Here is a 56983-nt window from a genome sequence, read left to right as displayed (position 1 = left end):
GGAGTCCCCGGCTGTGCGCACCCGCTGGTCGCCCCGGTCGAGTGGGCCGAGCTGACCCGCCCGGGCACCCCGCTGCACTGGGCGGTGCTGAACGTCGCCGACGGCCCGGGCACGAGGCCCGACCCGCACTGCCTGGAGGCCGCCGGAAAGCTGCGCAACGCGGGCATCCGCGTCCTGGGCCACCTCGACACCGCGTACGGGACCCGCTCCTTCGGCGAGCAGATCTCCGACGCACACCGGTTCCTCGACTGGTACCGCGTCGACGGCTTCCTCCTGGACCGATGTCCCACGGACCGGGACGCGCTGCCGGAGGTGCGACGCACGGTGTCGACCCTGCGAGCCCTGCGTGAGGGGGCCCACCTGGTCCTCGGTCAGGGCGCCTACCCGTACCCCGGCTACGCGGAGACCGCCGACCAGCTCGTCACCTTCACCGGCCCATGGAGCCGGTACCGGTGGTCGCAGGTGGCCGAGTGGACCGCCGACTACCCGGAGGAGCGCTTCTGCCACTTCGTCCACGGGGTGCCCCGCACCCACCTCGACGAGGCCCTGCGGATCGCCCGCTGGCAGGGCGCGGGGACGATCTACTTCACCGACCGCGGCGACGACGGGGGACAAATGAACCCATTCGAGACACTGCCCGGCTACTGGGACGAAATCGTCTCGCGTATCGGACCGGGTATCTCGGAATGAGAAGCGGCGTGGCAGTGTTGCGGGAAGAACAACCGTACTGACATACCGACCGACGGAGTTTCCGTGTCGCTGCCACCCTTGGTAGAGCCGGCTGCCGAGCTCACCGTAGACGAGGTCCGCAGGTACTCGCGCCACCTGATCATTCCCGATGTCGGGATGGACGGGCAGAAGCGGCTGAAGAACGCCAAGGTGCTCTGTGTGGGCGCCGGCGGCCTCGGTTCGCCGGCCCTGATGTACCTGGCCGCCGCCGGTGTCGGCACGCTCGGCATCGTCGAGTTCGACGAGGTCGACGAGTCGAACCTGCAGCGCCAGATCATCCACAGCCAGGCCGACATCGGCCGCTCCAAGGCCGAGTCCGCCAAGGACTCGGTCCTGGGGATCAACCCGTACGTGAACGTGGTCCTGCACGAAGAGCGGCTCGAAGCCGAGAACGTGATGGACATCTTCAGCCAGTACGACCTGATCGTCGACGGCACGGACAACTTCGCCACCCGGTACCTCGTCAACGACGCGTGCGTGCTGCTCGACAAGCCGTACGTGTGGGGCTCGATCTACCGGTTCGACGGCCAGGCCTCGGTCTTCTGGTCCGAGTACGGGCCCTGCTACCGCTGCCTCTACCCGGAGCCCCCGCCGCCGGGCATGGTCCCGTCCTGCGCCGAGGGCGGCGTCCTGGGTGTGCTCTGCGCGTCTATCGGCTCCATCCAGGTCACCGAGGCGATCAAGGTCCTCGCGGGCGTCGGCGAACCGCTGGTCGGCCGTCTGATGATCTACGACGCCCTGGAGATGCAGTACCGCCAGGTGAAGGTCCGCAAGGACCCGGACTGCGCGATCTGCGGCGAGAACCCGACCGTCACCGAGCTCATCGACTACGAGGCCTTCTGCGGCGTCGTGTCCGAGGAGGCCCAGGAGGCGGCACTCGGCTCGACGATCACTCCCCGGCAGCTCAAGGAGTGGATCGACGCCGACGAGAAGATCGAGATCATCGACGTCCGCGAGCCGAACGAGTACGAGATCGTCTCCATCCCGGGCGCCAAGCTGATCCCGAAGAACGAGTTCCTGATGGGCAACGCACTCCAGGACCTGCCGCAGGACAAGCGCATCGTGCTGCACTGCAAGACGGGCGTCCGCTCGGCCGAGGTGCTCGCGGTCCTGAAGTCCGCGGGCTTCGCGGACGCGGTCCACGTCGGCGGCGGCGTGATCGGCTGGGTCCACCAGATCGAGCCGGAGAAGCCTGTCTACTGATACTGATCCCGGGCCGCAGGACATTTGTCCTGCGGGACCCGGGACGGTCATCTCTGCCGTGGCCGGTGCCCCCTGAGCGAAGCTCTTTCCTGTCAGCGGGAGAGCGCACGCGAAGGGGGCACTGTGATGAGCACGGTGGCAATCGAGAACCAGGTCCGCACGGCTGGAACCGAGGCCCGGACGGGGACCGAGGAGCGGACCGGGACCTCGGTGCAGACCGGGGCCACGGCGCAGCCGGAGATCAAGGGTCTGCCCAACTGGTACTTCCCGCTGGTCGGTTGCTTCGCCGGGGTCTTCGACATCGCCCGCGCGTACCCGGTGGTCTACTGGCTGATCCCGGTCGTGGCCGTCCTGAACATCGCCCTCACGCTCACCGTGCTCCGCGCCCGGATGCGCTACATGAGGGCGCTCTGGAAGAACAAGCGCACCCGTCTGCTCGCCCTCGGCCTGCTCGGCGTCCGCTTCGCGGTCCGTTTCGGCCTGAGCCTCGCCGGCCTCGCGATGGGCGCGGCGAGCGGCAGCCTCGTCGTCGGAATCGTGATGGCGGTGCTGGGCACGGCGATGGCCTGGGGTGACCAGTGGCTGATCCTGCGCACCCTCAAGCGCGCCCGCGCCTGACGGCCGCCCGGCAGGACCGGAGCCCGGCCGCCCCCGGTCCGCTAGGACGAGCAGACGGTCCCGTTCGCCGGGGCCTTGCCCTCCAGCAGATACGCGTCGACGGTCCGCACCACACAGGTGTTGCCCTTGGTGTACGCGCCGTGGCCCTCGCCCTTGTTGGTCAGCAGCACCCCCACTCCCGCGCCCAGCTTGTCCGCCATCTTCTTCGCGCCCTCGTACGGGGTCGCCGGGTCGCCGGTGGTGCCCACCACCAGCACCGGACCCGCCCCCGGGGCGCTCGCCTCCGGCACGTCCCGCTCGCCCGGCACCGGCCAGTTCGCACACCAGCCGGCCGTGTCCCAGGCCAGGAACTCCCCGAAGACCGGCGATATCCTGCGGAACTCGGGCAGCAGCGCCCTCGCCTGCGCGGCGGTCGGCCGGGCCTTGCTGTCGTCGCAGGAGATCGCCCGCTGCGAGTGGCTCTGCGTCCCGTAACGGCCGTTCTTGGAACGGTCGTTGTACGAGTCGGCCATTGCGAGCAGCAGATTGCCGGTGCCGCGCTCCTGGGCCTCCGTGAGCGCCTGGGTGAGGTAGGGCCAGCTCTCCTTCGAGTACAGCGGCATGACGATGCCGGTCAGTGCGAGGCTCTGGTTGAGCTCGCGCCCGCCCGCCGTGGGCAGCGGCCGCTCGTCGAGCCGCGACAGGAGTTTCGCGATCCGCTCGGTGCCCGCCTTCGGGTCCTGGCCGGTCGATTTCACGTAGTCGTCGAGCGCCCGCTGGAAGCCGGTGGCCTGGTTCCGGGCGTGGCCCACCGTGTCGGCGGTCGGGTCGACCACCGCGTCCAGGACGGTCCGCCCCACGTTGTGCGGGAACAAGTGGGCGTAGGTGCCGCCCAGTTCGGTTCCGTACGATATTCCGAAGTAGTTGAGCTTCGCGTCGCCGAGGACCTGGCGGAGCAGGTCCATGTCCCGGGCCGCGTTGCTCGTCCCCACATACGGCAGGACCTTCCCGGAGCGGCGTGCGCAGCCCGCGCCGAAGTCGGCGCCGTCCTTGAGGAAGGCCGCCTCCTCGGCCGGGGTGTCCGGGGTGGCGTCGATCCGCCGCTCGGCGTCCGCCTGTTCCTTGTCGTCGCGGCACACCACGCCGGAGCTCTTGGCGACGCCGCGCGGGTCGAAACCGACGAGGTCGTAGCGGGAGTTGAGGGAGCGGAAGGTGTCCGCGGCCTGCGGCAGGATCTCCACGCCTGAGCCGCCGGGGCCGCCGAAGTTGAAGAGCAGCGAGCCGATCCGCTTGTCCTTGTCGCGCGCCTGCTTGCGCACGAGCGCGACGGAGATGGTGTCACCGGCCGGCTTCGCGTAGTCCAGCGGCACCTTGACCTCGGCGCACTGCCATCCCGAGCTCTTGCACGAACTCCAGCGCGGCCGCTGCCCGGTGAGCGCGTCCGGAAGCACCCGCGCCTTGTCGTCCGTGCTCCGTGTCGGCGCGGCCGAGGCCGTGCTCTTCGGCGGGGGAGTGGCGCTGGAGGCCTTCCCGCCGGAGTCGCAGCCCGCGAGCAGCCCGGCCGCCAGCACGGCGACGGCGGCCAGCGCTCCTGCCCGTACACGTACAAGACCGTTCATGGACGCCCCCCGCAGGCCGAGTCAATCAAGTCCAGTCATCGTAGGCGGACCCACTGACAACGCCCCGTGAGCCCGCCCGGCACGGGCCCCGAACCCCACGCGGAACCGGCCCCGAGCCCCGTCCGGCGCGGGTCGGGAGCTCGCCCGGGCTACTGGCAGACCGCCCCGGCCGCCGGGGCCTTGCCGTCCAGCAGATACGTGTTCACCGCGTCCTGCACGCACTTGCTGCCGCTGTTGTACGCCCCGTGCCCCTGCCCCTTGTACGTCAGCTCCACCCCGACGCCCGGCCCGAGCTTCTCCGCCATGTGCTTGGCACCCTCGTACGGCGTGGCCGGGTCGCCGGTGTTGCCGACGATCACGATCGGCGCCGCGCCCGGCGCGCTCACGTCGGGGGTGCTCCACTGGCCGGGCACGGACCAGGCGGTGCAGCCCAGCAGGCCCCAGCCGAGGAAGTCGCCGAAAACGGGGGACGCCTTGCGGAACTCGGGCAGCTTGGCCTTCGTTTGGTCCAGTGAGTAACGATCCTTGAAATCAGCACAGTTGATGGCGGTGTTGGCCGCCTGGATGTTGCTGTAGGTGCCATCCTTGGCCCGGCCGTTCATCGCGTCGGACAGGGCGAGGAGGAGGGCGCCGTTCCCGCCCTCCGCCTCGTCCACGCCCTGCTCCAGGAGCTGCCAGTACTCCTTGGAGTAGAGGGCCTGGGCGATGCCGTTGGTCGCCTCGGTCTGCGTCAGCATGCGGGTGCCGCTGCCCGGGATGGGCTGCTTGTCGAGGCCGTCGAGGAGCTTGACGATGCCGGCCTCGACCTCCTTCACGTCGGATCCGGCCAGCTGGCACCTGTCGCCCCGGTCCACGCAGTCCTGGGCGAAGTTGTCGAGGGCGAGCTGGAAGCCCTTGGCCTGACCGAGCGCGCCCTGCTCGGCGGTGCTGGTGGGGTCGACGACGGCGTCGAAGACGGCCCGGCCGACGTTCTTGGGGAACAAGTGGGCGTACACCCCGCCCAGTTCGGTCCCGTAGGAGATGCCGAAGTAGTACAACTTGTCGTCGCCCAGGACCTGGCGCATCAGATCCATGTCGCGCGCGGCGCTGGTGGTGCCGACATGGGGAAGGACCCGCCCCGAGTTGGACTGGCAGGTCGCGGCGAACGACTTCATGTTGTCGGTGAGGGACTTCTCCTCGGCCGCGCCGTCCGGCATGAAGTCCTGCGCGAAGTAGCGGTCGAGCTGGCTGTCGCTCTCGCACTCCACTGGTGCGCTGGAGCCGACCCCGCGCGGGTCGAAGCTCACCAGGTCGTAGCGGGCCCTGAGTTTGTCGTAGTCGCCCGCCGCGGCGGGCAGGGTGGTCACCCCGGAGCCGCCCGGGCCGCCGAAGTTGAAGATCAGCGACCCGATGCGCTTGTCCTTCTCGCGGGCCTCGGCCCGGATGAGCGCGAGCTCGACCGACCCGGCGTCGGGCTTGTCGTAGTCGAGGGGCACGCGCATGGTGGCGCACTTCCACTCGCCCCCGCCGGGCGGCGGCGAGGGCGCGTCCCCGCTCCCCTCCGCCTGGGAGGGCGCGCCGCACTTCTTCCAGTTCAGCTTCTGGGAGGCGAGCGCCGACGCCTTGGCCGGGGACGACTCCTTGGTCCCGCTGTCGGAGCACCCGGTGGCGGCGAGCAGCAGGGCGGCGGTGGCGAGAGAGGCGGCACGCAGCGCGGCGGAGTTCTCCATGCTCCCCATCGTGGGCCCGTCAGCCGGGACCCGCGCGAAACCGCAGGCCATGCGGGTGGCCGGGGCCCCTGCGCGGGTCCGTCAGAGCTCGCCCCTACGGGTCAGATAGTTGAAGCACAGCCAGCCCGGCAGCACCGGCAGCCAGAAGGTGAGCAGCCGGTAGAGCAGCACGGCCGAGGCCGCCGTCTCGGCCGGCAGGCCCGCGATGGTCAGGGCCGTGGAGAGTGCCAGCTCGACCGCGCCGACACCGCCCGGCGTCGGGGCGGCCGAACCCAGTGCGTTGGCGGTGAGGAAGACCACCGCGACGCTCGCGTAGCTGAGGGTGTTGTCGCCGGAGCCGAACGCCCGGATGGACGCGTCCAGACACATCACGAAGGTGCCCGTGATCAGCAGTATTCCGCCGAGGCCGGTGAGCAGCTTCTGGGGCCGCTGGAGCACGTCCAGCATGCGCGGCACCACTCCGGCGAACAGCGACCGGACCCGGGTGACCACGAACTTCCGCAGGAAGGGGATGGTGGTGACCACCAGGATCAGCACCGCCGCCGTGAGCAGACCCGCGATCACGGTCCGGGACGGCGACAGGTCCGGCGTCTTTTCGGTGCCCGTCACATAGCCGAAGACCAGCAGCAGCGAGATGTGCGAGGCGAGTCCGAAGAGCTGCGAGGCGCCCACACTCGCCACCGCGAGGCCGGGGCGGACCCCCGCGCGCTGGAGGAACCGGGTGTTCAGGGCGACACCACCGACCGCCGCCGGGGCGACCAGCTTCACGAACGAGCCCGCGACCTGCGCGATCACGGCCCGTCTGAACGGCACCTTCTCGGGGACGAAGCCCAGCAGGCTCGCCGCCGCCGCCGGGTAGGAGAGCGCCGAGAAGAGCACGGCCGCCGCCACCCAGCCCCACTGCGCGTTCGCGACGAGATCGCCGAACTTGATGTGGGTGATCTGCACCAGCAGGTAGTACGCGGCGATGGCACCGGCGACGAACGTCAGCAGGGTCTTCACCTTGATGCGCTCCAGGCGCACCGGCTCCACCGGCGCCTGCGGGCGGATCAGCAGCACCTGAGCGCGGATCTGGGTGAGCAGATCGTCCTCGCGCGCGTTCTCCAGGGCCTCGTCGATGGCTTCTTTATCGGCCTTCTTCTCGGCGCGCACGGCCTTGCTCTCGGCCCGTACGGCCTTGCGCTCGCCCCCGGCGGCAGACGGCTGCTCGGGTGCGCTCGGCACCTCGGTCTCGCGCTGTCTGGCCTCCGCCGCCTCGGCTGCCCGTACCTCCTTGGCCGCGAGCGAGGCCTCGATGACGGCCTCGCGCTCGCGCTGCGCCTGCTCGCGCGCCAGACGGCGCAGCGTCGCGCGCGTGGAGCGGGTCAGCGCGATCGGCTGGAGCAGCGGCAGGCTGTCGGCGACGGTGTCCGGGCCGAGCACGTCCACGGCGGCGGCCACCGCGCGCTCGGCGCCGACCCGCAGCCCCAGGGTGACCAGGAGCTGCGCGATGTCCATGCGCAGGACCACATCGCCGGCCGCGATCTCGCCGCCGCGCAGATCCGTGAGGATGACCGTGCCGGAACGATCCACCAGGATCGCGTCCCCCGCGAGCCTGCGGTGGGCGATGCGCCGCGACTGCAGCGCGCGCGCCTGCCGCCAGGCGCTGCGCATCAGATCGTCGGTGATCTCCTCGTCGGCCAGCGAGTCCAGGGAGCGCCCGCCGGTGTGCTCGTACACCAGCATCACGGCGTCCGGGCCGAGCTCGGAGGTGGCGATGAGCTTCGGCGCGTGCGCCCCGGCCGCGATCGCCGCGTACGCGAGCAGCGCCTCCTGCTCCAGGGCCTGGCGCAGTGACTGGATGGAGCGGCGGGTGGTGATGGAGCGCAGGGTCAGCCGCCGCCACACCCGGTAGAAGAAGCCCTGGGCCTGCTGTTCGCGGTCGACGACGGTGACGTCGAGCGGCGGCGCGTCCTCCAGGGTCACGAAGTAGCGGCGGCCCCGGTCGCCCTGTTCCATGGAGTCCGGGACGTCCTCGGCGCGCATCGCGGTGAGCGGCCGGAAGCCCACGTTGCGCAGCCCGGCGAGGAGGGTCTGACCGGTGGGCCGGACGTTGGGCGACCCCACCGCGTACAGCGTTCCGTAGGCGACCGTCCAGCCGAGCAGGACCGTGACGAGGATCGAGAACGCGGTCGTCTGGCCGCCGACGAGCACGGCGAACGAGTTGAGCAGCAGGACCGCCCACAGGGCGACCCGCCAGCGCGGTCTGCGGGCCATGCCGACGGCCGTCATATAGGCGATGACCGGGGCGAGATAGCCATGCACGGGGTCGGTGAGACCGCCCGTGCCGGACTGCTGGGTGAGCGCGCTGGTGATCGACGCCGGCGCCGACTTGGCCACCCACAGATCGGTGGCGAGGGCGGCTCCGTGGGCGAGCACGGCCGCGAGCACACCGTCCGCGATGCGCAGCCCGTCGCGTTTGATCAGCCGCTCGATGGCGAAGGCGACCGGCAGGATCAGTACGGCGATGGAGGAGACCAGACCGGCCAGCCGGATCAGTACGTCCGGCGCCTGGTCCGAGCCCTTGCTGATGTCCTGTTCGAGACCGGACGTGGTGTGGTGGGCGATGGCGGCGATGGTGAGGACGATCGCGATGGCCAGTACGCCGCTGATCAGCCGTACGAGGTCGGAGGGGCGGTGCACGCGCGCGGGGAGCAGGGGTTCGTCCACGGAGACGCGCTCGATGGCCCCCGAACCCTCACAGGCATCGAAGCCGGACCCGGATCCTTCCTCCGCCGCCCCGCGCAGCGCGGAGGTGGCCGTGGCGCCGGAGGGGGGCACGGACGAGGCCCTGGCGCCGGGCGCGGGGGAGCCGGCCGGGGCCTCGGGCGCGGCCGGCTGGCTGGGCGCGGCCTTCGCGCCGGAAGCGGGTACGTCGGACCGCGCCCCCGTCTCCGGGGTGCTGCCGGCCGCCGCTTCGGGTGGCTGCACGCCCCGCTCCTTCGCCGTCTGGTCCGCTGTCTCGCCGGTCTGGTCTTCGTGCTCTCGTATCAACGGTCACCGCCCGCATGATGGTGGCATGACCGGGCTCCGCAAGGGGGCATCAGGGTGCGTCGAGAGGGCGTACGCCGTGCGATGCGCGCCCTGTGGCCATGGTGCGCGCGGCCAACGGGAGCCTGCTCCCCGCTCCACTGTCGGTGGCGTACGGCAGGATGGACAGGGTGAGCGATGAGCTTCCGGAACTCCCGGAGTATGCCGAACGGGTGCTGGACGTCGCCGAGCAGATCCCGCCCGGCCGGGTGATGACGTACGGGGACGTCGCCGAATGGCTGGGCGAGGGCGGTCCCCGCCAGGTCGGACGCGTCATGGCGTTGTACGGCGCCGCCGCGCCGTGGTGGCGCGTGGTGCGCTCGGACGGGGCGCTGCTGCCGGGTCACGAGCTGCGCGCCCTCGGCCACTACCGGGAGGAGTCCACGCCGCTGCGTGAGGCGAGCCGCGCCGCCGAGGGGCATCTGCCGCGCCTCGACATGCGCCGTGCGCGCTGGGACGGCGGCGCGGAAGGTGGCGATGGCGATGGCGCGGGGAGCCGTTCTGTGCGCGCCGGAGAGATAGCGGTCGCCGCGCGGGCGGCGGGCGCGGAGCGCGAGGTCGGCGGCGGGGCGGCTCATATCTGACAGCTTCGGCCATCGGGCGTCGCCGGGGGCGGCCGCAGGCCCGTACGGATGACTCGCTGCGTGCCGGCCGCGCTTCGGCGTACCGTCGACAGTCGGCACGGCCCCCGTCCGCACCCTCATCACCAGCACACCCACCAGGACCGGCGATCCACGTGAGCTCCTCCTCCTTCACCGGGCGTACGACGTACCCCCAGGTACGACGGCGGTCCGCCGGCGCGTACCGACTGGTACGTACCCCGCTGAAGCCGGTGGACCCCCCTTTGCTGGACGCACGGCAGCGGGCGGTGGTTGACCATGGCCGGGGGCCGCTGCTCGTCCTCGCCGGACCGGGCACCGGCAAGACCACGACGCTCGTCGAGGCGGTCGCGGCCAGGGTGGCCGCCGGGACGGACCCCGAGCGGATCCTCGTCCTCACCTTCAGCCGCAAGGCGGCGGTGGAGCTCCGCGACCGGATGGCGCTGCGCCTGGGGGGCACCCGGGGTCCGCAGGCCACCACCTTCCACTCCTACTGCTACGCCCTGGTCCGCGCCCATCAGGACGCCGATCTGTTCGCCGAGCCGCTGCGACTGCTGTCCGGCCCCGAGCAGGACGTGGCCGTGCGCGATCTGCTGGCCGGTCAGCTCGGCCTGGAGCGCGAGGGGCTCGGCCCCGTCCGCTGGCCCGACGAACTGCGCGCCTGTCTGACCACGCGCGGCTTCGCCGACGAGGTGCGCGCGGTGCTCGCCCGCAGCCGGGAGCTGGGCCTGGGACCGGACGCGCTGGCCGACTTCGCCCGGCGCACCGGCCGCCCCGACTGGCGTGCGGCGGCCGCGTTCTTGGCCGAATATCTCGACGTCCTCGACCTCCAGGGCGTACTGGACTACGCGGAGCTGGTCCACCGGGCGGTGCTGCTCGCCGAGCGCGCCCCGCACTCCGGCACGTCGTCCCACATCTCCTCCTGCGCCCCCTCGTACGGGCCCGCTCTGGCCGGTGCGTACGACGCGGTGTTCGTGGACGAGTACCAGGACACCGACCCGGCTCAGGTCCGCCTGCTGCGGGCCCTCGCGGGCGGGGGGCGCACGCTGGTCGCCTTCGGCGACCCGGACCAGTCGATCTACGCGTTCCGGGGCGCCGACGTCAACGGGATCCTCGACTTTCCGGACACGTTTCCGCGCGCCGACGGCACTCCGGCGCCGGTCGAGGTGCTGACGACGTCGCGCCGCTCGGGCGAGGCGCTCCTCAAGGCGACCCGGCTGCTGACCCGGCGGATGCCGATGCCGCGCCTGCCGTCCGAGAAGGTACGGGCGCACCGCGAGCTGGCGGCGGTACGCGCGGGCGGGCGCGTCGAGTCGTACACCTACCCGACGGCCTCCACGGAGTTGGAGAACATCGCGGACATCGTCCGGCGCGCCCATCTGGAAGAGGGCGTTCCGTGGCACGACATGGCGGTCCTGACCCGCGCGGGCACCCGCGCCCTGTCGGCCCTGCGCCGCGCCCTGACCTCGGCGGGCGTCCCGGTGGAGGTGGACGGCACGGACGTCCCCCTGCGCCACGAGCCCGCGGTGACGCCCCTGCTGACGGCCCTGCGGGCGGTGGCGACGGCGGCGCTGCTGGGTCCGGCGGAGGGGGCCGAGGAGAGCGGTGGCGCAACCGCCGACAGTGAGGCGGCCGATGACGCCCCGCCCACCTGGCTCGACCCCGAAACCGCCCTCGACCTGCTCACCTCGCCCCTCGGCGGCATGGACAGCGCCGACATCCGCCGCCTCGGCCGCGCCCTGCGCGACGAGGAGCGGGCGGCGGGCAACCGGGTGCCGCCGCCCTCCGACGTCCTCCTCGCGCGCGTGCTCGCCGAGCCGGAGCGGCTCGTCGCGCACGACCCCGCGTACGCCCGGGGCGCCCAGCGTCTGAGCGCGCTGCTGCGCAAGGCCCGCGAGCTCCTGCAGGGCGGCGGCACCGCGGCCGAGGCCCTGTGGGAGCTGTGGAGCGGCACCCCGTGGCCCCAGCGCCTCGAACGCGCCGCGCTGCGCGGCGGCACGGCCGGACGCAACGCCGACCGCGACCTGGACGCGGTATGCGCGCTGTTCGACACCGCGGCGCGCGCCGAGGAGCGCACCGGCGGCCGGGGCGCGCTCAACTTCCTGGAGGAGGTCGACGCCCAGGACATCGCCGCCGACACCCTCACCCGCCGCGCCGTGCGCCCCGACGCCGTACGCCTCATGACCGCCCACCGCTCCAAGGGCCTGGAGTGGAGCCTGGTCGTCGTCGCGGGCGTCCAGGAAGGGCTCTGGCCCGACCTGCGCCGCCGCGGCTCGCTCCTGGAGGCCGACCGTATCGGCCGCGACGGCCTCGCCGAACCGCTCACCCCCGGCGCCCTCCTGGCCGAGGAGCGCCGCCTCTTCTACGTCGCCGCCACCCGCGCGCGCGACCGTCTCGTCGTGACGGCGGTCAAGGCCCCGGCCGACGACGGCGACCAGCCCTCCCGCTTCCTCGCCGAGCTCGGCGAGGAGCCGAAGGACGTCACCGGTCGGCCCCGCCGCCCGCTGGCCGTCGCCGCGCTGGTGGCGGAGCTGCGCGCCACCACCGTCGACCCGGAGGCGTCCGAGGCACTGCGGGACGCCGCCGCCCGCCGCCTCGCCCGCCTCGCGGCCCTCACCGACGACGAGGGCCAGCCGCTCGTCCCCGCCGCCCACCCGGACCGCTGGTGGGGGTTGAACGAGCCGACGCGCTCCGCGGTTCCCCTGCGCGACCGCGATCACCCGGTCGTGCTCTCCGGCAGCGCGCTCGACCAGCTCGCCAACACCTGCGCGCTGCAGTGGTTCCTGGGCCGCGAGGTGAAGGCCGACGCGCCCGCGACCGCCGCGCAGGGCTTCGGCAACGTCGTGCACGTACTGGCGGACGAGGTCGCCTCCGGACGTACGCCCGCAGACTTGGCCGTGCTGATGGAACGGCTGGACTCGGTGTGGGACGCGCTGGCCTTCGACGCGCCCTGGAAGTCGGCCCAGGAGAAGAACAACGCGCGCGTGGCGCTGGAGCGCTTCCTGCGCTGGCACACGCTCGACCGGACGGGCCGCACCCCCGTCGCCACCGAGCACGACTTCGACGTGACGCTGGAGGCGGGCGAGTACGAGGTCCGCATCCGCGGCTCCATGGACCGGGTGGAGCGGGACGAGGCGGGCCGCGCCTATGTCGTCGACTTCAAGACCGGCAAGCAGGCACCCACCGCGAACGAGGTGGCCGCGCATCCGCAGCTGGCGGTCTATCAGCTGGCGGTCGAGCGGGGCGCGGTCGACGAGGCGTTCGCGGGCGAGCGCCCCGCGTCCGGCGGCGCCGAGCTGGTCCATCTGCGTCAGCCCGCCCCCAAGAAGGAGGGCGGCGAGGCTTACCCGAAGGTCCAGGCGCAGGAGCCGCTGGCGGGGGAGTGGGTCGGCGACCTCCTGGCCACGGCCGCGGGCCGCGTCCTGGACGAGCACTTCACCCCGAACCCGGGCCAGCACTGCACGAACTGCACCTTCCGTACGTCGTGCTCGGCCCAGCCGGAGGGGCGGCAGGTGCTGGAGTGACGTTTTGGGGTGGAGGGCCGCTGTAGTGACGGGGGCACGACAGTCGCACGATGTCTCCGGTTCACCAGTCGTGAGGAGAGACGCATGCGGGTCAGTCGGAACGTCCTGGTCGTCGCGGTGGTCGGTACGACCGCTGTCGCCGGTCTTGCTGGGTGCGGCAAGGAAGGTGACAACAGGGCCAAGGGCGTTTCCGAGGCCAGGAAGCCGTCCGCGACGGCCTCCGCGACCCCCGTGGACCCGTTCGCGGGGATGACCCCCGACGCGATCGCCGAGAAGGCGGTCGGCGTGACGAAGGCGGCGAACACCGTGAAGGTGGCGGGGTCGGGCATCTCCGACGGTGAGCACATGAGCCTGGAGGTCACGGTCACCCGGGTGGGCAACTGCTCCGGCAGCGTGCGTGTCAAGAGCGGCACGGCCCGCATACTCAAGGCCGACGCCAAGGCCTACTACATGAAGGGCGACGAGAAGTTCTACCGGGCCATGGCCAAGGAGGACGGCACCTCGAAGCAGGAGACCGACGCCATGGTCGAGGTCCTCAAGGGCCGTTGGATGAAGATGCCGACGGAGGCCCCTTCGAAGTCCAAGAAGCGCCACGGCAAGAGCTCCGACGACGACATGGGCCAGTTCTGCGTGCTCTCCGAGCTCGTCGCGGGCATGGATGACGACAAGGACGACCGCACGGGGATGACCAAGGGCGCAGACACCGTCGTCGCCGGTGTGCGCGCCGTCACGCTGACCAAGAAGAAGAGCGACGGCTCCGCCGTGACGATGTACGTCGCCAAGCAGGGGCCGGCCCGTCTGCTGAAGGTCGCCGAGACGGGTGGCGACGAGCCGGGCACCGTCACCTTCAGTGACTACGACAAGCCGGTGACGATCACTCCTCCGCCCGCCGATCAGGTCATGGACCTGGAGAAGCTCGGCGTGAAGCCGGACGGAGACTCCGGCTCCGGAGGGACCGGCGGGCTGAAGGCCTGAGGCCGGACGCCGGCTGAAGGACCGACGCCCGGGCGCGAGCCGGGCCTGACGGCCGGCCGCGTCCCGGGCGGGGGTGCGGGGAGCGTCACACCAGCGCGATCGGGGACCACGGTTGTCAGTGGTCCCCGTTAGCCTCTCTGGGGTGCCCATCCTCACCGACCCCGAAGAGCTCAAGGAGCTCCTCGGCATCCCGTTCACCCCGGAGCAGACGGCGTGCATCACCGCCCCGCCCGCCCCGCAGGTCGTCGTGGCCGGCGCCGGGTCCGGGAAGACCACCGTCATGGCGGCCCGGGTGGTCTGGCTGGTCGGCACCGGGCAGGTCGCCCCCGAGCAGGTCCTCGGCCTGACCTTCACCAACAAGGCCGCGGGCGAGCTCGCCGAGCGGGTCCGGACGGCGCTGGTCCGCGCGGGCGTCACCGACCCGGACGCGATCGATCCCGACAACCCCCCGGGCGAGCCCCGGATCTCGACGTACCACGCGTTCGCCGGACAGCTCCTGACCGATCACGGTCTGCGGATAGGGCTGGAGCCCACCTCCCGGCTGCTCGCGGACGCCACCCGCTACCAGCTTGCGGCCCGTGTGCTGCGCGAGGCGCCCGGCCCCTACCCCGCGCTGACCAAGTCCTTCGCCTCCCTCGTCAGCGACCTGCTGGCGCTGGACGCGGAGCTCGCCGAGCACCTCGTACGACCCGAGGAACTGCGCGCGTACGACCGGGAGCTGCTCCGGGCGCTGGAGGGCGCCGGGCTCAGCAACGCGGATCTGCGCAAGGTGCCCGAAGCGGCCGAGGGGCGGCTGGAACTCCTCGACCTCACCGTCCGTTACCGGGATGCCAAGAAGTCCCGTGACCTGCTCGACTTCGGTGACCAGATCGCGCTCTCCGCCGAGCTCGCCCTCACCCGCCCCGAGGTCGGCCGGATCCTCCGCGACGAGTTCCGCGTCGTGCTGCTCGACGAGTACCAGGACACGTCGGTCGCCCAGCGCCGGCTGCTCGCCGCCCTGTTCGGAGAGGGGACCGGACACGCCGTGACCGCTGTGGGCGACCCCTGCCAGGCCATCTACGGCTGGCGTGGCGCCTCGGTGGCCAACCTTGACGACTTCCCGCGCCACTTCCCGTACGCGGACGGCAGCCCGGCCACCCGCCACTCGCTCAGCGAGAACCGCCGCAGCGGCGGCCGACTGCTCGACCTCGCCAACTCGCTGGCCGCGCCGCTGCGCACGATGCACGCGGGCGTGGAGGCGCTGCGCCCCGCCCCCGGTGCCGAGCGCGACGGCACGGTCCGCATCGCCCTGCTCGACACCCACCAGGAAGAGATCGACTGGCTCGCGGACTCCCTCGCGCACCTCGTCCGCACCGGCAAGGAGCCCGGCGAGATCGCCGTCCTGTGCCGGACCGCAGGGGACTTCCCGCAGATCCAGGGCGCGCTCGTCGCGCGCGACATCCCCGTAGAGGTCGTCGGTCTCTCCGGGCTGCTCCACCTTCCCGAGGTCGCCGACCTCGTGGCGGTCTGCGAAGTCCTCCAGGACCCGGGCGCCAACGCCTCGCTCGTGCGCGTCCTGACCGGCCCGCGCTGGCGCATCGGCCCCCGCGATCTCGCCCTGCTCGGCCGTCGCGCCCGCCATCTCGTACGGCGTGAGAGGGCCGGGTCCGACGACCCGGCCCAGCGGCTCGCGGACGCCGTGGAGGGCGTCGACCCGGCCGAGGTGATCTCCCTCGCGGACGCGCTCGACACCTTCCTGGAGTCGGGCGACGGCCAGGACGACGGGCTGCCGTTCTCGGCCGAGGCACGGGTCCGCTTCGCCCGGCTCGCCGCCGAGCTGCGCGATCTGCGCCGCTCGCTCGCCGACCCGCTCATGGACGTGCTCCACCGCGTGCTCACCACCACCGGCCTGGAGGTCGAGCTCTCGGCCTCGCCGCACGCCCTGGCCGCCCGCCGCCGCGAGACCCTCGCCAACTTCCTGGACACAGCGGCGGGGTTCGCGGCTCTCGACGGCGAGGCCTCGCTCCTGGCCTTCCTCGGCTTCCTGCGCACCGCCGCCCAGTACGAGAAGGGCCTGGACAACGCCCTGCCCGGCGGCGAGAACACGGTGAAGGTGCTCACCGCCCACAAGTCCAAAGGGCTTGAGTGGGACGTGGTCGCCGTCCCCGGCCTGGTCAACGGAACCTTCCCCTCCACCCAGTCGCGGGAGGCCTGGACGGCCCAGGCCAAGGTCCTTCCGCACGCGCTGCGCGGCGACGCCCCGACCCTCCCGGCCACTCCGGAGTGGGACGCCAAGGGCCTCAAGGCCTTCAAGGAGGAGCTGAAGGAGCACCAGCACACCGAGGAACTGCGCCTGGGCTACGTCACGTTCACGCGCCCCCGCTCGTTGCTCCTCGGCTCGGGCCACTGGTGGGGCCCGAGCCAGAAGAAGCCGCGCGGGCCGTCCGAGTTCCTGGAGGCGCTGTACGCCCACTGCGAGGCGGGCCACGGCGAGATCGAGGTCTGGGCCGACGCTCCGGCCGCGGACGCCGAGAACCCGGCCCTGAGCGAGTCGGCCGCCACGCACGCGTGGCCGCTCCCGCTCGACCCCACGTCGCTGGCACGCCGACGGACGGCGGCCGGGACGGTCCTGGCGTACCTGGACGAGGAGGGGGCGGCCGGTGCCGAGCCGCACTACACGCGGCACGACTCGGTCCACGCGCGCGTGGAGGCTGACCTCCCTTCCGGAGACGGGTTCCACGAGGACGGCTTCTACGAAGACGACCCGTTCCCGCCCGACGACTTCGACGCCTTCGGGGACGCGGACGACCTGGGCGCCCTCTCCGCGCTGGAGGACGGCTGGGAGAGCCTGCCGACTCAGCGCCCGGCACCGATTGAGCGCCCAGCACCGGCGGAGCCCCCGGCACCGATTGAGCGCCCAGCACCGGCGGAGCGCCCAGCACCGGCGGAGCCCCCAGCACCGGCGGAGCCCCCGGCACCGGCCGACGGCCACGCGCGCGCCGACGTGCCCGCCCAGGCCTCCCGCCCCCATACCGACTCCGCCCCGCAGCGCGTCCTCACCCCCGAGGAGCGCCGCGCCATCGCCTCCTGGGACCGCGACCTGGAGGCCCTCACCGCCGAGCTCCGCCGCGCCCGCGCCACCAGCCGCGAGGTCCAGGTGCCGCCCTCGCTCACGGCCTCCGACCTGCTGCGGCTCGCCGCGGACCCGGATGGCTTCGCCCAGGATCTGGCCCGCCCGATGCCGAAGCCGCCGCAGCAGGCAGCCCGCCGCGGCACCCGGTTCCACGCCTGGGTGGAGTCCCGCTTCGAGGAGCTGCCGCTGCCCATGCTCGGCCCCGACGAGCTCCCCGGCGGCGACGAGAGCGACGCCGACATCGCGGACGAGCGCGACCTGGCGGCCCTCAAGGAGGCGTTCGAGCGCTCCCCGTACGCCCGGCGCACCCCGCTCCGCATCGAAGCGCCGGTCCAGGTCACGCTGGCGGGCCGGGTGGTCCGCGGCCGTATCGACGCGGTGTACCCGGGCGAGAGGGCGGGCACGTACGAGATCGTCGACTGGAAGACCGGCCGCGGTGCCACCGGTGACCCGCTCCAGCTCGCCGTCTACCGCCTCGCCTGGGCCGAGCAGCACGGCGTCCCGCTGGAATCCGTCACGGCCGCCTTCCTGTACGTACGTACAGGGGACACGGTCCGCCCCGCCCGTCTGCCGGGCCGCGCCGAGCTGGAGCGGATCCTGCTGGGCGGGACGAGCGGCACCGGCGCACGGGGCGGTGAGCACGGCCACGCGCGCGAGGAGGCCGCGCCAGTGCCCCCACCAGGCCCGGCCGGGACACCGGCGGACATGCCACCACCACCGGCCGGATAGGCTCAATGGCATGAGCGAGACCCCGGACAGCGCCGTCCAGACCGCAGTCGACGACACCGTGCGCGCGTACATCGAGCAGCACCGCGCCGCCTTCCTCGACGACCTCGCGCAGTGGCTGCGGATCCCGTCCGTGTCGGCCCAGCCCGAGCATGACGGCGACGTGCAACGCAGCGCCGGCTGGCTGGCCGCCAAGCTCAAGGAGACCGGCTTCCCGGTCACCGAGGTCCTTCAGACCCCGGGCGCCCCGGCTGTCTACGCGGAGTGGCCCTCCGGCGACCCCGAGGCCCCCACCGTGCTCGTCTACGGCCACCACGACGTGCAGCCCGCCGCGCGCGAGGACGGCTGGCACACCGAGCCCTTCGAGCCGGAGCTGCGCGACGGCCGGCTGTACGGGCGGGGCGCGGCCGACGACAAGGGCCAGGTGTTCTTCCACACCCTGGGCGTGCGGGCGCACCTCGCCGCCACCGGCCGCACCGCGCCCGCCGTCAACCTCAAGCTCCTGGTCGAGGGCGAGGAGGAGTCCGGCTCGCCCAACTTCCGCGCTCTCGTCGAGGCGCACGCGGACCGCTTCGCCGCCGACGCCGTGATCGTCTCCGACACCGGCATGTGGTCGGAGAACACACCTACGGTGTGCACGGGCATGCGCGGCCTCGCCGAGTGCGAGATCCGGCTGTACGGACCGGACCAGGACATCCACTCCGGCTCCTTCGGCGGCGCCGTGCCCAACCCGGCCACCGCCGTCGCCCGCCTGGTCGCGGCGCTGCACGACGCCGACGAGCGGGTCGCGGTGCCCGGCTTCTACGACGGCATCGCCGAGCTGACGGACGCCGAGCGCGAGCTCGTCGCCGAGCTGCCCTTCGCCGAGGCCGAGTGGCTGCGTACCGCCAAGTCCCGCGCCCCACACGGCGAAGCCGGGTACTCGACCCTTGAGCGTGTCTGGGCCCGGCCGACCGCCGAGGTCAACGGCATCGGCGGCGGCTATCAGGGCCCCGGCGGCAAGACGATCATCCCCTCGTCGGCGATGGTGAAGCTGTCGTTCCGGCTGGTTGCCGGGCAGGACCCGGAACGGGTCGAGAAGCTGGTCACCGAGTGGGTCGCCACCCAGGTCCCGGCCGGCATCCGGCACGAGATCGCCTTCAGCGCGGGCACCCGCCCCTGTCTGACGCCGCTGGACCACCCGGCCCTGCAGTCCGTCGTACGGGCCATGGGCCGCGCCTTCGGCCAGAAGATCCGCTTCACGCGCGAGGGCGGCTCCGGCCCGGCCGCCGACCTCCAGGACGTGCTCGGCGCGCCAGTGCTCTTCCTGGGGATCTCCGTCCCGTCCGACGGCTGGCACGCGCCCAACGAGAAGGTCGAGGTCGACCTCCTCCTCAAGGGCGTCGAGACCACCGCCCACCTGTGGGGCGACCTCGCCGCCGCACGGCGGTGAAGGGCCGCGGGCCGCGCGCGGCCCTCAAGCACCGCCGCTGAACGAACACCGCTGAACCCATCCACCCGGGGGAGTTGGAAGCACCTGTGAGCACCACCAGCAGTGACGCCGCCGCGGACCGGCCGATCGGCCTCGCCACACCCATCAGCCTCACCGAGGCGAGCGGCCTCGACCGCGCGGCCCACCACCGCCTGGACGAGGCCTGGCTGGCGGCCGCCTGGAGCCACCCGACGACCAGGGTCTTCGTGGTCTCCGGCGGACAGGTCCTGATCGACGACACCGCCGACGGCCGTACGGAACTGGTGATGACCCCGGCCTTCGAGGCCCCCGTCACCGAGACCCACCGCTACTTCCTGGGCACCGACGACGACGGCGTCAGCTACTTCGCGCTCCAGAAGGACTCCCTGCCGGGCCGTATGGACCAGTCCGCGCGCGCGGCGGGCCTGCGTGAGGCAGGGCTGCTCCTGTCGCCCCGGGAAACGGGCCTGATGGTCCACGCGGTCGCCCTGGAGAACTGGCAGCGGCTGCACCGCTTCTGCTCCCGCTGCGGCGAGCGCACGGTCATCGCGGCCGCCGGCCACATCCGTCGCTGCCAGGCGTGTGGCGCCGAGCACTACCCGCGCACCGACCCGGCCGTGATCATGCTGGTCACGGACGAGGAGGACCGCGCGCTGCTGGGCCGCCAGGTGCACTGGCCGGAGGGCCGCTTCTCGACCCTGGCCGGCTTCGTCGAGCCCGGCGAGTCCATCGAGCAGTCGGTGCGCCGCGAGGTCTTCGAGGAGGCGGGCGTCACGGTCGGCGAGGTCGAGTACGTCGCCAGTCAGCCCTGGCCGTTCCCGTCCAGCCTGATGCTCGGCTTCATGGCGCAGGCCACGTCATCCGAGATCAACGTGGACGGCGAGGAGATCCACGAGGCCCGCTGGTTCTCCCGCGAGGACCTGCGCGCCGCCTTCGAGTCGGGCGAGGTCCTGCCGCCGTACGGCATCTCGATCGCGGCCCGCCTCATCGAGCTCTGGTACGGCAAGCCGCTGCCCAGGCCCACGCACTGAGCCCGGCGGCCACGCGCCCGGGCACACGGAGGGCCCCCACCGATGTGGTGGGGGCCCTCTACGCGCGCGTGGAGCGGAGGCTCAGACGCCTATCTTCTGCTTGACCTGCGCGAGCGACGGGTTCGTCAGCGTCGAGCCGTCGGCGAAGAGCACGGTCGGCACCGTCTGGTTGCCCCCGTTGGCCTTCTCGACGAAGGCCGCCGACTCCGGGTCCTGCTCGATGTTGATCTCGTTGTACGTGATGCCCTCGCGGTCCATCTGGCTCTTCAGCCGACGGCAGTAGCCGCACCACGTGGTGCTGTACATCGTCACAGTGCCCGGCATGCTCTCGCACTCCTCATGTTCGGCTCGGTGGGTGGATCTTGGTGATGGAACTCAGCGGGTGAGCGCCAAGGGGAGAACGTACGCGACCGGGCCGCCATTCCCGCATTAGTACGACCAATCCCGCCCCCTGTGGACAACGCGTCCCGTCCGCCTCCGCCGACCTGGCAGCATGGCGGGGTGACATCAGCAACGCACTCCTCGCTCTTCCCACAGGTCCCCGAGTCGGCGGACGCGGTGCTCGACGGCCTCGACCCCGAGCAGCGCGAGGTCGCGACGGCCCTGCACGGACCGGTGTGCGTGCTGGCCGGCGCCGGGACGGGCAAGACCCGCGCGATCACCCACCGGATCGCGTATGGGGTACGGGCCGGGATCCTGCAGCCGAGCAGTGTGCTGGCCGTCACGTTCACCAACCGCGCGGCGGGCGAGATGCGCGGCCGGCTGCGCCAGCTCGGCGCGGGCGGCGTCCAGGCTCGCACCTTCCACTCGGCCGCCCTGCGCCAGCTCCAGTACTTCTGGCCCAAGGCGGTCGGCGGTGAGCTGCCCCGGCTGGTCGAGCGCAAGGTCCAGCTGGTCGCGGAGGCGGGCGCCCGCTGCCGCGTCCGGCTCGACCGGGGCGAGCTGCGGGATGTCACGGGCGAGATCGAGTGGGCGAAGGTCACCCAGACCGTCCCCGCCGACTACCCGGCGGCGGTCGCCAAGTCCCTGCGCGACGCCCCGCGCGACCCCGCCGAGATCTCCCAGATCTACGGGGCGTACGAAGAGCTCAAGCGCGACCGGGGGATGATCGACTTCGAGGACGTGCTGCTGCTCACCGTCGGCGTGCTCCAGGACCGGCACGACATCGCCGAGCAGATCCGCGGCCAGTACCAGCACTTCGTGGTCGACGAGTACCAGGACGTCAGCCCCCTCCAGCAGCGCCTCCTGGAGCTGTGGCTCGGCGAGCGGGACAGCCTCTGCGTCGTCGGCGACGCCAGCCAGACGATCTACTCGTTCACCGGCGCCACCCCCGACCACCTGCTGAACTTCCGCACCCGCCATCCGAACGCGACGGTGGTGAAGCTGGTGCGGGACTACCGCTCGACCCCCCAGGTGGTGCACCTCGCCAACGGCCTGCTCGGCCAGGCGCGCGGCCGCGCCGCCGAGCACCGCCTCGAACTCGTCTCCCAGCGCGAGGCGGGCCCCGAGCCGGTCTATACGGAGTACGGGGACGAGCCCGCCGAGGCCGAGGGCGTCGCCCGGCGCATCCGCGACCTCATCGCCTCCGGGATCTCGGCCGGCGAGATCGCCGTGCTCTACCGGATCAACGCGCAGTCGGAGATCTACGAGCAGGCCCTCGCCGACGCGGGCGTGGCCTACCAGCTGCGCGGCGCCGAGCGGTTCTTCGAGCGGCCCGAGGTCAGGGAGGCGGGCGTCGCCCTGCGCGGCGCGGCCCGGGCGGGGGGCAACGACTCGCTGCTCGACGACGCCGTGGACCTGCCGTCCCAGGTCCGGGCAGTCCTCGGCACCAAGGGCTGGACCTCCGCGCCCCCGGCGGGCTCCGGCGCGGTCCGCGACCGCTGGGAGTCACTGGCGGCGCTGGTCCGGCTGGCGGAGGACTTCGCGCGTGCCAAGGCGGGCGCGACGCTCTCCGATCTGGTGGCCGAGCTCGACGAGCGCGCGGCCGCGCAGCACGCGCCGACGGTCGAGGGCGTCACCCTGGCCTCGCTGCACGCCGCGAAGGGTCTGGAGTGGGACGCGGTCTTCCTGGTCGGTCTCACCGAAGGCATGATGCCGATCACATATGCGAAGACCGACGAGCAGGTCGAGGAGGAGCGCCGGCTGCTGTACGTGGGCGTCACCCGGGCCCGGGTGCACCTCGCCTTGTCCTGGTCGCTCTCGCGGTCTCCCGGCGGACGGCCGTCGCGGCGCCCCAGCCGCTTCCTGAACGGTTTGCGGCCGGGCTCCGCGGCTCTCGGCGCCCGCTCCTCGTCGGCGGGCTCCACGGGCGGGATCGAGCGGGGCGCCGCCCGCAGACGGACCCGGCGCGGCCCGGTGCTGTGCCGGGTGTGCGGCAAGACGCTCACCGAAGCCGGTGAGATGAAGCTGATGCGCTGCGAGGACTGCCCCTCCGACATGGACGAGGGTCTGTACGAGCGGCTGCGCGACTGGCGGGCGGGCCAGGCGAGCCTGCTGGGGCAGCCGCCGTACTGCGTGTTCACCGACAAGACCCTGATGGCGATCGCGGAGGCCGTGCCGTCCAGCGGCGGAGAGCTCGCGGTGATCTCAGGTGTCGGCGCCCGCAAGCTGGACCGCTTCGGCACCGATGTCCTGGCCATCTGCGCAGGTGAGGAGGTTGGCGGAGGCGACGAGGCGACCTCTTGAAAACTCGTCGCAAAAATAGTTTGCGCCCGCCCCAGGAATCCCCATAGGTTCTTAACCACGGAAACAGCGGCTTCTCAAGGCCCTGCGTCCGTGCTCTACTTGCTGTACTTATCCGAATACGCATGGGACAAGGCCCCCGGGCCCCAGCTCCCCGAGACGCCGAGAGGAGGCGAGACCAGTGACCAGCTTCATGAACTTCACCAGCATCCGCACCACCAAAGTGACCGATCGCTCGGTCGTCGCCACCTGCCCGCTCGGCTCCTCTCTCCAGGGCACCGGTCTGTCCACCGGTGTCTCCGGTCTGCTCGGCCTCTCGGTCGTCATTCCGTCCTCCCTGGCGAGCCTCCCCGTGCGGAACGGCAATGAGCGACCGACCCAGGCACCGGAAGCAGCAGTAGTGAAGGGACAGGCCCAGGCCTACGCCTTTGCGGCCGCCGGTGCCGGAGCCGAGAAGCAGACGACGCAGCACCACACGATGTGGGCCTTCCGTGGGCTCGAACCCTGGAGCGATCCAGCCTGATCCAGGATCAGGCAGGCGCCTTCAGGGCCGCGGAACCCCACCAGGGATCCGCGGCCCTTCTGTTTGTCCCCGAACGGGGATGACAGCGCGAAGGGGTCTCGGTACCAGCCGAAACCCGGCCGACCGGCCGGAACGACAACAAAGACGAGGAAGAAAACACCGTGCAACTCGAAGCGCACGCCCCGTCCGTACCGCCCGCCCAGACGATCCCCCCGCCCGGTCTCACGGAGGACCCCGCCTTGACTCCCCTCACCGCGCTCACCGCGCTCGACGACGCCATCGAGAACCTCGGCGTACCCGTCCCCTGCCGTTCGTTCGACCCGGAGGTCTTCTTCGCCGAGTCCCCGGCAGACGTCGAGTACGCCAAGTCGCTCTGCCGCACCTGCCCGCTGGTCGAGGCCTGCCTCGCCGGGGCCAAGGAGCGGCGCGAGCCCTGGGGTGTCTGGGGCGGCGAGCTCTTCGTCCAGGGCGTGGTCGTAGCCCGCAAGCGGCCGCGTGGCCGCCCGCGCAAGAACCCGGTTGCTGCATGAACCGCCCGGGAACCATCGACCGCCCCCTCACGAACGACCCCCAGAAGCAGGCCCCGATGACGACGTCCGCCAGCGAGCTCATGGGCTCCGCGACCCCAGACTTCACCACCACCGGCGCGAACGCCTCGCGTCAGAACAGGACCCTCGAAATGCAACTCATGCCAGAAGCCCTCGCCCGTGCCCATATGCACGAGCGCATGCGGGAAGCCGAGGCCGAGCGGCAGGCCATGCGCCTGATCGCCGCCCGGCGGATGCAGCGCCGCGCCGAGCGCGTGTCGATGCGTGCCCGCCGCGCCCTGGCCATGGCCGTCATGCAGTAACGACGGCACCGCCAAACAGAGCGCGAAGTGACGAATGAGCCCGCGGGGGCCGGTCCGAACGGACCGGCCCCCCCGGTGCGTTGTGCCCGCAACCACCGGCCGCGGCGGTATCGTCACGAAATGGACGACCCGACTCAGCCGGTTGCCGAGACCGTTGTGTGCTCGCGCTGCGGCACCCCCGCCGAGAGCACTCCGCCGACCTGGACCTATTCCGTCGAGAACGGTGAGCGTCTCTACTTCTGCGACGCCTGCGCGCGCGCCAACCTCCGGGCGATCGAGAGCAGACTCGACTCCGTGTGGTGGTGACCCGCGCGCGGCCCCGCCCCGCCGGCCCCGACGGAGCTCATGCCCCGGCGGGCTGCTCGTCCTCCTCGTCGTCCGGCTCCCCGGCCTCCAGGACCATCAGGTTCTCCAGCCCGGCCAGCTCCTCCACATCTGCGGGCAGGAACCCGGGCACCCACTGCTCCAGCTCGTCCCGCAGCCGGACCGTCGCGTCCAGCTGGCACAGCACCCCGATGGTGGAGAGCGTCACCCGGTGTATCAGCAGATACGCGGGCGGCAGATTGAGCTGCTTGCCCAACTGGTGCGCGGGGGAGCGCGGGTCGGCGATCCGGGCCGCCTGCCCGCGCATCCAGGCACGGGTGAAGGTGAACTCGTCCGCCTGCGCGGGCTCGATGATGGGCAGCAGATAGTCCAGGACCGCGTCCGGGTCGAGGTCTATGGACTCCTTCACGAAGCCTCCCTCGCACAGCAGCGCGTAGACGGCCTCGGCGTCGCCTTCGAGCGTCATCCGCAGCGAGTCGCCGATCGTCCGGGGCAGCCCGCCCGGCAGCCGGTCCACCGTCCCGAAGTCCAGCACGCCCAGCCGCCATGCGCCGTCCTCCTTCTCCGGCGGCAGCAGCCGGAAGTTGCCCGGATGCGGGTCCGCGTGCAGCAGCCCGGTCCGCGCCGGACCCGAGAAGAGGAACCTCGCCAGCAGCTGACCCGCCCGGTCGCGCTGCTCCTCCGTACCGCCCGCGATCACTTCGGACAGCGGGGTTCCGTCGATCCACTCGGTCACCAGGACCTGGTCGCGCTGGTGGACCACATCGGGCACCACCACGTCCGGGTCGTCCGCGAACTCCGCCGCGTGCTCCCGCTGGGCCTGTGCCTCCAGCTCGTAGTCCAGCTCCTCCGAGACCCGGTCGCGCAGCTCCGAGATGAGCGGCTTGATGTCCATGCCCGGGATCAGCGGCCCGAGCAGCCGGGCGAACCGGCTCAACTGCGTCAGGTCCGAGAGCAGTGCCTCCCCGGCGCCCGGGTACTGCACCTTGACCGCGACCTCGCGCCCGTCGTGCCAGACCGCCCGGTGCACCTGCCCGATCGAGGCCGCAGCGGCGGGCTTCTCCTCGAACTCCAGGAACAGCTCGCGCCACTCCTCCCCGAGCCGCTCCGCGAGCACCGCGTGCACGGTCCGGGTCGGCATGGGCGGCGCCGCCTCCTGCAACTTGGTCAGCGCGGCCCGGTAGGGACCGGCGATCTCCTCGGGCAGCGCCGACTCGAAGACGGACATGGCCTGCCCGAACTTCATCGCCCCGCCCTTGAGTTCGCCCAGGACCTTGAAGAGCTGCTCGGCGGTGCGCTGCTGGATCTCGCGGCCGACTATCTCCGCGGACTTGCCCCCGATCCGTTTGCCCAGGCCCCAGGTGGCACGCCCGGCGAAACCAAGTGGCAGCGCGGCCAACTTGGCGGTCCGGGTGACCGCCTTCCGGGGAAGATCAGACATGCGCCCCTCCAAATCCCAGCCGGCCGTGCCGCGCGCCTCGCGGCAGTGCGTCGTTGACAGCGGTTACCGGGCCATTGTGTCCTGCGGCCGTGCGCCCCCCGAGGTGTCCTCCCCCTCACTGTTCCCACCAGCGCCGCAGAGACAGTCGAGCCGGGCCGCGAGGCGCCGCGGCCGCCAGCCGAGCATGGGCAGCGACGCCTCCCACCGCGTGCCCGTACTCGCCGGGAGGTCGCCGTCCAGAAAGGCCAGTGCGTGCGCCGCGGCCAGCCCCGCCACGGCGGTCGCGAGCGCCAGGTCGCAGGCCGGTACGGCACCCTGACGGCGGCCGGAGCGCCACTGCGCCAGCATCCGGGGCCAGCCGGGATCGCGCTCGGCCCGCTCCAGCGCCAGACAGCCCGCGCACCCGGTGCCACCGGGCAGGACCAGTGGCCCCACGAGCCCGGTCGTCTCCACAACTCCCGCGTACAGATGGGGGATGCCGGCCGCCACCCACTCCGCGCCGGTCACCGGATCCGGTGCGTACACATCAAGCCCGTCCCTGGGGGCCACCACGATCAGTGACAGCCCGGTCGGCTCGTCGCCCTCGCCGGACCGGGGCGGACGGCCCGGCGCCGCGCCGCGCACGAGCTGCTGGGCCGCCGGGACCCTGCGCTCGCCCACCGCCTGCTCGGGCATGCCGCCGGGCGCCACGTCCCACGGCTGCACCCTCCCGCCGTCGAGCACCTCCACCCGCCCCACCCCCGACGCGGCGAGGACCGAGGCGATCGTCGCCCCCACCCGCCCCGCGCCCCGCACCTGCACCTTCAGGGACCGGCGGGCAGCCAACCGCTGCGCCCCGCCGCCCGGTTCGGGATGGACCAGGCAGAGCGAGGCCAGATCGGATCTGGTCCGGTCGAACGCCTCGGCCCGCCCGCGCAGCGCCTCCGCCGCCGGGCCGCCGGCCGTCGGGTCGTCCACCACCCCGGCCTCGGTCAACCGCTCCACCAGCGCGTCCACTTGGCCGGGCGACAGGTCCAGGGCCCTGGCCTCCTCGTACAGCAGCGGAAGGCCGCGGGTGCCGTCCAGGAGTTCCAGGAAGCTCCCCGTCGCCGTGTCCACGGGCGAGACCACCACCGCCCGCGCGGGTGTCACCCCGAATTGCACGGTCTGCCGGTCGCGCCACGCCCGGCGCAGTGCCGGCTTCAGCATCGGATGCATGTCAACCCCCGTTGTTCCGCGCGTCCGCTTCCGGGCGCGAGCCGCCGTCCGATCACGAGCCGGTCATGAGCCATCCGTCATGAGCCGCCCGTCATGCGTCGTCCGGTCACGATCCGTCCTGCGATCCGTTGCCAGAATGCCGGGTGCGGCGAACTCGTGCGGAAAGTTGTCCACAGGCGGGGGTATTAGTCATTCAAATGGTGCACGCCCGGAATGGATCATGGGTGAACCCTCCCGGAGGCGGGACTTCCCCCACTGACAGCGGGTAACGTCGGGGCGTGCCCGCCGACCCACTGCAGAGTGCCGGAAGCCCGCCCCGCAGTCCGACAAGTCCGCCGCCCCGCGGTCATGCGACGAGCGCGGTCGAGGTGCGCAGGAGCGCCCGGCGCAGCAGGACGGTCTCCGCGTACCGCGAGGGCGACCGCACCATCGTGCTGATTCCGGCCCGGATGTCCGAGGCCGAGGAGCAGCGCTGGGTGAACGTGATGCTCGACAAGCTCGCCGCCCAGGAGAGCAAGCGGATGCTGGGCGACGCGGAACTGACGGAGCGCGCCGAGCGGTTGTCCGACCTGTACTTCGACGGTCGCGCGCGTCCCGCCTCGGTGCGCTGGGTCACCAACCAGAACACCCGCTGGGGCTCGTGCACCCCGGCGGAGGGCAGCATCCGGCTCTCGCACCGGCTCCAGGGTATGCCCGAGTACGTCGTCGACTATGTCCTCGTCCACGAGCTGGCCCACCTCCTGGTGCCGGGCCACGGGCCCCGCTTCTGGCGGCTGCTCGAGGCCTACCCCCGTACGGAACGCGCGCGTGGATACCTCGAAGGGGTGGTGGCGGCCGACCGGCTGCCCCATCTGCCCGCCGCTCGCGGAGAGTGATCTCGCCGATCGTGTACCGAATACGTACCGGCGTGCCACCGGCTTGGCCGATTGTCGTAGGCAGCCGTTAGCCTGGCGCGACCAATCACACTCGGGATGGGGGACGGTCGTTACGCATGGCCAGGGAATTCCAGCGCGGCCACAAGGCCAAGATCAGTGACCTGACAGCGGGAACGGATCTGTATGTAGGCGTGCAGATCGGCGCCCCCGGGCTGTCCTTCGACATCAGCTGCTTCGGCCTCGACGCGAACGAGCAGCTGTCCGACGACCGGTATTTCATCTTCTTCAACCAGCCCAAATCGCCCGAGGAGTCCATTCAGCTCCTGGGCGCCCAGGCCGGTGACACCGAGTCGTTCCGCATCACCCTGGACCGCATCCCGGCCCACGTCCACAAGCTCTCGTTCACCGCGACGCTCGACGGCGCGGGTCAGATGTCGCAGGTCGGCCCCGGGTACATCAGAGTCGTCGCCGGTGGCGAAGAGGTCGTCAGGTACGCGTTCACGGGTGCCGAGTTCAGCACCGAGCGCGCGGTGATGCTGGGCGACTTCTACCTCAAGGACGTCTGGCGCTTCGCGGCCGTCGGCCAGGGCTTCGACGGCGGCCTGGAGGCGCTGCTGAAGAACTTCGGCGGCGAGGTCGCCGAGGAGGAGCCCGCGGCGCCGCAGCAGCCGCAGGGCGCCGCTCCGGGTTTCTCCCCGCCCGCCCGGACCGCACCCGCGCCCCAGTTCGGCGCCCCGGCCGCACCGCAGCAGCCCCAGCCCCCGCAGCCGGCCCCGCAGTTCGGCAGCCCCGCCCCGGCTCCGGCGCAGCACTACGCACCGCCGCCGCCGGGATCCACGCCGCCCCCGGCGCCCGCGCCCAGCCCGCAGATCCACGCGGCGCCGACCATCGCCGCGCCCATGACCCTGCCGCCCGGCACCGTCCCGCCCCCGGCCGCCCCGGCCCCGTACGGACAGCCGCCCCAGCAGCCCCCGTACGGCCAGGTCCCGGGCCAGTACCCCGGCCAGGCCCCGCCGCCCGGCGCACCCGCCCCGTACGGTCGGCCCGCGCCCTACGGTCAGCCGGCCCCTTACGGCCAGCCCGCCCCGTACGGTCAGCAGCCCGGTCGCCCGCAAGGGATGCCGCAGCCCGGCGGCGGCCTCGCGGGCGCCATCCAGCAGTACAAGGAGCTGCCCACCGGACAGCGCTGGACCCCGCAGAACAAGCAGCTCGTCCGGGTCGACCTCGGCGCCGGCGGCTCCCCGGTGCTGGCCCGCCAGGGCAGCATGGTGATGTACCAGGGCAAGGTCGACTTCGGCTACAAGGGCGCCGGGTTCGCCGGCCGGATCGTCGGCAACGCGACCGGCCAGGAGATGCAGCTGATGCGCTGCAGCGGCCGAGGCCAGGTCTTCCTCGCCGAGAACAGCGCCCATCTGCACCCCATCGAGCTCCAGGGCGACGGCATCTGTGTCTCCGCCGAGCACGTCCTGGCCTTCGACGAGTCGCTCCAGTACGAGGTCCGCCGCATCGAGGGCCACGGCATCCCCGGCGGCGCGCTGTTCACCATGCAGTTCCAGGGCGCCGGCACGCTCGTGGTGATGACCCACGGCACCCCGGTGGTGCTCCCGGTCACCCCGACCACGTTCGCGGACAGCGACGCGATCGTGGCCTGGTCGTCCGCCTCGCAGGTGATCGTCTCCAGCCAGGTGCGGCTGCGCCGCAACGCCTACCCCGGCCACAGCGGCGAGTCCGTCAACCTGCAGTTCCGCGGCGCGCCCGGGAACTTCATCGTCGTCCAGCCGTACGAGGTCTGAGGGAGCCCGGACAATGAACCAGCAGCTCGCGGGCTATGCCCCCACCCCCGTCGCCGCCCGGATGGAGAACCACGGCAGCGCCATGGTCAAGGTGGCCATGGCCACCGGACAGGACCTCTTCGCGCGCGTGGGCTCGATGGTCGCCTACGAAGGCTTCATCCAGTACGAGCCGAACCCGCCGGCCGTGCGCCAGATCGCCCGTGACTGGATCACCGGTGAGGGCGCGCCGCTGATGAAGTGCACCGGCGACGGACTGCTCTACCTCGCCGACTATGGCGCCAATGTGGTCGTCGTCCAGCTCAACAACGACGCGCTGTCCGTCAACGGCACCAATGTGCTGGCCTTCGACGCGAGCCTCCAGTGGGGCGTCGAGCGGGTCAAGGGCCTCGCCAAGTTCGCGGGTCAGGGCCTGTTCAACGTGAAGATCTCCGGCACCGGCTGGGTCGCCCTGACCTCACGCGGCACGCCGGTCGTCGTCGACTGCGGAAGCGGTGAGGACGAGACGTACGTCGACCCGGACGCCCTCGTGGCCTGGTCCCCGAACCTCAAGGTGAAGGGCAAGCGCAGCTTCAAGGCGTCCTCGCTGATCGGCCGGGGCAGCGGAGAGGCGTACCAGATGGCCTTCTCGGGCCAGGGGATCGTCGTCGTACAGCCGAGTGAGGACAGCACCGACCGCCTGCGGGCCCGGGGCTGAGGGGGAGCGAGAACACCATGCAGAGCCCGCTTTTCAGCTACACCGAGCAGCAGTCCCAGGAGCGCTACAGCGCGCACCACTCGCAGATGCTGCGGGTGGTGCTCACCGGCCACGACGACATCCTCGCCCGCAAGGGCTCGATGGTCGCCTACCAGGGGCTGATGGAGTTCGACGGCGAGTACCAGTCGAACGGTCACCAGCGCGCCCGCGCCCACACCGGCGAGGGCCTGGACCTGATGCGCGTCTCCGGTCAGGGCACCGTCTACCTCGCCAACCTCGCGCAGTACGTCCACGTAGTGGACGTGGACCGGGACGGGCTGACCGTGGACAGCGGCTACGTCCTGGCCATGGACTCCTCGCTGCACTACGACGTCATCGCTGTGGACAGCCAGTACGGAATCTCCGGCACCGGCAAGTTCCAGCTCAACATCACCGGCACCGGCAAGGTCGTCCTGATGACCTCGGGCCAGCCGCTGATGCTCCAGGTCACCCCGGACAAGTACGTCAACGCCGACGCCGACGCGATCGTGGCCTGGTCCACCTCGCTGCGGGTGCAGATGCAGGCGCAGACGCACTCCACGGGCGTGTGGCGGCGCCGCGGCAACACGGGCGAGGGCTGGGAGCTCAGCTTCCTCGGACAGGGCTTCGCGCTCGTCCAGCCCAGCGAGGTGCTGCCGCCGCAGAACGCGGTGATCGGCCAGGGCATGCGGGCCCAGTACGGCATGGGCCAGCAGGGCGCCCACGCCCAGAACCAGGGCAACGCCTGGAGCTGACCGGGCATCGGCAGTCGGTAAGGGGCGGTCGCCATTGGCGACCGCCCCTTACCCGTTCACCCGCTACTGCCGGTCGATCCGTCAGCCCGTCAGCCCGTCAGAGACGGGCCCGCGCGGCCTCCATCAGCCGCACCACCGAGTCGTCGGCGACCTCGGCCACCTCGTCGTAGGCGAACCAGCGCAGGTCCAGCGACTCGTCGCTGATCGCCTCGACCGCGCCGGCCAGGGCCAGCGCCGCGTACTGGACGTCCAGGTGCCAGTTGCAGGGGGAGGGGATCGGGTGCCGGTCGAGCCGGACGGGCCCGCCCGGCAGCAGTGTGAGACCGGACACACCGGACTCCTCGGTCGCCTCGCGCAGGGCGGCGGCCGTCAGCGAGACGTCCTCCGGCTCGCAGTGGCCGCCCGTCTGCAGCCACATGTTCAGCTTGCGGTGCAGCGTCAGCAGCACCTGCCCGCGCTCCGGGGCGATCACCAGCGCGCTCGCCGTGAGGTGGCCGGCCTCGCAGGCCTTCCACATCCCGTCCGGGTGCGCCGACAGATGGTCGAGATACGTCCGGCGCAGCTCGGGCTGGTCCTCGTACGCCTTCAGGACGAGGACCGCGTCTTCGTGCAGGCTCACTTGCCGTTGTCACCCTTGCCGTCTTCGCCCTTGGCCCCGGGGCCGTCCTTGGGCTCGTCCTTGCGGGAAGCCGCCTCGCCGAGCATCTTGTCGAGCTCCGAGAAGTCCAGCTGCTCGCGGTGGACGAAGCCGTCCGGGTCGTCCAGGTCGGAGGCGGTCGGCAGCATGTCCGGGTGCTCCCACAGCCCGTCGCGGCCGTCGACCCCGCGCGCGTCCGTGAGCGAGGCCCACAGGCGCGAGGCGTCCCGCAGACGGCGCGGGCGCAGCTGGAGACCGATCAGGGTGGCGAAGGTCTGCTCGGCGGGACCGCCGGTCGCCCGGCGCCGGCGCAGCGTCTCGCGCAGGGCGTCGGCCGAGGTGAGGCGCGGCTTGGCGGCCTCGTGGACCACCGCGTCCACCCAGCCCTCGACCAGTGCCAGAGCCGTCTCCAGACGGGCCAGGGCGGCCTTCTGCTCCGGGGTGTCCTCCGGCTGGAACATGCCCTGCTGAAGGGCTTCCTGAAGCTGCTCGGGGTTGGACACGTCGAGCTGGCCGACCGCGTCCTCCAGCTTCGCCGTGTCGACCTTGATCCCGCGCGCGTAACCCTCGACCGCGCCGAACAGGTGCGAGCGCAGCCACGGCACATGGGCGAAGAGGCGCTGGTGGGCCGCCTCGCGCAGGGCGAGGTAGAGCCGGATCTCGTCCTTCGGGACGCCCAGGTCCTTGCCGAACGTCTCGATGTTCAGCGGCAGCAGCGCGGCCTTGCCGGCCGGGCCGAGCGGCAGTCCGATGTCGGTCGAGCCGACGACCTCGCCCGCCAGGACGCCCACGGCCTGACCGATCTGCTGGCCGAACATGGCGCCGCCCATGGAGCGCATCATGCCGATCAGCGGGCCCGCCATGGCCTGCATCTCCTCGGGCAGCACGCCGCCCATGGCCGCGCCGACGCGCTCGGCGACCGGGTCGACGAGCTCCTTCCAGGCCGGCTGGGTCGCCTCGACCCACTCCGCGCGGCTCCACGCCACGGCCGTCGACGCGCCCGAGGGCAGCGACGTCACCCCGTCCAGCCACAGGTCGGCCAGGCGGACGGCCTCCTCGACGGCGGCGCGCTCGGCCGGGCCGACGCTCTCGTCCTTGGTGCCGTCGGCGGTGCCCTGGGCCACGGTCTGGCGCGCGATCTGCTTGGCCATGTCCCAGTTCACGGGACCGCCCTCGTAGCTGAGCATCTGGCCGAGCTGCTGGAAGGCCGCTCCCAGGTCGTTCGGGTTCAGCGAACCGAACATCGCCGCGAACGGATTGTCCGCGCCGCCGGCCCCGGCACCGAACCCGAACGGATTCGCCGGGCCGCCCTGGTTGCCCTTGCCCTTCTCGTTGCCCTCGTCGCCGTTCTCCGGCTCCTCCGGCGGAAGGCCGAATCCGAATGGGTTGTCACTCACGGGTTTCCTCGGCTCCTAGGGCCGCCGGCTCCTGCCGACGGCGACTGCCCACCAACACCACCAGCGTAGACATCCGGGCCGGATAAGGGCTCGGTGCTCCGCCGACTCTTGGCCTGCGGCAGGATGGACGTCACCTGGTCCGTACGCGTCATTCGTGTACGTACTGAAGACAACCGCTGGAGACGCCCGGTGAGTTCCCCAGATCCGCAGGTTCGCGCAGCGCGAAACCCTTCCCCCTCAGCAGCGCGGGGTCCCGTCGTCGCGGTCACCGGTGCCGCGTCCGGAATCGGCGCGTTGCTCACCGCGCGGCTCGCCGCATCCGAGGAGATCAAGCAGGTCATCGCCATCGACGAGCGCCGGGGCGAGGTGACCGAGGCCACCTGGCACATCCTGGACGTGCGCGACCCGGCGATCGCCGAGAAGCTGCGCGGCGCCGATGTCGTCGTCCATCTGGCGCTCGACCTCGACCTGGAGACCGACGCGGCCGCCCGTACGGCGTACAACGTACGCGGTACGCAGACCGTGCTGACCGCGGCCGCCGCGGCCGGGGTCCACCGGGTCGTGCTGTGCACCTCGGCCATGGTCTACGGGGCGCTGCCCGACAACGACATCCCGCTCTCCGAGGACGCCGAGCTACGGGCCACCGCCGAGGCGACCGGCGTCGGCGACCTGCTGGAGATCGAGCGCCTGGGCCGCCGCGCCCCGCGCGCCCACCCCGGCCTCAACGTCACGGTGGTCCGGCCCGCCGTCCTGGTCGGCGGCACCGACACCGCGCTCACCCGCTACTTCGAGTCGCCGCGCCTCCTGGTGGTCGCCGGATCCCGTCCGACCTGGCAGTTCTGCCACGTCGAGGACCTGTGCAGCGCTCTGGAGTACGCGGCCCTGGAGAAGGTCGACGGGGAGTTCGCGGTCGGCTGCGACGGGTGGCTCGAACAGGAAGAGGTCGAGGAGCTCAGCGGCATCCGGCGGATGGAACTGCCCTCGGCGGTCGCGCTCGGCGCCGCGGCCCGGCTGCACCGGATCGGGCTCACCCCGTCCCCGGCGGGCGACCTGGCGTACACGATGCACCCCTGGGTGGTCAGCGTCGGGCGGCTGCACGACGCGGGCTGGCGGCCGCAGTGGACCAACGAGGAGGTCCTCGCGGAGCTCCTGGAGGAGGCCGCGGGACGACACACCGTGGCGGGGCGCCGGCTGGGCCGGAAGGACGCCACCGCCGCCGGAGCCGCCGGAGCGACGGTCGCCCTGCTGGGAGCGGCCGCGGTGGTCCGCAGGGCCCGCAAGCGCCGGGGGCTGTAGGACCCTCCTACGGAGGGTGTGGGTGACGGGGTGAAAGAGCCATACCGCGATGTCAGTGCGGTACGGCACGATGGGTCCATGGCACAGACGCACTCCGATCACCCCGGCGAGCAGGCGGCGGACGATCCGATCCGGCTGCTTGAGATCCGTGACACCCCGCTCTCCCTGGACGAGGTGTTCCGCGCCGTGGGGGACCCCTCGGCGGGCGGTACCGCGCTCTTCGTCGGCACCGTGCGCGACCACGACGCCGGCGCGGACGTGGCCGCGCTGGGGTACTCGTGCCATCCGACGGCCGAGGCGGAGATGCGCCGAGTGGCCGACAAGGTCGTCGCCGAGTTCCCGGTCCGCGCGCTGGCGGCCGTCCACCGGGTGGGCGAACTGGCCGTGGGCGATCTGGCGGTCGTCGTGGCGGTCTCCTGCCCGCACCGCGGGGAGGCGTTCGCGGCGTGCCGCAAGCTGATCGACGACCTGAAACACGAGGTCCCGATCTGGAAGAACCAGAAGTTCACGGACGGAACCGAGGAGTGGGTCGGCGCGTAGCGCCGTCGTTGAGGGGTGGCGGTCGGGCGACGGGAGGGCGGGTCGGCGCGTAGCGCCGTCGTTGAGGGGTGGCGGTCGGGCGACGGGAGGGCGGGTCGGCGCGTGCTGACCCCCGGAGGGTGCCCCCAACGGGTGAACGGGCCGCCCGTCAGGGTGTCTGAAACCCTGTCGGGGGGATCCGCCCCGATTTGCGTAACCGCACCCCTGCCCCGAGCGTTGATCTCGCAGAGGGTTAATCTGCTGATCTGTCAGTTGCGGACGCTCATTTGGGGACGGGAGGACGGAATGGCTGCACTCATCTGGCTGCTGATTCCGCTTTTCGCTGCTGTCGGCGCGGCGATATGGGCGAGCTGGGCCGCCCGCAATCGCACGACCGGCGACGTCGCGGAACTCGCCGGCTACAGCCGGTTCCGAGAGGCGATGGAGAAATCCCAAGCCGGAACCGAGCCCGTCTGACCCCCCTCTGCGCGCTCCTCGCGCCCCGGCCAGTAGGCGGATGCCGACCCTCCCCGTACGGACCGGCCCCGGCGGTGCACCGACAGGCACGTCCCGTACTGTCGTTCCATGCCACGCCGCACCGCGACGATGCTCGCCTCCACCTTGATCCTGATCGCGTTGCTCTGCGCAGGCGTCCTCATCAAAGTGCCGTACTCGGAGATGTCGCCCGGCCCCACGGTGAACACTCTCGGTGAGGCGCGTGGCGAGCCCGTGCTGCAGATCTCCGGGCACAAGACCTACCCGACGACCGGCCATCTGAACATGACGACGGTCAGGGTCACCGGTGCGGACTACAACATGAACCTGGTCGAGGCTGTCTACGGCTGGCTGGCCCATGACAACAAGGTCGTGCCGCACGACACGCTCTACCCGGACGGCAAGACCGAGGAGCAGTCCTCGCAGGAGAACGCCGAGGAGTTCAGCCAGTCCCAGGAGAGCGCCAAGGTCGCCGCGCTCAACGAGCTGAAGATCCCGGTGAAGTCCTGGGTCATCGTGGCGTCCGTGGTCAAGGGCAGCCCGGCCGAGAACAAGCTGCACGCGGGCGATGTGATCAAGTCCGTCGACGGCTCGCCCGTCAAGGAGCCGGCCGACGTGGCGAAGCTCGTCACCAAGCACCGCCCGGGCCAGAACGTGGTCTTCGCGGTCGTCCCGGCCAAGGAGGCGGCCGCGGCGGAGAAGGCGGGCAAGAAGCCCGAGGGCTCCGAGAACGTCACGATCACCACGGGCAAGGCCAAGGACGGCGACCGGGCGATCGTGGGGATCCAGGCCGGGACCGACCACACCTTCCCGTTCTCCATCGACATCAAGCTCGCGGACGTCGGCGGCCCGAGCGCGGGGCTGATGTTCGCCCTCGGCATCGTCGACAAGCTGACGCCCGGCGATCTGACCGGCGGCAAGTTCATCGCCGGTACGGGGACGATCGACGACGCGGGCAAGGTCGGCCCGATCGGCGGCATCGAGATGAAGCTGATCGGCGCGCGCGGCGCGGGCGCCCGCTACTTCCTGACGCCCGCCGAGAACTGCGCGGCGGCCGCCTCGGACACGCCCAGCGGGCTGACCCTGGTGAAGGTCTCCACCATCGACGACGCGACCAAGGCGCTGGAGAAGCTTCGCAAGGGCGACACGGCCGGTCTGCCGAGCTGCTCGGCGAAGTGACCGGCCGCACCACGCGCGCGTGGTGCGGGAGTGCGTCTCTCACCACGCGCGCGTAGGCGCACCCGTCTCGTAGCGTCAGTAGCGCGCGTTACTCGGCGAAGGTCGCGACCAGCGCCTCGGCGAGGCCCGGGACCAGGCCGGCGCCGGTGAGCACCTCGGTCGGCGAGTCCTTCTCGCGCAGCCGCACCGCCGACTCGCGGGCGCCGTCGCGCAGCACCGCCACGGTCATCCGGACCTCCTGGCGGTCCGGGTGCTTGGCCACCCACTTCGCCAGCTGCTTGTCGTTCATGCCCTCGGGCACGGACGTCTCGGCCGACGGCGGAAGCATCAGGCGCTCCACGGTCAGCGCGCAGCCGACCACCGCGTCCGGCCAGGCGATGGTGCCGAGGAAGTCGTCGAGGGCCCGGCCGGCCGGGATCTCGTCCTGCTCGATGGGGGTCAGCGGGGCGGCCGTGTCGCCCTGGTCGAGGCCGAGTTGGGAGGCCAGTCCCGGCTCCTGCGTACGGAGCTTGGCCGTGTCGACGAGGGCGAACAGGCGGGCCGGCTGGTCCCAGCCGAGGCCGGACGCGTACTCGTCGATTTCCAGTACTGCGCGGGTGAGGGGGCTCGCGGCCATCGGGGGGCCGGAGGGGGAAACGTTGGACATGAGCAACATCCTGCCCTCTTTCACCCCGGGATCGGGAACTGAGTAAAGCCTCAGTAAGTTGCATGAGTGGGCTCTACGATCGCGGGGCCTGCTCAATCGACAGCTAACTTCGAGGTGCGCACCTTGGCTTTCCAGATGCCGGACCGCGGCGGAGGCCCGTCCGGGCCACGGATCAGAGTCGGCCGGCCGTCCCGCCGGGTCCGGACCCTGCTCATGACACTGGGCATCCTGGCCGTGCTGGCCATGGTGTTCGTCATGTTCGCCGGGTTCTGGACGGACTGGCTCTGGTACCGATCGGTGCACTATTCGTCCGTATTCACCACCACCCTGTGGACCAAGATCGGCCTGTTCTCGGTCTTCGGTCTCCTGATGGCCGTGGCCGTCGGCCTCAACATCTGGCTGGCGCACCGGCTGCGTCCGCCGCTCAGCGCGATGTCGCTGGAGCAGCAGAGCCTGGACCGCTACCGGATGGGCATCGCCCCGTTCAAGAAGTGGCTGCTCCTGGGCATCACCGCGCTCGTCGGCCTGATCGCCGGAGCCTCCGCCTCCGGGCAGTGGCGCACCTGGCTGCTGTGGGTCAACGGGGTGCCGTTCGGGCAGAAGGACCCCCAGTTCCACCTGGATGTGTCCTTCTACGCCTTCGACCTGCCCTGGTACCGGTTCCTGGTCGGCTTCGGCTTCGCGGCCACCGTGCTGTCCCTGATCGCCGCCGCCCTGACGCACTACCTGTACGGCGGGCTGCGGATCACCAGCCCCGGAGCGCGCGCCACCGGCGCGGCCACCGGGCACCTGTCGGTGCTGCTCGGCGTCTTCGTCGCCCTGAAGGCCGTGGCGTACTGGCTCGACCGGTACGGGCTGGCGGTGAAGTCCAGCGACTTCAAGGCCAGCAGCAACTGGACGGGTCTGCGGTACGTGGACGCCAACGCCTATCTGCCGGCGAAGACGATCCTCTTCTGCATCGCCGTCATCTGCGCGCTGCTCTTCTTCGCGACGCTGTGGCGCCGCACCTGGCAGCTTCCGGTGATCGGCTTCGGCCTGATGGTCCTCTCGGCCATCCTGATCGGCGGGCTCTACCCGGCGATCGTCCAGAAGTTCCAGGTCCAGCCGAACGAGCAGGCCAAGGAAGCGCCGTACATCCAGAAGAACATCGACGCCACGCGCAAGGCGTACGGCATCGACGCCACCGAGGTGAAGGACTACAAGGGGACGACCGCGGCGGAGGACAACGGCAAGCTGCGCGCGGACGCCGACACGGCCGCCAGCTACCGGCTGATCGACCCCAATGTCGTCACCCCGGCCTTCCAGCAGCTCCAGCAGGAGCGCAAGTACTACCAGTTCGCCGTACCGCTGGACGTGGACCGCTACACGGACAAGGACGGCAAGGAGCAGGACACGGTCGTCGGTCTGCGCGAGCTGAACCTCAACGGCATCGACAAGCGCAACTGGATCAACGACCACTTCACCTACACCCACGGCTACGGTGTGATCGCGGCCAAGGGCACCAGCGTGGACTCCACGGGCTCCCCGGACTTCACCGAGTCCGGACTGCCCACCACCGGCCAGCTCGGCGACTACGAGCAGAAGATCTACTACGGCGAGAAGACCGAGCAGTACTCGATCGTCGGCGGTCCGCAGAAGGAGCTCGACTACGAGGCCGAGGGCAAGGGCCAGGAGACGACGAGCTTCAAGGGCAAGGGCGGGGTCAACCTGTCCAACCCCTTCAACCGCGCCGCGTACGCGGTGGCCTTCAGTGAGCCGCAGATCCTGTACTCGGGAGCCATCGGCGAGGGCTCGAAGATCCTCTACAACCGCACCCCGAAGCAGCGCGTGGAGGCGGTCGCCCCGTGGCTGACCATCGACGGAGACCCCTACCCGGCCAAGATCGGCAAGCGGATCCAGTGGGTCGTCGACGCGTACACCACGACCAACGGCTATCCCTACGCTTCGCGTACGACGCTCGGTGAGACGACGGCGGATTCGCTGACCACCCGCCAGCGCGCGGTGGTGGCCCAGCAGAACCAGGTCAACTACATCCGCAACTCGGTGAAGGCCACCGTCGACGCGTACGACGGCACGGTCACGCTGTACCAGTGGGACACCAAGGACCCGGTCCTGAAGACCTGGATGAAGGCGTTCCCGGGCACGGTGAAGCCGAAGACCGACATCTCCCCGGAGCTCCTGGCCCATCTGCGGTACCCGCAGGACATGTTCAAGGTCCAGCGCGAGCTGCTCACCCGCTACCACGTCACCAACCCCGCCCAGTTCTACAGCGGCAGTGACGCGTGGCAGGTGCCGGACGACCCGACCAACAAGGACGGCGTCGCGGTTCCGCCGTACTACCTGTCGATGAAGATGCCGGGCGCCGAGACGCAGGGGAAGAAGTTCTCCCTGACCACGACGTTCACGCCGAACGGACGGCCCAACCTGGGCGGGTTCATGGCGATCGACGCGGACGCGGCGAGCAAGGACTTCGGCACGATCAGACTGCTCAGGGTCACGGACAACGTCCAGGGCCCGCAACAGGTGCAGAGCAAGCTGAACGGTCTGCCGGAGGTCGCCGAGTTCGTACGGAACCTGCGCGGCAGCGACTCCGAGATCGACTACGGCAATCTGCTGACCGTGCCACTGGGCGGCGGGTTCCTGTACATCGAGCCGGTCTACGCGCGCGGTGGCTCCGCCAACTACCCGCTCCTGAAGAAGGTCGGCGTCTCCTACGGGGACAAGACCGTATTCAAGGACACCCTGGCGCAGGCGCTGAACGCGGTGTTCGGCGTGGACGGCTCCGAGCCGCCCGCGACCAAGCCGCCGACGGACACCACCAAGCCGCCGTCCACCGGGACGAACGCCACGGTGGAGCAGGCCATCAAGGACGCCCAGAAGGCGTGGGACGACGGCCAGAAGGCGCTGCAGAAGGGCGACTTCGCGGCGTACGGCAAGGCTCAGCAGGAGCTCCAGGCGGCCCTGCAGCGCGCCGCCGAGGCCGAGTCCAAGGCCAAGGGGTCCACCGGCGGAACCACCGGCGGCGGGTAAGCCGGTCAAAGCTCCGTTCCGCGTCGTGATACGTTGTATTCACCGACGCGGGGTGGAGCAGCTCGGTAGCTCGCTGGGCTCATAACCCAGAGGTCGCAGGTTCAAATCCTGTCCCCGCTACTCACGGACGAGGGCCCGGATCCATCAGGATCCGGGCCCTCGTCGATTTGTGCGTCCGGATGTGCCTCTGCTGCGTTTGGCTTATCTCTCTGTGGGCATGTCGACAAAACGCTGAAGTGACCTCACTGGCTGCGGTATACCAGGTGTACGGCGGTTGCGGGTGGTGCGACGATGGTATTTATGGGGGACAGGGCAACTCTGTTGGAGACAGGGCGGTTTGCGCGGATGCGCTCCGATGACGCCGCCGATGCCGAGACCGAGGCACGGCACCGGCGTGCTGCCGACAGCGGCGACGCCGCGTCCATGAGCGTTCTCGGCTCCCTGCTGCTGCGCCGCGGCGACCTCGACAGCGCCGAGCCCTATCTGCGCGGCGCCACCGCCGAGGGCGACCGTGCTGCGGCCAACAACCTGGGCGTGCTGCTGCACCAGCGCGGCTACGCCGACGAGGCGGCCGGGTGGTGGCGCATCGCCGCCGTCGCGGGCTCCGCCGCCGCGGCGCACGCGCTGGGCCGCCACTATCGCGAGCGCGGCGACGAGCCGGCGGCCGAGTACTGGCTGCGCCAGTCCGCCGAGCAGGGCCATGCGCTGGGGGCGTACGCCCTCGCGGACCTGCTGGAACACCGCAGCGACGTGGGCGCCGAGCGCTGGCTGCGCGCCGCCGCCGAGCAGGGCCACCGGGAGGCCGCGTACCGCCTTGCCCGGCTCATCGACCAGCGGGCCGAGCACGACGGCGGCGAGCCTGACATCGCTGTCGAGGCCGAGCCGGACGCCGAGGCCAGGGCGGCCGAGGCCGAGCAGTGGTACCGCCAGGCGGCCGCGCGCGGCCATCGGCGGGCCGCGCTGCACCTCGGCGCGATCCTGGAGAAGCGCGGCGAGCTGAAGGAGGCCGGGCGCTGGTATCTGACCTCGGCCAAGGACGGCGAGGCCAAGGCGGCCTGCGCGCTCGGGTTCCTGCTGCGGGACGCGGGCGATGAGGAGAGCGCGGCCGTGTGGTGGCTGCGGGCCGCCCAGGACGGCGACGGCAACGCCGCCAACGCCCTGGGCGCGCTGCACGCGGCCCGGGGCGAGCCGCAGACCGCCGAGCGCTGGTACCGGGCGGCGATGGACGCCGGGGACGACAACGGGGCGTACAACCTGGCGCTGCTCTGCGCCGCCCAGGAGCGGACCGCGCAGGCCGAGCAGTGGTACCGGCGGGCCGCGTACGCGGGGCACCGCGAGGCGGCCAACGCGCTCGCCGTGCTGCTGCTCCAGGCCGGCGACGCGACCGGCGCCGAGCCGTGGTTCTCCAAGGCGGCCGAGGCGGGCAGCGTGGACGCGGCCTTCAACCTGGGCATCCTCTTCGCCAGCCGCGACGACGACCACGCCGCCCTGAAGTGGTACGAGCGGGCGGCGGCGGCCGGGCACACCGAGGCGGCCCTCCAGGTCGGCATGGCGCTGCTCAGGGACGGCGAGGAGGCGGCCGCCGAGCGGCATCTGCGGTGCGCGGCGGGCGGCGGCAGCGCGGAGGCGGCGTTCCGGCTCGCCACCGTGCTCGACGCGCGCCAGCCGCCGCAGGGTGCGCCGGTGCTCGGCGAGCCGCTGGCCGAGAAGACGGAGTGCGAGGAGTGGTACGAGCGGGCGGCCGGGCAGGGGCACCGGCGTGCCCAGGTCCGCGTCGGCATGCTCGCGGCGGCCCGCGGCGACCAGGACGGCGCCGCGCGCTGGTACCGGGAGGCGGCCGAGGCGGGCAGCCGCAACGGCGCCTTCAACCTCGGGCTGCTGCTCGCCCGCGAGGGGCGGGAGCGGGAGGCCGCGCTGTGGTGGACCCGGGCCGCCAACGCGGGGCACGGGCGCGCGGCGCTGCGGCTCGCGCTGCTCGCCGCGCGGTGCGGGGAGCTGGCCGAGGGGCAGCGGTGGTGCGCCCGGGCCGTGGAGCTGGGACCGGCGGAGGTCGCGGAGCGTGCGGCGCGGCTACGGGAGGCGCTGCACCAGGAGCTGACCGCCTAGCCCTGTGCACCCCGGTGCGCACGCTGGGTGCGCCGATCGGGTTTGCGCTGGTCGGCGGGGTGACGTACTGTTGGGTTCACCGACGCGGGGTGGAGCAGCTCGGTAGCTCGCTGGGCTCATAACCCAGAGGTCGCAGGTTCAAATCCTGTCCCCGCTACCAAAGAATTCAGGGCCTGGATCCGAATGGATCCGGGCCCTGAGTCATTTCCGGGTGCAGGCCGGCGGGCGGTTTGTGCCCACCCGGTTCCGCCCTTGCGGAACGCATGCCGACACACCACGGGAAACGGGAAGGCGCAGCCCACACGACCGCCGCCGTCCGCCGGCCGCTCTCTAGGCCGTCGTGCAGTTCGGGCAGATCCCCCGGTAAGTGACCTCTACGTCCGAGATCGTGAAGCCGAAGCGTTCCGTCGCGGGGAGGTCGGAGAGCGGGTTGCCCGTGGGGTGGACGTCGCGGATCGCGCCGCACCGGGCGCAGACCAGGTGCTGGTGGGGCTGGTGCGCGTTCGGGTCGTACCGCTTGGCGCGGCGGTCCGTGGAGACCTCGATGACCTCACCCAGCGTCACCATCTCGCCCAGCGTGTTGTAGACGGTCGCGCGGGAGATCTCGGGGAGCTTCGCCACAGCGCGCGCGTGGACCTCGTCCGCCGTCAGGTGCATGTGGTCCCCGTCGAGGACCTCGGCCACGACGCGCCGCTGTGCGGTCATACGCCAGCCGCGTCCGCGAAGTCGTTCCAACAGGTCACTCATAAGGGCCAGCCTAACAGCCGGGGGAGCGGTATCCCGAACGGGTGTGACTTTGGATGGTCACTTGACTTAGACAATGTCCATTGTAGGATCGGAACCGGCAAACGCCAAGGGACAGGACTTGCAGTAATGACGCAGGAGGCGCACGTGACGCACGGACCGCTCACCACGGAGGCCGGCGCGCCGGTGGCCGACAACCAGAACAGCGAGACCGCGGGCATCGGCGGTCCCGTGCTGGTCCAGGACCAGGCCCTCCTGGAGAAGCTCGCGCACTTCAACCGGGAGCGCATCCCGGAGCGCATAGTCCACGCGCGCGGTGCGGGTGCGTACGGCACGTTCACGCTGACCCGTGACGTCTCACAGTGGACGCGCGCGAAGTTCCTCTCCGAGGTCGGCAAGCAGACCGAGACGTTCCTGCGCTTCTCCACCGTCGCCGGCAACCTCGGCTCGGCCGACGCCGTGCGCGACCCGCGCGGCTTCGCGCTGAAGTTCTACACGGAGGAGGGGAACTACGACCTGGTCGGGAACAACACGCCCGTCTTCTTCATCAAGGACGCCATCAAGTTCCCCGACTTCATCCACACCCAGAAGCGCGACCCGTACACGGGCTCCCAGGAGGCCGACAACGTCTGGGACTTCTGGGGGCTGAGCCCCGAGTCGACGCACCAGGTCACCTGGCTCTTCGGGGACCGCGGCATCCCGGCCACGCTGCGCCACATGAACGGGTACGGCTCGCACACGTACCAGTGGAACAACGAGGCGGGCGAGGTCTTCTGGGTCAAGTACCACTTCAAGACCGACCAGGGCATCAAGAACCTCACCCAGGCCGAGGCCAACAAGCTCGCCGGTGAGGACCCGGACAGCCACCAGCGCGACCTGCGCGAGGCCATCGAGCGCGGCGAGTTCCCGAGCTGGACGGTGCAGGTGCAGATCATGCCCGCCGCCGACGCCGCGGGCTACCGCTTCAACCCGTTCGACCTCACCAAGGTGTGGCCGCACGCGGACTACCCGCCGATCGAGATCGGCAAGCTGGAGCTCAACCGCAACCCGGAGAACATCTTCGCCGAGGTCGAGCAGTCCGTCTTCAGCCCGGCGCACTTCGTGCCCGGCATCGGCCCGTCCCCGGACAAGATGCTCCAGGGCCGCCTCTTCGCGTACGGCGACGCGCACCGCTACCGCGTCGGCATCAACGCCGACCACCTGCCGGTGAACCGCCCGCACGCCACCGAGGCGCGCACCAACTCCCGCGACGGCTATCTCTACGACGGCCGCCACAAGGGCACGAAGAACTACGAGCCGAACAGCTTCGGCGGCCCGCGCCAGACGGACCGTCCGCTGTGGCAGCCGGTTCCGGTCGCGGGCGCGACGGGCAACCACGCGGCGCCGGTCCACGCCGAGGACGACGACTTCGTCCAGGCGGGCAACCTCTACCGGATGTACTCCGAGGACGAGAAGGCCCGGCTGATCGAGAACCTCTCCGGCTTCATCGCCAAGGTCTCGCGCGACGACATCGCCGAGCGCGCGATCGACAACTTCCGCAAGGCGGACGGAGACTTCGGCAAGCGGCTGGAGGCCGCGGTCCAGGCACTGCGCGGCTGAACAGCACTGGATCGCTTGTCGTAGGCAGCCAGAGGGCCGGATCCCCGCGGGGGCCCGGCCCTCTGCGCGTGCGCGTGCGCGGGGGCGGTTCAGCCGACCAGCTCGGCCGGGTGGCGGCGGCTGGGGGCCCAGCATCGGATGATGTCCCGGACGGAGACCACGCCGACCGGGCCGTCCCCGTCGAGGACGATCAGATGACGGAAGCCGCCGTGCGACATCGCGTCGGCCGCCTCGTCCAGGGTCCAGCCCGGCGCCGCGAACACGACGTCGGTGGTGGTGTGCGTACTCGCGGTCTCGCGGTCCGGGTCCTGGCCCTGGCCCAGGGAGTTGAGGATGTCGCGCTCGGTGAGGATGCCGAGCCCGCTGGTGTCGGTGTCGAGGACGACGGCCGCTCCGACGCGGCGCGCGGCCATCAGCCGGGCCGCCTGACGGAGGGTGTGCGCGGGTCCGATGGTGAGGACCACCGTGCTCATGGCGTCACGGACGAGCATGGATGGAGCCACCTCCTTGGTGAACCCCCGTGTCCCGTACGGAAGTACGGGACAACGAGAACGGATTCACAAGTTCACAAGTGGGGGGACTCCTAGAGTCGCATCAGGCTTGCGCGTCAACAAGAGGGTGGTAGAGGCAAGTTGAGGGGCGCGTAAAAGTATGACCCACGCCCCTCTCGCGCCTCAGCCGCGCGACCGCATCGGGGGCGCGCCTCAGTCCGCCGTGCCCACGTAGTTCAGCAGCTCGTCGTGGAGCAGACCGTTGGAGGCCGCCGCGTTGCCGCTGTGCGGGCCCTCCTGGCCGTCCAGACCGGTGAAGACGCCGCCCGCCTCCTGTACCACGATCACGTTCGCCGCCATGTCCCACAGCGACAGCTCCGGCTCGGCGCAGATGTCCACCGATCCCTCGGCGACCATCATGTACGGCCAGAAGTCGCCGTACGCGCGCGTGCGCCAGCACGCCCGGGTCAGATCCAGGAAGTCGTCGATCTTGCCGCGCTCCTCCCAGCCGCTCAGCGAGGAGTACGCGAACGACGCGTCCGCCAGCCGCGACACACTGGAGACCCGCAGCCGGGTCGCCTGTGACAGGCTGCGGCCGGTGTACGCGCCGTGCCCCTTCGCCGCCCACCAGCGCCGGTTCAGGGCGGGCGCCGACACCACGCCGACCACCGGCCGGTAGCCGCCCTCGCCCGCCTCCATCAGCGCGATCAGCGTCGCCCAGACCGGCACCCCGCGCACGTAGTTCTTGGTGCCGTCGATCGGGTCGATCACCCAGCGGCGCGGACCCGTGCCCTCCAGGCCGTACTCCTCGCCCAGGACCGCGTCCCGTGGCCGTGCCCGCTGGAGATGGCCGCGGATGAGCTCCTCGGCGGCCTTGTCGGCCTCGCTCACCGGCGTCATGTCCGGCTTGGTCTCGACCTTCAGGTCGAGCGCCTTGAACCGGTCCATCGTGGCGGCGTCGGCGGCGTCCGCGAGGACGTGGGCGAGACGCAGATCATCGTGGTAGTCGGGCATGGCCACCACCGTATCGACCAGCACCTCCGGCGACCACATGGCCCGGGATGCGGACACCGGCCGGCGTACCCGTACCGCCCGCCCCGGCTATTGACAGTGCCGGGGCACGCGTCAACCCTGAGGACGAGCTCCCCCACGCTCCCAAGGGGCAGGGGGACCCCCATCACCCGGGGAGCCGCGATGCCCACAGCGCGAGAAGCCCTACTGGACGCCAGTCTCTCCGCGCTCTCCACACGGCCCTGGCCGACGGTACGGATGGTGGACGTGGCCTCGGCCGCGGGGGTGTCCCGGCAGACCCTCTACAACGAGTTCGGCAGCAAGGAGGGCCTCGCGCGCGCCCTGGTGCGGCGCGAGGCCGACGTCTATCTGCGCGGGGTCGACCGCGTCCTCGCCGAGCGGGCGGTCCCGGCCGACCGGCTGGTCGCGCTCGCCGAGTGGACCGTGCGCTCGGCCCGCACCAGCGCGCTGATCAGGGCGCTGCTCACCGGCTGCTGGGGCGAGCGACTGCCCGCCCCGCGCGCCCGCCGCCCGCTCGGCGCGCACTCTCCCGTACCGGCGCAGCGGCGCGCGGACGCCGGGGTTCCGGGCCCGTCCGAGCTGGTGGCGACGGTACGGGACCGCTCGCTCGCGGCGCTGGAGAAGGAACTGCCCGCCGTGGAGCCGGTGGAGCTGGCGCGCTGCTGCGAGACGGTGGTGCGGCTCGCCCTTTCGTACGTCATGGCGCCGGATCCGGGACCGCCCGGGGCGCACGGCGGGGGCGGGCATGCGGCCCAGATCCGCGCGGTGCTCGCCCGCACGCCGATGCGGCCGGCGTCGTAACCCCGGAGGCGGAGTGCTCGTGGCTCAGTGCGCCGAGCCCGAGATCTGGAGGCCGATCACGCCCACGATCACCAGCGAGATCGACACCAGCTTCAGCGTGGAGACCACGTCGTCGAGGAAGACCATGCCGTAGATCGCGGTGCCCGCCGCGCCGATGCCGGTCCACACCGCGTACGCCGGACCCACGTCCAGCTTCTTCAGGGAGAGGGTCAGCAGACCGAACGAGCCGAGCGCGAAGGCCGCGAAGGCGATGGTCGGGCCGAGCCGGGTGAAGCCGTGCGACAGTTTGAGACAGACGGCGAACCCCGTCTCCAGGATCCCGGCGACCACCACCAGCAGCCACGCCATGTCCAGTGCCTCCCGCAACGCATAGGTGACTGCTCGTCATCGCCAGGGCCTGTCCGGCGGATCTGGTCGGCACGCGGGGGGACAGGCCCTAGACGCGATTATGCACGGGCCGCCCGTCAGTCGCCCTCGTGGCGCTCCCGGCTGGCGAGCAGCCGGCGCAGCGAGTAGAGCCTGGCCGGGTCGGCGTGCCCCTCAGCCACCCAGGCGTCGAGCGCGCACTCCGCCTCGTCGTGGCTGCACGCGCGCGGGCAGTTCTCGGTGCCGGGCATCAGATCCGGGAAGGCGAGGATGACCCGGGACGGGTCGACGTGGTGCAGGCCGAACGACCGTACGCCCGGGGTGTCGATCACCCAGCCTCCGTGCTCGCTGGCCAGCGGCAGCGCCAGCGCCGAGGTGGTGGTGTGGCGGCCGCGGCCGGTGACCGCGTTCACATGGCCGGTGATCCGGCGGCGGTCCTCCGGGACCAGCGCGTTGACCAGCGTCGTCTTGCCGACGCCGGAGTGGCCGACGAAGGCGGTGACCTTGCCGTCGAGCTGCTCGCGCACCCGGTCCGCCGCGTCGCCGTTGTAGAGCTCCTCGCGGGAGGTGACGACATGGGGGACGCCCAACGCCCCGTAGTTCTCCAGGAGTTCGTCCGCCGAGGCGAGGTCCGACTTGGTGAGCACGAGCAGCGGCGAGAGCCCCGCGTCGTACGCCGCGACCAGACAGCGGTCGATCATGCGCGGGCGCGGCTCGGGGTCGGCGAGCGCGGTGACGATGGCCAGTTGATCGGCGTTGGCGACGATCACCCGCTCGAACGGGTCGTCGTCGTCGGCCGTGCGGCGCAGCACCGAGCTGCGCTCCGAGATGCGCACGATGCGCGCCAGAGTGTCCTTGTCACCGGACAGATCACCGACGATCATGACCCGGTCGCCCACCACCGCGGCCTTGCGGCCCAGTTCACGGGCCTTCATGGCGTGGATCGTGCGGTCACCGACGAGGCAGGTGAGGCGGCCCCGGTCGACGGTGAGGACCATGCCCTCCGAGGCGTCCTCGTGCTTGGGGCGGATGTTGGTGCGGGGACGGTTGCCCTTGCGGTTGGGGCGGACCCGGATGTCGTCCTCGTCGGGGTTCTTGCCGTAGCGGCGCATCTGCTCAGGCCCCGCTCAGTTTCCGGCCCCGGTCAGCATCCCGGTCCACATCCGCGGGAAGTCCGGCAGGGTCTTCGCGGTCGTCGCCACGTTCTCGATCTGGACGCCCTCGACGGCGAGGCCGATGATCGACCCGGCCGTGGCCATCCGGTGGTCGTCGTACGTGTGGAAGACGCCGCCGTGCAGCCGGCGCGGGCGGATGTGCAGACCGTCGGCGGTCTCGGTGACGTCGCCGCCGAGCTCGTTGATCTCCTTGGTGAGGGCCGCCAGGCGGTCCGTCTCGTGCAGCCGCAGATGGGCCACGCCGCGCAGCGTCGAGGGAGAGTCGGCGAGCGCCGCGACCGCCGCGATGCCCGGGGTGAGCTCGCCGACCTCGCTCAGGTCCACGTCGATGCCGTGGATCGAGCCGGAGCCGCTGAACACCAGTCCCCGGTCGGTCAGCTCGCAGGAACCGCCCATCTCGGTGAAGATCCGGCGCAGCTGGTCGCCCGGCTGGGTGGTGCGCTGCGGCCAGTCCGGGACGGTCACCTTGCCGCCGGTGATCAGGGCGGCCGCCAGGAACGGCTGGGCGTTGGAGAGGTCCGGCTCGACCGTCAGATCGCGGCCGAGCAGCGCGGACGGCGAGACCCGCCACACGTTCGGCTCGCCGCCGGTCTCCGGCTCGTCCACCTGCGCGCCGACCGAGCGCAGCATGTCGACGGTCATCCGGATGTGCGGCATGGACGGCAGCGAGGCGCCGGTGTGCCGCACCTCCACGCCCTGGTTGAAGCGGGGCGCGGAGAGCAGCAGGGCGGAGACGAACTGGGACGAGGAGGACGCGTCGATCCGGACCCGGCCGCCGTCGAGGGCGCCGCCGCCGTGCACGGTGAGCGGAAGCGCGCCCCTGCCGTCGTCGTCGATCCGCGCGCCCAGCGCGCGCAGCGCGTCGATCACACCGTTCAGGGGCCGTTCGTACGAGCGGGGGTCGCCGTCGAAGCGGATGGGTCCGTCGGCGAGGGCGGCGACGGGGGGCAGGAAGCGCATGACCGTACCGGCGTTGCCGACGTCGATCGTGGCGGGGCCGTGCAGACCGGCCGGGATCACGCGCCAGGCCTCGCCGGAGCCGTCGGGGCCGACGCCCTCCTCGATGCCGACGCCGAGGGCCCGCAGCGCCTCGGCCATCAGCAGGGTGTCGCGGGAGCGCAGGGGGCGGCGCAGCCAGCCGGGCTCGGCGGCCAGCGAGGCCAGTACCAGCGCACGGTTGGTGACCGATTTGGATCCGGGCACGGTGACCGTCGCGTCGACGGCTCCGCTTGCGACAGGGGCGGGCCAGAGGGCGGGGTGCACGGGCGTTTCGGTCATGGCTCTCACTTTAGTGGGGGGAGAACCTAGAGTCCGAGCAGCCACCGTCCGCCGCCGATGAGCGAGCAGATCGATACGGCGTGGAAGAGGAACAGCCAGAGCGCCGGTGGTACGTGGGTGAGCCGCCCGAGCTGGTCCGCGTCCGAGTCGCCGCTGTTGTGCCTGCGCCGCTTGCCCTGGAGCTCGAAGGCCGGCCGTACACCTCCCAGCAGCAGGAACCACACCACCGCGTACGCGAACGCCGACTGCACATCGGGCGAGGTCAGCCAGGACACCAGCAGGAAGGCGGCGCCGCTGAGGACCACGGTGAGGACGCCGTACGCGTTGCGGATCATCACCAGCATCACGAGCAGCAGGGCGGTGGCGAGCCAGAGCAGCAGGGTGACGTGGTGGGCGGCGAGCAGCCAGGCGCCGCCGAGGCCGAGCAGCGGGGGAGCGGTGTAGCCGGCGGCGGCGGTCAGGATCATGCCGAGGCCGGTCGGGCGGCCCCGGCTCACGGTGAGGCCGCTGGTGTCGGAGTGCAGCCGGATGCCGTCCAGGCGGCGGCCCGTGAGCAACGCGACCAGGCCGTGGCCGCCCTCGTGGGCGATGGTGATCGCGTTGCGCGATACCCGCCAGACGCCGTGCGGGAGGACGACGGCGAGGGCGGCTATCCCGGTGGCGATTACCAGCCACTGGGCGGGTGCGGCCTGGGTGCCGAAGATGTGCAGGTCGGGCATTTCGTCGGCCATTTCCGGGACGGCTCCTCTTGATCGGCTGCCGCGTGGCAGTGTGACTGTCATGTGTGGGAGGTATGCAGCGAGTCGTGGTCCCGAGGATCTCGCGGAAATCTTTGAAATAGAGAAGTGGGACCCGGATCCGCAGGAGACGCTGGCGCCCGACTGGAACGTGGCCCCGACCAAAGAGGTCTACGCGGTCCTCGAACGTCCCCTGAAAGACGCGGACGACCGCCGTCCGGTTCGCCAGCTGCGCAAGCTGAAGTGGGGGCTCGTGCCGTCCTGGGCGGGCTCGCCCGAGGGGGCGGCGCGGATGATCAACGCGCGGGCGGAGACGGTGCACGAGAAGCCGTCGTACCGCCGGCCCTTCGCGGCCCGCCGCTGCATCATCCCGGCCGACGGCTACTACGAGTGGGTCACCGCGGCGGACGAGCGGGAGCTGGAGGTCGAGGGCAAGAAGAAGCGGGCGCGCAAGCAGCCGTACTTCATCTCGCCGGCGGACGGGTCGGTGTTCGCCATGGCCGGGCTGTACGAGTTCTGGCGCGACCGTTCGCTGCCGGACGACCATCCCGGGGCCTGGTGGGCGACGTGCTCGGTGATCACGACCGAGGCGGAGACGGGGCCGCTGGGTGTCGCTCCGGCGGAGGGGCCGTCGTCGCTGGCGGCGATCCATCCCCGGATGCCGCTGATGCTGCCGCCGTCTCGGTGGGGGGCTTGGCTGGATCCGTCCCTTACGGGGGTGGAGGAGCTTCGGGGGTTGCTTTCGGCGCCGGCTGAGGGGTTGATGCGGGCGTACGCCGTCTCTACGGCGGTCAGCAATGTGCGGAACAACGGGCCGGAGCTGGTGGAGGAACGGGCGGCGCCGGAGGAGCCGACGCTGTTTTAGCCGGGGTTTTGGCCCCCGCCGCGCCCGTTCCCGCTGTGACATGTGCGGCTCCGCCGCGTGGCCTCCGGGGGGTGGGGGTTGAGCTGGCCTCCCGGGGGCTAGGCCCCCGGCCCCCGTCGCGGGGCCTGCGGCTCCTGCACCCGCTTACGGGGCTGCGCTCCCGGTACCTCCGCGCTGGGCCTGCGCCCCGGGACCCCCCGCGCTGGGCCTGCGCCCCTGCACCCTGCTCCGGGGCTCCGCCCCGTGCCCCGGCGCGGGGGTGGGTGGGTTGCCTGGGCTGCGCCCTCGCCCCCGTTCGTCTGCGGGCTGTCTGTGGCTGGTCGCGCAGTTCCCCCGCTCCTGCAGGGGCGGGGCCTGCGGCCCCTGCCCCGCTCCTCGAATGCCGAGGGCCGGGATGGCTCCTCGCACGCCGGAGTGGCTGAAATGTGGCCAGGCCCCCTTCTGCTTTCAGGGGCGCGGGGAACTGCGCGACCAGCCCCCACCGACCCCGCAGACGAACACGCCCCCCGGACGGGCAGCCCCGCAGACGAAGCCCCGCCCGGCAGGATGGGACCCGTGACCCAGACCCAGACCCAGCTCATCGAGACGCCCGCCGGGGATGCCCGGATCACCTGGCATCACGCGGCGGACGCCCGGCTCGTACTCGCCCTTGGGCACGGCGCCGGTGGGGGCGTCGAAGCGCGGGATCTTCAGGCCATCGCCTCCGCGCTGCCAGGCCGCGGCCTCGGCGTCGCCCTCGTCGAGCAGCCCTGGCGCGTCGCCGGGAAGAAAGTGGCGCCCGCGCCCAAGACGCTCGACGTGGGGTGGCGGGCCGTGTGGCCCGCCCTCACGGCGTCGGGGCTGCCCGTCGTCGCCGGGGGGCGCAGCGCCGGGGCCCGGGTCGCCTGCCGGACCGCCGGCGAGCTCGGCGCGCACGCCGTGCTCGCGCTGAGCTTCCCGCTGCACCCGCCCGGCCGCCCCGAGAAGTCCCGCGCGGACGAGCTGCTCGGCACCGGGGTGCCCACCCTCGTCGTACAGGGCGGGAACGATCCCTTCGGGCGGCCGGAGGAGTTCCCGGAAGGGGAGGAGGACAAGTACGAGCTCGTGGAAGTGGCCTTTGGGGACCATGGGTTCGCCGTCCCCAAGCGCGCCCCCCTCAGCCAGGACGAGGCCTTGGGGATCATCGTCGAAGCGGTGGGGCGGTGGGCCGCCGCGCTCCCGGGAATGCCGAGTACCGGACCGCTGTTGTGACGGACGTAAACATCCGTAGGCCTGGTATTTCGTGGAGAGGGAGTCCGTCGCATGGGTTCGACCATCTGCCCCGGCCGCTCGCGCGCCGCTGACCTTGAGTGGACCGTGCTGTCGGCGGCGAAGACCGCTCCTATTCGAGCGGCGGGCGGACCGGATCGTCGTCTATCCTCCGATTCGAGTGGGTCCAGCTTCGGACTCGCCACACCGTTCGAGGAGGTGGGTCCGGTCACAGGGACCGACGACGACCACGCGGAAGAGTCGACCGCCGAGCGAAACGCGCGCTTCGAGCGGGATGCCCTCGGCTACCTCGACCAGATGTACTCGGCCGCGCTGCGCATGACGCGCAACCCCGCCGATGCCGAGGACCTGGTGCAGGAGACCTACGCGAAGGCGTACGGATCCTTCCACCAGTTCCGGGAGGGCACGAACCTCAAGGCTTGGCTCTACCGGATTCTCACCAACACCTTCATCAACTCGTACCGGAAGAAGCAGCGCGAACCCCAGCGCAGCGCCGCCGAGGAGATCGAGGACTGGCAGCTCGCGCGCGCGGAGTCGCACATGTCGACCGGACTGCGGTCGGCCGAGTCGCAGGCGCTGGACCACCTGCCCGACTCCGATGTGAAGGAAGCGCTCCAGGCGATCCCCGAGGAGTTCCGTATCGCCGTGTATCTGGCGGACGTAGAGGGCTTTGCGTACAAGGAGATCGCGGACATCATGGGTACACCCATCGGTACGGTGATGTCCCGGCTGCACCGGGGCCGCCGCCAACTGCGCGGAATGCTGGAGGACTACGCCCGTGACCGCGGGCTCGTCCCGGCCGGCGCCGGTGAGTCGGACGAAGCGAAAGGCTCGGGCTCATGAGCTGCGGAGAGCCGCACGAGACGGACTGCTCTGAGGTCCTGGACCATCTCTACGAGTTCCTCGACCACGAGATGCCCGACAGCGACTGCAACAAGTTCGAGGTGCACTTCGAGGAATGCTCGCCGTGCTTGGAGAAGTACGGGCTTGAGCAGGCCGTGAAGAAGCTGGTCAAGCGGTGCTGCGGGTCGGACGACGTCCCCGCCGATCTGCGGTCCAAGGTCATGGGCCGGATCGACCTGATCCGCTCCGGGCAGGCCGTGCCGGACCAGGACATCGTCACCGAGAGCTGAGCCGGAACAGTTCAGGGAACGGTTCACCGTTCCACAGGAAGGGCCGCAACCACGGGGTGCGGTCCTTTTTCTGTCTCTCGAAGATCTCCCGACGTCTCTCCGAGGCCTCTCCGAGGTCACTCGAAGGTGCTAATCCGGCGTGACCGAAGCGGTTCAATCCGACAATGCGCCTACTTGCCGTCCCGCGCGGGCCTATCCTCCCGATCCGGAGCAGGAGGGAGGCGTGCCATGGACGGACCGCAGCGGCGGGCCCTGCCCTGGGGGGCGCGCGCCGTTCTGCTGGGCGCCGTCGTGGCCGCCGGGGCGTGCGCGTTACCCGTGGCGCGTGGAAGCGTCCCCTGGGGCGCGTTCGGGCTGCTCGCCGGTCTGTACGCGCTCTGCGAATGGCCCGCGCGCTGCCCCTTCCTCGCCAATGGGGTCTCCCCTGCTCGAACGAAGTTGAGAGCTTGGGGATGGGTCACCGTCCCGACCGGCGCCGGCTCCTTCTTCCCCGTCCTGCTCGCCGCCGCGTTCCTGCTGCCGCCCGCCGCCGCCGCGCTGGCCGCCGTCCCCGGCGCGCTCCTCGGCCGGGTCGAGCAGCCGCCCCGGGCCCCGCGCCGCGTCTGGCGCGCCGCCCAGCTGGCGCTCGCCGTGGGCGCCGCCGCCGAGGTGCACGAACGGTTCGGCGGGCGCGCGTCGCTCGGCGGCACCCCGGCGGCCCTCGCCCCCGACTTCCCGTACGTCCTGCTGCCCGCCGGGGCGGCCGCGCTGGTCTTCTGCGCGGTCCTGGCCGCGCTGGACGGGCTGATCCTGTGGACCGCCGAGCGGCTGCCCGCCCGCACCGCCTGGCGCGGGCTGCTGCTGCGCTCGCTGGCCCCGTACTGCGTCCACGGGCTCGCCGGGCTGATGATGGCCGTGCTCTGGCGCAGCCCGTACGGCCCGCCCGCCGCCCTCCTGGTGCTGCTGCCGATGTACATCTCGTGCTGGGTCTTCGCCCAGTACCACCGCGAGCACGCCGCCCACCAGGCCACCATCCGGGCCCTGGTGCAGGCCGTCGACATCAAGGACACCTACACGCGCGGCCACAGCGAGCGCGTCGGTCTTGCCTCCGTGCTGATCGCCCGGGAACTCGGGATGGAGGGGAGCCGGTTGGAGGTGCTGCGGTTCGCCGGGATCCTGCACGACGTGGGCAAGCTGGGGGTGCCGACCCGGCTGCTGCGCAAGGACGGGCCGCTCACCCCGCAGGAGCGCGCGGTGATCGAGCTGCACCCCGAGTACGGCCACGAGATGGTGCGCGGGATCGGCTTCCTCGGCGAGGCGCGCGCCGCGATCCTGCACCACCACGAGCGGCTCGACGGCAGCGGCTATCCGTACGGCCTGGCAGGCCCCCAGATCCCCGAGTTCGCCCGGGTGGTCGCCGTCGCCGACGCCTTCGACGCGATGACCTCGACCCGCTCCTACAGCCGCGCCCGGCCGGTCGGGGCGGCGGTCGAGGAGCTGGAGCGGTGTGCCGGGCGCCAGTTCGACCCCGCGATCGTACGGGCGCTGGTGCGCGCGCTCGACCGGCACGGCTGGCACCCCGCGGTGACGGCGGACGAGCCGGACCGGGGCGGGGGAGGCGGACGAGGAAACGTCCCGGCGTGCGACGCCGCCCCGGCCGGGCACGCATGAGCCCCGCCGAAGCGCGTCCGCTGCCGTTCACCGTCGCCGGGGTGTACGGGGCCGCCGCCGCGCTCACCGTCTGGGCGCTGGCCTGGACCCTCTGGTACGGGGTCGTCGAGCCCGGGGTCGCGCTCGCCTTCGGGGCCCTCGTCGCCGTCGGGGAGCTGGCCCGCTGGGGCTCCCCGGGTGAGGAGCGGGAGTCCGCGCCGCTCGGTTCGGCGGGCGCCCTCGCATACGCCCTGCTCGGCCAGAACGCCGGGCACGCCACCCACCACGGTGTCCTCCAGGCCGTCGCCGTCGTCCTCGCCGCCGCACTGGTCGGCGCCGTCCCGCACGTGGCCCTGGGCCGGGGCCCGACCCTGGACCAGGTGGCCCGGCGGGTGCTGACCGTCGCCTTCGCCGCCGCCTGCTTCCAGCCGCTCTACAACTCCGGCACCCTGGGTCTGTGGGTCGGGCACGGCCCGTACTACGCGCTCTTCCTGCTCCTCGTCCTGGTGCTCACCGCGCTGTGCGACGCGGTCGTGGCCGCCGCGCTGGTGCGGGCCCGCACCTCCTTCCCGTACGGCCCGCTGCTCCGCGACGAGCTGCGCGCGCTCCTCGGCGTCGGCTCGGCGGTCTGCGCCACCGGGGCCGTCATCGCGCTCGCGGTCGCCGTGGCGGGGCTGTGGGCGCTGCCGCTGTTCTGCGTGCCGCTGCTCCTCACCCAGCTGGCGTTCCGCCGGTACGCGGCGGTGCGCACCACCTACCGGCAGACCATCACCTCGCTCGCGCGGGCCACCGAGATCGCCGGGTACACGCAGCCGGGCCACGCCCGCCGGGTCGCGGTGCTCAGCCGGGCCGTGGGGCGCGAGCTGGGGCTCTCCGAGTCCGAGCTGACCGTCCTTGAGTACGCGGCCCTGATGCACGACATCGGGCAGCTCTCGCTGGTGGACCCGGTGCCCGGCGGGGCCACCGCACCGCTGCCCGGGGGGGGGGGGGGGGGGGGGGGGGGGGTGGGGGGGGGGGGGGGGGTGGGGGGGAGGGGGGGGGGGGGGGGGGGGGGGGGGGGGGGGGGGGGGGGGGAGGGGGGGCGG

The 56983-nt window shown here is 71.9% G+C and carries 48 protein-coding genes and 2 tRNA genes (1 of these 50 running past the window's edge); 34 read left to right on the top strand and 16 right to left on the bottom strand.

The genetic code is table 11. From position 1 onward, the window contains the following. The 3 genes from ACZ499_RS29390 to ACZ499_RS29380 form a co-directional block, all read left to right on the top strand. Positions 1–690, top strand: the 3' portion of a protein-coding gene (locus tag ACZ499_RS29390; RefSeq protein ID WP_468679287.1) for a spherulation-specific family 4 protein. Its footprint begins 60 nt before the window's first position; 690 of the gene's 750 nt are visible here — the last part of the coding sequence; its start codon lies beyond the left edge, outside the window; it ends in the stop codon at positions 688–690. Positions 691–753: 63 nt separating this feature from the next. Further along, positions 754–1932: an adenylyltransferase/sulfurtransferase MoeZ gene (gene moeZ / locus ACZ499_RS29385; protein WP_468679286.1), complete on the top strand. Its 1179-nt coding sequence runs from the start codon at positions 754–756 to the stop codon at positions 1930–1932. A 126-nt stretch (positions 1933–2058) separates the two neighbouring features. Further along, complete coding sequence (locus ACZ499_RS29380; RefSeq protein WP_468679285.1) at positions 2059–2550, top strand: hypothetical protein; 492 nt, start codon at positions 2059–2061, stop codon at positions 2548–2550. 41 nt (positions 2551–2591) lie between these two features. Here ACZ499_RS29380 and ACZ499_RS29375 read toward each other — a convergent pair whose 3' ends face one another. From ACZ499_RS29375 to ACZ499_RS29365, 3 genes are all read right to left on the bottom strand, one after another. After that, on the bottom strand, positions 2592–4148 hold the full coding sequence (locus ACZ499_RS29375) for an alpha/beta hydrolase (protein WP_468679284.1): 1557 nt from the start codon (positions 4146–4148) through the stop codon (positions 2592–2594). 149 nt (positions 4149–4297) lie between these two features. Then, positions 4298–5857, bottom strand: coding sequence for an alpha/beta hydrolase (locus ACZ499_RS29370; protein WP_468679283.1), 1560 nt, complete (start codon positions 5855–5857; stop codon positions 4298–4300). Positions 5858–5938: 81 nt separating this feature from the next. Continuing rightward, on the bottom strand, positions 5939–8827 hold the full coding sequence (locus tag ACZ499_RS29365; RefSeq protein WP_468679282.1) for a lysylphosphatidylglycerol synthase transmembrane domain-containing protein: 2889 nt from the start codon (positions 8825–8827) through the stop codon (positions 5939–5941). A gap of 230 nt (positions 8828–9057) precedes the next feature. On the opposite strand from ACZ499_RS29365, the gene ACZ499_RS29360 reads away from it, so the two are divergent. The 6 genes from ACZ499_RS29360 to nudC all read left to right on the top strand — a co-directional run bounded on the left by ACZ499_RS29360 (position 9058) and on the right by nudC (position 20343). Next, positions 9058–9510, top strand: coding sequence for an MGMT family protein (locus ACZ499_RS29360; protein ID WP_468679281.1), 453 nt, complete (start codon positions 9058–9060; stop codon positions 9508–9510). A gap of 152 nt (positions 9511–9662) precedes the next feature. Continuing rightward, positions 9663–13049, top strand: a complete 3387-nt coding sequence (locus ACZ499_RS29355; RefSeq protein ID WP_468679280.1) for an ATP-dependent helicase — start codon at positions 9663–9665, stop codon at positions 13047–13049. A gap of 84 nt (positions 13050–13133) precedes the next feature. Then, on the top strand, positions 13134–14024 hold the full coding sequence (locus ACZ499_RS29350; protein ID WP_468679279.1) for a hypothetical protein: 891 nt from the start codon (positions 13134–13136) through the stop codon (positions 14022–14024). A gap of 112 nt (positions 14025–14136) precedes the next feature. After that, positions 14137–17865, top strand: a complete 3729-nt coding sequence (locus ACZ499_RS29345) for a UvrD-helicase domain-containing protein (protein WP_468679278.1) — start codon at positions 14137–14139, stop codon at positions 17863–17865. 10 nt (positions 17866–17875) lie between these two features. Continuing rightward, complete coding sequence (locus ACZ499_RS29340) at positions 17876–19294, top strand: dipeptidase (protein ID WP_468679277.1); 1419 nt, start codon at positions 17876–17878, stop codon at positions 19292–19294. A gap of 86 nt (positions 19295–19380) precedes the next feature. Further along, positions 19381–20343 (top strand): NAD(+) diphosphatase, encoded by a 963-nt coding sequence (gene nudC / locus ACZ499_RS29335; protein ID WP_468679276.1) that lies wholly within the window; start codon positions 19381–19383, stop codon positions 20341–20343. An 81-nt stretch (positions 20344–20424) separates the two neighbouring features. Here the strand turns inward: nudC and ACZ499_RS29330 are convergent, their stop codons facing one another. Then, a complete protein-coding gene (locus ACZ499_RS29330; protein ID WP_360839817.1) occupies positions 20425–20667 on the bottom strand; it encodes a mycoredoxin in 243 nt (80 codons plus the stop codon). Positions 20668–20844: 177 nt separating this feature from the next. On the opposite strand from ACZ499_RS29330, the gene ACZ499_RS29325 reads away from it, so the two are divergent. From ACZ499_RS29325 to ACZ499_RS29305, 5 genes are all read left to right on the top strand, one after another. Continuing rightward, the gene (locus ACZ499_RS29325; RefSeq protein ID WP_468679275.1) at positions 20845–23028 is read left to right on the top strand and encodes an ATP-dependent DNA helicase UvrD2; all 2184 of its coding nucleotides are present in this window, start codon (positions 20845–20847) and stop codon (positions 23026–23028) included. Positions 23029–23218: 190 nt separating this feature from the next. Further along, positions 23219–23548, top strand: a complete 330-nt coding sequence (locus ACZ499_RS29320; RefSeq protein ID WP_468679296.1) for a hypothetical protein — start codon at positions 23219–23221, stop codon at positions 23546–23548. Between the two features lie 161 nt (positions 23549–23709). Further along, complete coding sequence (locus ACZ499_RS29315) at positions 23710–24078, top strand: WhiB family transcriptional regulator (RefSeq protein WP_468406475.1); 369 nt, start codon at positions 23710–23712, stop codon at positions 24076–24078. Then, entirely contained in the window at positions 24075–24398 is a 324-nt protein-coding gene (locus ACZ499_RS29310; RefSeq protein ID WP_067163770.1) for a hypothetical protein, read from the top strand. Before ACZ499_RS29315 ends, ACZ499_RS29310 begins: the two co-directional genes overlap by 4 nt. A gap of 120 nt (positions 24399–24518) precedes the next feature. Next, positions 24519–24704, top strand: coding sequence for a hypothetical protein (locus ACZ499_RS29305; RefSeq protein WP_468406473.1), 186 nt, complete (start codon positions 24519–24521; stop codon positions 24702–24704). Positions 24705–24741: 37 nt separating this feature from the next. Here ACZ499_RS29305 and ACZ499_RS29300 read toward each other — a convergent pair whose 3' ends face one another. Together ACZ499_RS29300 and ACZ499_RS29295 are read right to left on the bottom strand one after the other, a co-directional pair. After that, on the bottom strand, positions 24742–26163 hold the full coding sequence (locus tag ACZ499_RS29300) for an ABC1 kinase family protein (RefSeq protein ID WP_468679274.1): 1422 nt from the start codon (positions 26161–26163) through the stop codon (positions 24742–24744). Between the two features lie 63 nt (positions 26164–26226). Further along, positions 26227–27360 carry a ThiF family adenylyltransferase gene (locus ACZ499_RS29295; RefSeq protein ID WP_468679273.1) on the bottom strand — a complete coding sequence of 378 codons (1134 nt, stop codon included), beginning with the start codon at positions 27358–27360 and terminating at the stop codon, positions 26227–26229. Positions 27361–27638: 278 nt separating this feature from the next. Between ACZ499_RS29295 and ACZ499_RS29290 the strand changes: the two genes are divergently transcribed. The 4 genes from ACZ499_RS29290 to ACZ499_RS29275 all read left to right on the top strand — a co-directional run bounded on the left by ACZ499_RS29290 (position 27639) and on the right by ACZ499_RS29275 (position 31495). Continuing rightward, a complete protein-coding gene (locus tag ACZ499_RS29290) occupies positions 27639–28235 on the top strand; it encodes a M48 metallopeptidase family protein (RefSeq protein WP_329401608.1) in 597 nt (198 codons plus the stop codon). Between the two features lie 116 nt (positions 28236–28351). Further along, positions 28352–30028: a TerD family protein gene (locus tag ACZ499_RS29285; RefSeq protein WP_468679272.1), complete on the top strand. Its 1677-nt coding sequence runs from the start codon at positions 28352–28354 to the stop codon at positions 30026–30028. A 13-nt stretch (positions 30029–30041) separates the two neighbouring features. Next, on the top strand, positions 30042–30722 hold the full coding sequence (locus tag ACZ499_RS29280; protein WP_385534025.1) for an AIM24 family protein: 681 nt from the start codon (positions 30042–30044) through the stop codon (positions 30720–30722). Positions 30723–30739: 17 nt separating this feature from the next. Continuing rightward, entirely contained in the window at positions 30740–31495 is a 756-nt protein-coding gene (locus ACZ499_RS29275; RefSeq protein ID WP_385534028.1) for an AIM24 family protein, read from the top strand. 97 nt (positions 31496–31592) lie between these two features. On the opposite strand, the gene ACZ499_RS29270 is transcribed toward ACZ499_RS29275, so the two are convergent. Both ACZ499_RS29270 and ACZ499_RS29265 read right to left on the bottom strand, forming a co-directional pair. Then, positions 31593–32114, bottom strand: a complete 522-nt coding sequence (locus ACZ499_RS29270; RefSeq protein WP_468679271.1) for an NUDIX hydrolase — start codon at positions 32112–32114, stop codon at positions 31593–31595. Then, positions 32111–33529, bottom strand: a complete 1419-nt coding sequence (locus ACZ499_RS29265; protein WP_468679270.1) for a zinc-dependent metalloprotease — start codon at positions 33527–33529, stop codon at positions 32111–32113. The genes ACZ499_RS29270 and ACZ499_RS29265 overlap by 4 nt, the downstream gene beginning before the upstream one ends. Positions 33530–33718: 189 nt before the next feature. On the opposite strand from ACZ499_RS29265, the gene ACZ499_RS29260 reads away from it, so the two are divergent. The 4 genes from ACZ499_RS29260 (at position 33719) to ACZ499_RS29245 (ending at position 37018) form a co-directional block, all read left to right on the top strand. Next, on the top strand, positions 33719–34825 hold the full coding sequence (locus ACZ499_RS29260; RefSeq protein ID WP_468679269.1) for an SDR family oxidoreductase: 1107 nt from the start codon (positions 33719–33721) through the stop codon (positions 34823–34825). Between the two features lie 78 nt (positions 34826–34903). Further along, entirely contained in the window at positions 34904–35365 is a 462-nt protein-coding gene (locus ACZ499_RS29255; protein ID WP_468679268.1) for a molybdenum cofactor biosynthesis protein MoaE, read from the top strand. 285 nt (positions 35366–35650) lie between these two features. Beyond that, positions 35651–35821: a hypothetical protein gene (locus tag ACZ499_RS29250; protein ID WP_468679267.1), complete on the top strand. Its 171-nt coding sequence runs from the start codon at positions 35651–35653 to the stop codon at positions 35819–35821. 108 nt (positions 35822–35929) lie between these two features. Further along, the gene (locus tag ACZ499_RS29245; protein ID WP_468679266.1) at positions 35930–37018 is read left to right on the top strand and encodes a YlbL family protein; all 1089 of its coding nucleotides are present in this window, start codon (positions 35930–35932) and stop codon (positions 37016–37018) included. Between the two features lie 88 nt (positions 37019–37106). Here ACZ499_RS29245 and ACZ499_RS29240 read toward each other — a convergent pair whose 3' ends face one another. Further along, on the bottom strand, positions 37107–37673 hold the full coding sequence (locus tag ACZ499_RS29240) for a PPA1309 family protein (protein ID WP_385534044.1): 567 nt from the start codon (positions 37671–37673) through the stop codon (positions 37107–37109). Between the two features lie 126 nt (positions 37674–37799). Here ACZ499_RS29240 and ACZ499_RS29235 point away from each other — a divergent pair, with 126 nt between their 5' ends. From ACZ499_RS29235 to ACZ499_RS29220, 4 genes are all read left to right on the top strand, one after another. Next, positions 37800–40694, top strand: coding sequence for a UPF0182 family membrane protein (locus ACZ499_RS29235; RefSeq protein WP_468679295.1), 2895 nt, complete (start codon positions 37800–37802; stop codon positions 40692–40694). Between the two features lie 46 nt (positions 40695–40740). Then, a tRNA-Met gene (locus tag ACZ499_RS29230) sits at positions 40741–40814 on the top strand. Between the two features lie 225 nt (positions 40815–41039). Further along, the gene (locus tag ACZ499_RS29225) at positions 41040–42800 is read left to right on the top strand and encodes a tetratricopeptide repeat protein (RefSeq protein ID WP_468679265.1); all 1761 of its coding nucleotides are present in this window, start codon (positions 41040–41042) and stop codon (positions 42798–42800) included. Between the two features lie 83 nt (positions 42801–42883). Then, positions 42884–42960, top strand: a tRNA-Met gene (locus ACZ499_RS29220). A 170-nt stretch (positions 42961–43130) separates the two neighbouring features. Here ACZ499_RS29220 and ACZ499_RS29215 read toward each other — a convergent pair. After that, entirely contained in the window at positions 43131–43547 is a 417-nt protein-coding gene (locus tag ACZ499_RS29215; RefSeq protein WP_385534050.1) for a Fur family transcriptional regulator, read from the bottom strand. A 144-nt stretch (positions 43548–43691) separates the two neighbouring features. Between ACZ499_RS29215 and ACZ499_RS29210 the strand changes: the two genes are divergently transcribed. Next, positions 43692–45143, top strand: a complete 1452-nt coding sequence (locus tag ACZ499_RS29210; protein ID WP_468679264.1) for a catalase — start codon at positions 43692–43694, stop codon at positions 45141–45143. Positions 45144–45232: 89 nt separating this feature from the next. On the opposite strand, the gene ACZ499_RS29205 is transcribed toward ACZ499_RS29210, so the two are convergent. Both ACZ499_RS29205 and hisN read right to left on the bottom strand, forming a co-directional pair. Then, a complete protein-coding gene (locus ACZ499_RS29205) occupies positions 45233–45634 on the bottom strand; it encodes a CBS domain-containing protein (protein WP_468679263.1) in 402 nt (133 codons plus the stop codon). A 213-nt stretch (positions 45635–45847) separates the two neighbouring features. Further along, positions 45848–46648 carry a histidinol-phosphatase gene (hisN, locus tag ACZ499_RS29200; RefSeq protein WP_468406442.1) on the bottom strand — a complete coding sequence of 267 codons (801 nt, stop codon included), beginning with the start codon at positions 46646–46648 and terminating at the stop codon, positions 45848–45850. Between the two features lie 180 nt (positions 46649–46828). Between hisN and ACZ499_RS29195 the strand changes: the two genes are divergently transcribed. Continuing rightward, on the top strand, positions 46829–47467 hold the full coding sequence (locus ACZ499_RS29195; protein WP_468679262.1) for a TetR/AcrR family transcriptional regulator: 639 nt from the start codon (positions 46829–46831) through the stop codon (positions 47465–47467). A 24-nt stretch (positions 47468–47491) separates the two neighbouring features. Here the strand turns inward: ACZ499_RS29195 and ACZ499_RS29190 are convergent, their stop codons facing one another. The 4 genes from ACZ499_RS29190 to ACZ499_RS29175 form a co-directional block, all read right to left on the bottom strand. After that, the gene (locus tag ACZ499_RS29190; protein WP_329401624.1) at positions 47492–47815 is read right to left on the bottom strand and encodes a DMT family transporter; all 324 of its coding nucleotides are present in this window, start codon (positions 47813–47815) and stop codon (positions 47492–47494) included. Positions 47816–47931: 116 nt separating this feature from the next. Further along, positions 47932–48945 (bottom strand): ribosome small subunit-dependent GTPase A, encoded by a 1014-nt coding sequence (gene rsgA / locus ACZ499_RS29185; protein WP_468406437.1) that lies wholly within the window; start codon positions 48943–48945, stop codon positions 47932–47934. Between the two features lie 15 nt (positions 48946–48960). Beyond that, positions 48961–50286, bottom strand: coding sequence for a 3-phosphoshikimate 1-carboxyvinyltransferase (gene aroA / locus ACZ499_RS29180; protein WP_468679261.1), 1326 nt, complete (start codon positions 50284–50286; stop codon positions 48961–48963). Positions 50287–50312: 26 nt separating this feature from the next. Continuing rightward, positions 50313–51017 carry a M50 family metallopeptidase gene (locus ACZ499_RS29175; RefSeq protein WP_468679260.1) on the bottom strand — a complete coding sequence of 235 codons (705 nt, stop codon included), beginning with the start codon at positions 51015–51017 and terminating at the stop codon, positions 50313–50315. Between the two features lie 49 nt (positions 51018–51066). Here ACZ499_RS29175 and ACZ499_RS29170 point away from each other — a divergent pair, with 49 nt between their 5' ends. The 6 genes from ACZ499_RS29170 to ACZ499_RS29145 all read left to right on the top strand — a co-directional run. Beyond that, on the top strand, positions 51067–51888 hold the full coding sequence (locus tag ACZ499_RS29170; RefSeq protein ID WP_468679259.1) for an SOS response-associated peptidase: 822 nt from the start codon (positions 51067–51069) through the stop codon (positions 51886–51888). A gap of 546 nt (positions 51889–52434) precedes the next feature. Continuing rightward, the gene (locus ACZ499_RS29165; protein WP_468679258.1) at positions 52435–53118 is read left to right on the top strand and encodes an alpha/beta hydrolase family protein; all 684 of its coding nucleotides are present in this window, start codon (positions 52435–52437) and stop codon (positions 53116–53118) included. A gap of 216 nt (positions 53119–53334) precedes the next feature. Beyond that, a complete protein-coding gene (locus ACZ499_RS29160; protein WP_385534079.1) occupies positions 53335–53979 on the top strand; it encodes a sigma-70 family RNA polymerase sigma factor in 645 nt (214 codons plus the stop codon). Next, positions 53976–54269, top strand: a complete 294-nt coding sequence (gene rsrA / locus ACZ499_RS29155; protein ID WP_371654607.1) for a mycothiol system anti-sigma-R factor — start codon at positions 53976–53978, stop codon at positions 54267–54269. The genes ACZ499_RS29160 and rsrA overlap by 4 nt, the downstream gene beginning before the upstream one ends. A gap of 228 nt (positions 54270–54497) precedes the next feature. Continuing rightward, positions 54498–55919 carry an HD-GYP domain-containing protein gene (locus ACZ499_RS29150; RefSeq protein WP_468406425.1) on the top strand — a complete coding sequence of 474 codons (1422 nt, stop codon included), beginning with the start codon at positions 54498–54500 and terminating at the stop codon, positions 55917–55919. Next, a partial coding sequence (locus tag ACZ499_RS29145) for an HD-GYP domain-containing protein (RefSeq protein ID WP_468679257.1) occupies positions 55916–56983 on the top strand: 1068 nt, incomplete at its 3' end. The genes ACZ499_RS29150 and ACZ499_RS29145, both read left to right, overlap by 4 nt.

Source organism: Streptomyces sp. NPDC031265 (assembly GCF_055570295.1).
Note: the sequence above shows the minus strand (reverse complement) of the source record. Positions and strands in the feature narration are given on the sequence as shown.

What these genes read in the sequence shown, in the direction of transcription:
- hisN (WP_468406442.1), bottom strand. Translation starts at nt 46,648, where the DNA reads ATGCCCGACTACCACGATGATCTGCGTCTCGCCCACGTCCTCGCGGAC.
- ACZ499_RS29375 (WP_468679284.1), bottom strand. Translation starts at nt 4,148, where the DNA reads ATGAACGGTCTTGTACGTGTACGGGCAGGAGCGCTGGCCGCCGTCGCC.
- ACZ499_RS29300 (WP_468679274.1), bottom strand. Translation starts at nt 26,163, where the DNA reads ATGTCTGATCTTCCCCGGAAGGCGGTCACCCGGACCGCCAAGTTGGCC.
- aroA (WP_468679261.1), bottom strand. Translation starts at nt 50,286, where the DNA reads ATGACCGAAACGCCCGTGCACCCCGCCCTCTGGCCCGCCCCTGTCGCA.
- ACZ499_RS29310 (WP_067163770.1), top strand. Translation starts at nt 24,075, where the DNA reads ATGAACCGCCCGGGAACCATCGACCGCCCCCTCACGAACGACCCCCAG.
- ACZ499_RS29280 (WP_385534025.1), top strand. Translation starts at nt 30,042, where the DNA reads ATGAACCAGCAGCTCGCGGGCTATGCCCCCACCCCCGTCGCCGCCCGG.
- ACZ499_RS29370 (WP_468679283.1), bottom strand. Translation starts at nt 5,857, where the DNA reads ATGGAGAACTCCGCCGCGCTGCGTGCCGCCTCTCTCGCCACCGCCGCC.
- ACZ499_RS29240 (WP_385534044.1), bottom strand. Translation starts at nt 37,673, where the DNA reads ATGTTGCTCATGTCCAACGTTTCCCCCTCCGGCCCCCCGATGGCCGCG.
- ACZ499_RS29255 (WP_468679268.1), top strand. Translation starts at nt 34,904, where the DNA reads ATGGCACAGACGCACTCCGATCACCCCGGCGAGCAGGCGGCGGACGAT.
- ACZ499_RS29205 (WP_468679263.1), bottom strand. Translation starts at nt 45,634, where the DNA reads ATGCTCGTCCGTGACGCCATGAGCACGGTGGTCCTCACCATCGGACCC.
- ACZ499_RS29195 (WP_468679262.1), top strand. Translation starts at nt 46,829, where the DNA reads ATGCCCACAGCGCGAGAAGCCCTACTGGACGCCAGTCTCTCCGCGCTC.
- ACZ499_RS29170 (WP_468679259.1), top strand. Translation starts at nt 51,067, where the DNA reads ATGTGTGGGAGGTATGCAGCGAGTCGTGGTCCCGAGGATCTCGCGGAA.
- ACZ499_RS29350 (WP_468679279.1), top strand. Translation starts at nt 13,134, where the DNA reads ATGCGGGTCAGTCGGAACGTCCTGGTCGTCGCGGTGGTCGGTACGACC.
- ACZ499_RS29175 (WP_468679260.1), bottom strand. Translation starts at nt 51,017, where the DNA reads ATGGCCGACGAAATGCCCGACCTGCACATCTTCGGCACCCAGGCCGCA.
- rsgA (WP_468406437.1), bottom strand. Translation starts at nt 48,945, where the DNA reads ATGCGCCGCTACGGCAAGAACCCCGACGAGGACGACATCCGGGTCCGC.
- ACZ499_RS29275 (WP_385534028.1), top strand. Translation starts at nt 30,740, where the DNA reads ATGCAGAGCCCGCTTTTCAGCTACACCGAGCAGCAGTCCCAGGAGCGC.
- ACZ499_RS29235 (WP_468679295.1), top strand. Translation starts at nt 37,800, where the DNA reads ATGCCGGACCGCGGCGGAGGCCCGTCCGGGCCACGGATCAGAGTCGGC.
- ACZ499_RS29285 (WP_468679272.1), top strand. Translation starts at nt 28,352, where the DNA reads ATGGCCAGGGAATTCCAGCGCGGCCACAAGGCCAAGATCAGTGACCTG.
- ACZ499_RS29320 (WP_468679296.1), top strand. Translation starts at nt 23,219, where the DNA reads ATGAACTTCACCAGCATCCGCACCACCAAAGTGACCGATCGCTCGGTC.
- ACZ499_RS29340 (WP_468679277.1), top strand. Translation starts at nt 17,876, where the DNA reads ATGAGCGAGACCCCGGACAGCGCCGTCCAGACCGCAGTCGACGACACC.
- ACZ499_RS29305 (WP_468406473.1), top strand. Translation starts at nt 24,519, where the DNA reads ATGGACGACCCGACTCAGCCGGTTGCCGAGACCGTTGTGTGCTCGCGC.
- ACZ499_RS29225 (WP_468679265.1), top strand. Translation starts at nt 41,040, where the DNA reads ATGCGCTCCGATGACGCCGCCGATGCCGAGACCGAGGCACGGCACCGG.
- ACZ499_RS29250 (WP_468679267.1), top strand. Translation starts at nt 35,651, where the DNA reads ATGGCTGCACTCATCTGGCTGCTGATTCCGCTTTTCGCTGCTGTCGGC.
- ACZ499_RS29190 (WP_329401624.1), bottom strand. Translation starts at nt 47,815, where the DNA reads ATGGCGTGGCTGCTGGTGGTGGTCGCCGGGATCCTGGAGACGGGGTTC.
- ACZ499_RS29380 (WP_468679285.1), top strand. Translation starts at nt 2,059, where the DNA reads ATGAGCACGGTGGCAATCGAGAACCAGGTCCGCACGGCTGGAACCGAG.
- ACZ499_RS29330 (WP_360839817.1), bottom strand. Translation starts at nt 20,667, where the DNA reads ATGCCGGGCACTGTGACGATGTACAGCACCACGTGGTGCGGCTACTGC.
- ACZ499_RS29150 (WP_468406425.1), top strand. Translation starts at nt 54,498, where the DNA reads ATGGACGGACCGCAGCGGCGGGCCCTGCCCTGGGGGGCGCGCGCCGTT.
- ACZ499_RS29215 (WP_385534050.1), bottom strand. Translation starts at nt 43,547, where the DNA reads ATGAGTGACCTGTTGGAACGACTTCGCGGACGCGGCTGGCGTATGACC.
- ACZ499_RS29165 (WP_468679258.1), top strand. Translation starts at nt 52,435, where the DNA reads ATGGGACCCGTGACCCAGACCCAGACCCAGCTCATCGAGACGCCCGCC.
- ACZ499_RS29245 (WP_468679266.1), top strand. Translation starts at nt 35,930, where the DNA reads ATGCCACGCCGCACCGCGACGATGCTCGCCTCCACCTTGATCCTGATC.
- rsrA (WP_371654607.1), top strand. Translation starts at nt 53,976, where the DNA reads ATGAGCTGCGGAGAGCCGCACGAGACGGACTGCTCTGAGGTCCTGGAC.
- ACZ499_RS29295 (WP_468679273.1), bottom strand. Translation starts at nt 27,360, where the DNA reads ATGCATCCGATGCTGAAGCCGGCACTGCGCCGGGCGTGGCGCGACCGG.